Consider the following 56,997-nt stretch of genomic DNA (forward strand, 5'->3'; position numbering starts at 1 on the left):
GGCGCGCGAAATTGACGGTGTTGTCGGTGCTTTTGGCGGCATGGAACAACGCGTCATCGAAGGTCAGCACGCGTTCGCGGATGATGATGAAATAGCGCTGGCGCAGATAGGCATGCTGGCTGCGGTCGTAGCCGTCCTGCGAGCCGGGCGTTTCGGAACTGCGCTTGTGAAACTTGCGCTCGGTCACCTTGACCAGCGAGACCCGGCAGTTCAGCGGGCACAGACAGCCGCGATAGACGACCTTGACGTAATGGTCGCGCCCCATCGCGCCGCGATGCACCCATTCCTCGACCGACAGGCCCGGCGGGTTCCACGACCCGCGCGAATCGAGCCAGCCGCCCAGCGAGGACAGCATCATGAGGTTGGTGTCGACCGGTTCCGGCGTGTAGCCGGTGACCGAGAAGTTCGAGGACAGATGCGCGATCTGGAAGCGGTCGAAATCGTCGAGCGGCATCCGGAACGGACGCCCGCCCGGCACCGGCAGCGCGTCATTGGGCTGGCTTGGCGGTACCCCCGGCGAGCGTGTGGGCCAAGCCTGTCGCATCGGCGGGTTTGCGGCCTCGGACCCGGAACCCGAACGCGCCCAGACCGCGCGGATGGTGCGGGCCGGATCGGCATAGGGCGGCGGGATCTCGGTACCGTCCGACCCGGGCGTGACCATCCGCGTGTGCCAAAGCTCGACATGGGCGGTCGAGGCCGACAGCGCGGGGCGCGTCGCATGGCGCCATTTCGCGCCCCCATGGGGCGACACGATCAGCCGCCAGGGCATCTCGATGGCGGTGGTGGTCGCGGTGGGGTTGCCGGGCCGGGGTTTCGCGCCGCCCGGGGCCACGATCACCCGGTCGGGAATGCGTTCGAAGACCGCCGCGTTGGCGCTGGCCTGACGGGCCCGCAGCGTGGTGATGTCGCCGCCCTCGCTGGCGGCCAGGCGGAACGAGGACGCCACATGGCCGGCCAGCTGCGCGCGCGCCTTGACCGACAGCGCGTTCAGCGCGCCGTTACGGATCAGGTCGGTCAGCGGCAGGAAAACGCCTGGCTGGCTGCGCGGCCTGGCATTGCCCGCGACCGACAGGGTCAGGGTCTGGCAGGCCGCCAGCACGCCTTCGAGCGTATAGTCGATCTCGAAACCCTCGGGCACCAGGAAGGACAGCCGCGATTCATCGGCGATGCGGGCCCGGATCGGCGGCTCGCGCAGCGCCTCGTCTGCGGCCGGATTGGCGGGCTCGGGCTTGGGCTGGTCCTTGGGATTGGCGTATTTCGGTTCCGCCGGAACCGGCTTGCCGATCCTGGGCGGCGGCGGCTGGAAGAAGGTCTCTTCGGTCACCGTCTGGGGCGGAAAATGCAGGATCAGCCGCCCGGTGCCGCCCGCCGTCTTGCGGAGCTTCGGCGGGCTGCCCGGCACGATCTCGCAATTGCGCAGCTCGATCCGGAGGGCCAGCAGGTCGTCGACCCGAAGCGCGGGCCGACCCGGCCGGGTCTTCTCGAAGATGTTCTTGATCACATCGGGCGCGCGCGGGATCAGCACCAGATCGTCGATCGCCGCGTCGATGGCGGACACGATGGCGCCTCGCGAGGTGATCGCCTGAACCGGAATGGACGCACCAAGAGAGAGCCCGGAAATCGAGCGCAACGAGGGGCGGACTGCCATGGCAAACCCCAATGGATTATATACTTAATAGAAACAAAATTAGCCCATATGGGCGATTCTGTAAAATACTATTACGCGGCACGGTTGAAAGCGGCGCTGACCGGGCTGTTGGAAGCAAGCTCAGCCCGCGCCCTCCCCACGCGGATCGGTCGGAGCGATGACGCTACGGCAGGCACCGCAGGCGCCGCGACCGCGACCGGGCGACGCCCCCGGGAACGCCACCCGGCATGCGCTTCAGCCAGACCCGCGGGCCGCATCCCGTCGCACCCCGCGGTCCCCGGCCCATCGGGGTCCATTGGGACGGCAGCGTCACGCGGAAGAACGGTGCGGCCGCCCTGTCGGCGGTCTCGGCCGGGTGCGGGGTCCTTGCCGCGACCGGCGCCAGGGATTGCAGATAGGCGACCAGCGCCGCGCCGTCCGCGTCGGTCAGCCCGGGACAGGAGCCCCAGGGCATCACCGGCGCCAGACCCCGCCCGTCGGGCCGGATCCCCGCGCGGATCGCGGTCAGGATCTGATCGGCGCTTCAGTCCCCCAGCCCGGTCGCGTCAGGCGTCAGGTTCGGCGGCCAGAAGATGCCAAGCCCCGGCCTCTCGAACCCGACCGTGCCGCCCGGGAGCCCGGCGGAAAAGACCGGCACCCCGTCGGCGCCGCGCGGCATGTGGCGGCCCGCGCAATCCATGATCCGTGCCAGATAGGCGCCGCGTTCGATCTTCGCCGCATCCGCCGACGCGGCCCCGCCGGTCGCATGGACGGACGACGCCGAAAGGCCGACGCAAAGCGCCAGCGGCAATGGCAGGACTTTCACGATGTCTTCGCCCTGAGCCCCGGGCCGAAGCGGCCGCCCGCATGTCGCGGCGGCGTCCCGAACCGGCGACGCAGAACTGCGCGCCCCTGGCGGCCTGGCTAGAAGGGGGTCTTTCGCTTGCGCGCCTCTGTGCCCTTGCGCCCCGCAGGAGCGTCCGGCCACGAGCCCTCGGCGCCCCCTCCGTCCCTTGTGCCAAATACGACCGCCCGAGCCCGCCTGGCCCGACGCCCGCGGCCGACGATGAAAGCAGATTGTCTGGATGATCGAGGCGCGAGATCCGGGCGCGCGACTGGCCCGCCGCAGGTCTTGCGGGAAGCCGGTTTCTTCGCAGCCCCCGCCTCCGGGTCCGGCCCGCAAGAGCCGGTGTCGGGCATCTGGAAATCCCCCGCCCGGAATGGCAATGTCGCGCAAAGGGAATCCGGTTTGAACGTCGTCTTCTTTGCCAACGGGCTTGTGCTTGGGCTGCTGGCTCTGATGTCGGCAACCGTTGCCCTCCTGTACCCGGAAACGCGCGGGGTCTTCGCCGAGGCCACCTTTCAGCTGGGGCTGACCGGCACGCTGATCGCGGTCGCCTCGCGATCCTCCTTCGAGGCGCTGCGCCTGCCCCATGCCTTCATGCTGACGGCCTCGGTCTGGCTGGTCGCGGCCATCGGCGGGGCGGTACCGCTTTATCTGTGGAAGCTCTCGGCGGCGGATGCCTTCTTCGAGGCCATGTCGGGGATCACCACCACCGGCTCGACGGTGATGACCGGGCTCGACGGCACGCCCAAGGGCATCCTGATGTGGCGCGCGCTGTTGCAGGCGCTGGGGGGCGTCGGCTTCATCGGCACCGGCATCGCGCTTTTGCCCGTCCTCAAGGTCGGCGGCATGCAGCTTTTCCGCACCGAAAGTTCCGACAAGGGCGAGAAGGAGCTGCGCAACGCCACCCAGTTCGCGGCGGCGACGCTGCTGGTCTATGTCTCGCTGATGACGCTTTGCGGCGTGCTCTACCGCGCCGGGGGGATGAGCCTGTTCGACGCCGTGACCCATGCCATGACCACGCTGTCGACCGGGGGCTATTCGACCCATGACGCGTCCTTCGGGTTCTTCGCCAACCCGTTCCTGCAATGGACCTGCACGCTGTTCATGGTGCTCGGCTCGGTGCCCTTCTCGTGGTACATCCGCAGCGTCTATCACGGGAAATTCCGCAGCGAGCAGGTCGGCGCGATGCTCAAGACGCTGGCCGCGGTGATCCTGCCGCTGTCGCTGTGGCTGGGCCTGACCTCGGACATGCCGTTCCTCGCGGCGCTGCGGCTGGTGGCCTTCAACGTGGTGTCGGTGGTCTCGACCACGGGCTATGCGACGACCGATTACACCACATGGGGCCCGGTCGCGGTCTCTGCCTTCGTGATCCTGACGGCGGTCGGCGGCTGTACCGGCTCGACCGCGGGCGGGGCCAAGGCGATGCGCTGGGTGATCATGTACCGGCTGGTGCGCGAGGGCATCCGGTCGGTGCGCTACCCGCACGGGGTCTATCGCATCCGTTATGAGGGCCGGGTCATCGACGAGGACATCGTCTCAAGCGTGATCGGCTTCTTCTCGATGTACGCCCTGAGCTTTGCGGTGATCGCGAGCCTGCTGACGCTTGTCGGGCTCGATGGCGCGACCGCGCTGAGCGGCGCCATCACGGCACTGGCGAATGTCGGCCCGGGCGTCGGCGACATCATCGGGCCGGCGGGCACCTTTCAGCCGCTGTCGGACAAGGCCAAGACGATCCTGGCCATCGGCATGTATCTGGGGCGGCTCGAGATGCTGACCGTTCTGGTTCTGCTGACGCCGCGCTTCTGGCGCTCGCTGGCCTGAGGCGCGGCTCAGAACGCCGCGTGTTCGGCCAGATCGGCGCGGTCCTCGCCGCTCACAAGCCGCGCGTAATAGTCGTAAAGCCGGTCCGATCCGTATTCGGGCGTGGCCTCGGCCTCGTAAAGACCCGTCTCGGGGTTCAGCACCAGCATCGACTCGGTCCCGTAATAACGCCCGATCCGCGCGAATTCGGCCTTGTCGCGGAACCGGGGGATAACCCGGCCCAGCGTCGAGAGGATGGCGATGATCGCGTCCATCATCGCCACCGGCACCTCGCGGAATTTCGGCTCGCGCCCCAGCAGGCGGAACAGTTCCTCGCCCTGATCCCGGGGCGTGATCGCGGGCCCCGGGCCGCCGATGGGCAGAACCCGGTTCTGCAAGGCCGGATCGTCCAGGCAGTCGGCCATGAAGCGCCCCAGATCGGCATCGCTGATCGGTTTGCAGGCGGTCAGGCGCCCGTCGCCGAAGACAAGGAAGGGCTTGCCGGCCTTGACCCGCTCGACCTGGCCCGAGAGCGACTTGAAGAAGGCCGTGGGGCGCACGATGGACCATGTCAGGCCCGAGGTCTTCAGTTCGGCCTCGAAGGCCAGCTTGGCCTGCTGGAAGGCAAGGGTCGGCTTCTGCACGCAGATCGCGGACAGAAGCACCGCCTGGCTCACCCCGGCGGCGCGGGCCGCCTGCAGCGCATCGGACTGCGCCTTGTGGTCGATGGCCCAGGCATCGCGCGGCGTGCCGGTGCGCGAGGCAAGGCAGGAGACCAGCGCATCGAACCGCTCGCAGCGGAACCCGTCGCGGGCCAGCGAAGCGGGATCGGTGACATCGCCGGTGCGGACGGTGACCCCGGCGGACAGCCCGCGCCCCGGATCGTCCCCGGCGCGCGGCCGCACGAAACAGACCACCTCATGGCCCCGCGCCAGCAGCGCCTGGGCGGTGGCGCGGCCGATGGTGCCGGTCGCGCCCAGCAGAAAGACCCGCCGGGGCCGGGGCGACAGCGCGGTATCGGTCATGGTCTCGGCTCCTTGGCAACTGATCTGGCGCAGAGCCTAAGGCCCTGCACCCGCTGGCGAAAACGAGGCGCGGCGTCGCGCCTCTCTGCCGATTATTCCGGAACGATCCGGACCGCGCCCTTGTCGGCCGAAGCCGCGAAATGGGCATAGGCTTTCAGCGCCTGCGAGACATGGCGCTTGCGCGGCGCAGCCGGTTTCCAGCCTTTCGCCTCCTGCGCGGCGCGGCGGGCGGCCAGCTCCTCCTCGGAGACCGCGAGGTTGATCGACCGGTTCGGAATGTCGATCTCGATCAGATCGCCGTCCTGCACCAGACCGATGGTGCCGCCCGAAGCCGCCTCGGGCGAGGCATGCCCGATCGACAGCCCCGACGTGCCGCCCGAAAACCGCCCGTCGGTGATCAGCGCACAGGCTTTTCCCAGGCCCTTCGATTTCAGATAGGAGGTCGGGTACAGCATCTCCTGCATGCCCGGCCCGCCCTTCGGCCCCTCATAGCGGATCACCACCACATCGCCCGCCTCGACCTTGCCGGTCAGGATGCCCGACACGGCAGCGTCCTGGCTTTCATAGACCTTCGCGGGCCCCGAGAAAACGAGGATCGAGTCATCGACGCCCGCCGTCTTCACGATGCAGCCGTCGAGCGCGATATTGCCCTTCAGGACCGCAAGTCCGCCATCCTTCGAGAACGGCGTCTCGACCGAGCGGATCACGCCGCCTGTCCGGTCGGTGTCGAGCGAGGGCCATGTCGCGGACTGGCTGAACGCCTCCTGCGAGGGCACGCCGCCGGGGGCCGCCAGGAAAAGCTCGCGCGCCTCGGGATCGTTCGACCGGCCGATATCCCATTTGTCGATGGCCGCGCCCAGCGTCGGTTCGTGCACCGTGGCGCAGTCCCGGTCGATCAGCCCGCCGCGGTCCAGTTCGCCCAGGATCGCCATGATCCCGCCCGCGCGGTGCACGTCCTCGACATGGACATTGGCGGTGTTGGGCGCGACCTTGCACAGGCAGGGCACCTTGCGCGACAGCGCGTCGATGTCGTCCATGGTGAAATCGACGCCCCCCTCCTGCGCGGCGGCGAGGATATGCAGCACCGTGTTGGTCGACCCGCCCATCGCGATATCAAGCGCCATGGCGTTGCAGAACGCGGCCTTCGTCGCGATCGAGCGCGGCAGCACGCTGGCATCGTCCTGCTCATAGTACCGCTTGCACATCTCGACCGCACGGCGGCCGGCTTCCAGGAACAGTTCCTTGCGGAAGGCATGCGTCGCCAGCGTCGAGCCGTTGCCGGGCAGCGACAGGCCCAGCGCCTCGGTCAGGCAGTTCATCGAGTTCGCCGTGAACATGCCCGAACAGGACCCGCAGGTCGGACAGGCGGCGGCTTCGATCTTGGCCAGATCCTCGTCCGACACCTTGTCGTCGGCGGCCGCGACCATGGCGTCGATCAGGTCCAGCGACACCACGCGCCCGTCGCCCAGCGTGACCTTGCCCGCCTCCATCGGCCCGCCCGAGACGAAGATCGCGGGAATGTTCAGCCGCATCGCCGCCATCAGCATGCCGGGGGTGATCTTGTCGCAATTCGAGATGCAGATCATCGCATCGGCGCAATGCGCGTTGACCATGTATTCCACGGAATCCGCGATCAGTTCCCGCGAGGGCAGCGAATACAGCATCCCGTCATGGCCCATCGCGATGCCGTCATCGACGGCGATGGTGTCGAATTCCTTGGCGATGCCGCCCGCCGCCTCGACCTCGCGGGCGACCATCTGGCCCAGATCCTTGAGGTGCACATGGCCCGGCACGAACTGGGTGAAGGAGTTCACGATGGCGATGATCGGCTTGCCGAAATCGCCCTCCTTCACGCCGGTGGCGCGCCAGAGACCGCGGGCGCCGGCCATGTTGCGGCCATGGGTGCTGGTACGGGAACGGTATGCGGGCATGTCGTGACTTTCCGGCTGGCAATTCTTCGCGGTGACGAGTGCGCCCTGCGCGCGAGAAAATCAACCTTTCATTGGGCGGGGCGGCCATGGCAGAGTGGCGCCGCAATGATTTCCGCGCTCGATCATCTGGTGCTGACCACCGCCAACGAAGAGGCCTGTCTGGCCTTCTATGTGGAGGGTCTGGGCCTTCGGCTGGAAACCTTCGGCGCGGGGCGCAAGGCGCTGTGCTTCGGGCGTCAGAAGATCAACATCCACGTCAAGGGCCACGAGTTCGAGCCCAAGGCGCATCTGCCGGTGCCGGGCGCGCTCGATCTGTGCTTTCTGGCCGACCGGCCGCTTGACGAGGTGATCGCGGCGCTGGCCGCGCGCGGCCTCCGCCCGGTCGAGGGGCCGGTGGCGCGCACCGGGGCGACCGGGCCGATCCGGTCGATCTATCTGCGCGACCCGGACCTGAACCTGATCGAGATTTCGGAACCCGCCTGCCCCCCCGCCTAGCCCGCCTCGTAGACCAGCTCGATCTCGGCCGGAAGCGCGTGATAGGGCGCCGAGGTGACCAGGGCATGAATACCGCTTGTCGCGTAGGCCGGGGCGGCCTCGGCGGGGATCGGCCCGGCGGCCAGGACCTCGCCCGGCCAGCCCGGTCCCAGCGCGCGCAAGGTGGCGGCGACCGCATCGGGCGCCATCCGGGTCAACAGAAGGATGTCGGCACCGAAGCCCGCGGCCTCCAGCGCCTCGTCGCGGTCGCGCACCTCGACCGCGACCCGCGCGGCTGGCGCCGCCAGCCGCCGGCCCGCGATCCGGTCGGTCAGCGTCTCGGCGCCGCCAAGCGCGCGGCATTCGGCCAGCACCAGCGCCGCATCGGGCTGCAGCGCCGGGTGGATCGCAGCGCCCCCCGCCGCCACGGCCTTCAGCGCCAGCGGCCGCGCGCCGGGGATGGCCTTGCGGGGACAGGCAACCGCCACCGCGGGATTGGCCCGGCGCACGGCCTGAACGATGCGCGCGGCGCTGTCGGCGACACCCGAGGCCCATTCCAGCAGGGTCTGCACCGCCTGCGCGGCCCGCACCAGCGCCTCGGCCGGCCCCCGCGCCGCGATCAGCAGATCGCCGGGCCGCACCCGCGTTCCGCTTTCGGCGGCAATATCCGCGGCACAGCCCAGCAGCGCGAACATCCGCGCGGCCTCTTCGGTGCCGCAAATCGTACCGCTGCGTCGGGCCCGCATCGCGACCGAGGTCATCCGGCCCGGCCGGTCCGCCCCGTTGCCGACAGAAAGCGCGGCGGTCGTCTCCCGTTTCAAGAGGCAGGCGAGGGCTGTATCGTCAAGCAGCAGCATCTGGGTCCGATCCTTCCGTTGCGCGGCATCGGGGCGTCGCTCGGTCCGGCGGACACCGGGCGTCGCACCCCTCGTTATATATCAAAAGTTCACATCGAAGACAAAGCACGTCGCGTGCCAAGTTATAAAGTTCTGTTTTTAAATAATTTTACTTCCGCTCGGTCGGGGCCCGAACACGACTTGTCGGATTGACAACACAGGCCGGGCCGCAAGCTGCGGCCAGATTGCCCGCCCGATTTCCCGCCCGATTTCCGGCCCGATTTCCGGCCCGGAGGGACCGTGAATCCCCCACTTTGGAATGCGGAAACTCTTTGCTACCATGGCCCGGTTAACCTAACGGCAAGACGTGTTGCCTAACTCTGGCGGATGGAGAGAAGGTCGGAGACCAAATTGGAACGTCGGGATTCAGGTTCGGCGATCTGGCGAGGCGCGTGGGCACTTGTTGCGGGGGTTCTTTGTCTCGTAGCCTGTCTTCCGCCCCCCCTGTCCGCGCAGACGGCCCAGCAGACCGCCCCCGCAGCCGCGTCGGCGCCGATCGTGGCGGGATGGCTCGAGAATGCCCCCTTCGGCCAGATCGGCGACGATGGCGAAGCGACCGGGTTCTCGGCGGCCGTGGTCCGGGCCCTGTCCGAGACCATGGGCGTGCCCGTCGAGCTTCGGCGCTTCGACGGTCTTCAACCGCGGATCCGGGCCCAGATCGACGGCGAAACCACGCTGATGACTGCCATCGCGCGCCTTCCCGCGCTGGAAGCAACCAACCTCTTCTCGAAACCGGTCGGGCGGACCGAGGTCCGGCTTTTCGTCCGCATCGAGAACAACGCCAACCCGGACTTCGTGACCCCGGTGAACAAGCGCATCGGCACGGTCCGGCAATTTGCGGGGTCGGGGTCGTCCGAGTTGCTGGACCGCAACCGGCCCGTGGTCTTCGAGAACGCCGATGCCCTGCTGATCCGGCTTCTTTCGGGCGAGATCGACGGCGCCCTGCTGGCCGAGGACTGGATGGCCGGACTGGCCCATGGCGTCCGGCTGGACAACCGGATTGCCGCCGTCGGACCGCCCGTCAAGCCGATCGAGCGGGTCATCGCCATCCATAAAAGCCGCGCCGATCTGCTTGGCCCGATCAACGCCGCCATCGACACGCTCGAAGCCAACGGAACGCTCGCCGCTTTGCGGCGGCAGTGGTTCGTCGATCCGCCGCCGCCCCTGCCCGAGGTGTTGACCGTGGGCGTCGTGAACCTGCCGCCCTTCACGCAGGTCAATGACGACGGATCGACCACCGGCTTTGCGGTCGAGGTGATCCGCGATCTGGGCAAGCTGCTGGGGCTTCAGCTGCAATTCGTGCCCGTTCCGCCCGAAGTCTGGGCCAAGGGTCCGCAGGGCGGCATCGACATCCTGCCCCTGGTCGGCATCACCCCGGAACGCAGGGAGAGAATGGATTTTGCGCTGCCGATCCAGGCCATCGATATCGGCGTCTTCGTCCGCAGCGACAGCCGGGACCTGTTCGACGGGCTGGCCAATGCGCGGGTCGGCGCCTGGGGGGCCGGGGTCTCGGTCGCGGTCGCCCGCCGCCATTCCAGCGACGTCCAGCGTTTCGAAACCTATGCCGAACTGGTAACGGCGCTGCTGGACGGCCGGATCGATGCGATCCTGGTCGAAAGCACCGCACTCCGCCGCACCCTGTCCGAGATGCATCGCGAGGACCGGGTCGTTCAGGTCGACTATCCGCTGGAAACGACCTATCTGGCGCCGGCACTGCGGCGGGGCCTGCCCTCGATCCGCGAGGCCCTGAACCTGGTGATGCCCGGCTATATGGCCTCGCAGCGCTATCAGGATCTGCGCGCCGCCTGGCTCGAGCCCCGGGGGTTCTGGACGGAAGGCCGCGTGCTGTCGCTGCTGGCCGCGATCTGCGGCGTGGCGGTTCTCGCGCTGGGCTATATCCCGTTTCAGCGCCACCGCATCCAGCAAGAGCGCCTGCGCTTCACCGCCAGCATGATCGAGCGGATTCCGCTGGGTATTCTGATGGTCGCCCCGAACGGCCGGATCGAGTTCGCCAATACCGCCGCCCGCGCGATCAGCCCCTCGGGCCCGGAGCTGATCCGCGAAGGCGCGGTCTATCGCGAGGTGGTCAGCGCGCTGATCGAGGCCGATGCCGCCCATTGGGGCACCAAATCCCCCGCCGCGCTGGCCGCAGGCCTGTCGGGTCCCGCCCTGACCGACGGCTATTCCTACGAGTTCCGCACCACGTCGGGGCAAAGCTACCGCTGGTCGAGCTTTGCCCTGACCGGCGGGTCGATCCTGGTCATGGTGCTGAACGTCACCCGCGAACGCAGGCACCTGGCCGAGATCGAGACGCTGAACGCCGAGCTGCGCGACCAGATCGCCATTGTCGAGCGGACCAATTCGGAACTGCGCGATTTCGCCTATGCCACCTCGCATGATCTCAAGTCGCCGATCAGCACGCTGAGGCTGATCGCCGACGCCCTGACCGACTCGATTGTCGGAAAGCTCCCGGAAGACGATGTGCAGCTGGTGACGGACATGAAGGAAATTCTCGAACGCATGGGCCGGATGATCAGCGACGTTCTGGACTACACGCGCGCGGTCGGCGGCGAGGCCACAGTCGAACCGGTCGATCTGTGCCAGGTGGCGGCCGACGTGCTTCAGGACCTGACCGCTGACATCGCCGCCAGCGGCGCCGAGATCCGAGTCGGGGCCCTGCCAGGCCTCGTGGGCAATTCGCGTCAACTGCATCAATTGTTGCAAAACCTCGTCGGTAACGCGATCAAGTTTCACCGCCCCGGAGTGCCGCCCCGAATCGAGATAGAGCCGGTGGCGGCGCCGGACGGAATGGTCGCGTTTTCCGTTTCGGATCGGGGGATTGGGATCGACCCGAAATTCCATCGCCGGATCTTTCAGGTTTTCACCCGCCTCAATGACACCGAATTGTATCCCGGCAGCGGACTGGGCCTTGCCATTTGTCAAAGAGTCAGCCTCAATCATGGTGGACGCATTGTGGTACAGTCCGCACCCGAGAATGGCAGCTGCTTCACGATCTTCCTCAAGGAGAAGAACGGTGATCAACACGCTCATGATGGTCGACGATTGCCGGTTCGAACGGAAGATGGTAAAGCGGCTTATTAATAAAACCGGCCTCGTCGACAGGATGCTTGAATTCGGCATGGCCGAGGACGCGATCCATTTCCTGCGCGCCCCGGATTGCCCCAAGATTGACGCCCTCATTATCGACATAAACATGCCGCGCATGAACGGGTTCGAGTTTCTCGAAGAAATTGCCGAGGACTGGCCGGATCATCTGAAGGGGTCAGTGGTGGTCATCCTGACCAGTTCGGAATGCGAGGCCGATGTCGAGCGGGCGGAAAGTTATCCCGTCGTACGCAGCTTTCTGCGAAAACCGATCGGCGAAGCCGAAATCGCCCGGCTCGACACGCTGGTCAATTCCTGACGCGTCGGCGCGCCTCGGGCCCCTGCCCTTTCCGCGGCCCGGCGGCCGTCGGGCGGCCGTTGCCACCGGCACTCCGGGCAAGCACCGCGCGGGGCCGGTGCCAGGGGCACGAGGCGGGACCCCGCTCCTGTCGGCCAAGGGGGCACGCACGGCCCGAGTCGGAATCGCAACCTTTGATGCCCGGCCCCACTGCCTGCCGCGCCGAGACGGGAGTGCGCGCCCGGCGCGCCGCCCTGCCGGTTCCGCGCCCGTGTCGGCAACGATCCGTCCGCAACGAAACGACCTGCGGGATCGTCCCCGTCGTTGACACAAGACAGCAGGAGCAAACGATAGTGAAGCGGACGCCCGGCAGCCTGCAGGTCCCCCGCGTCCATGGGGCGAGAAGACGGTTGTCTGGCACATGACGTAGCTTCGGCCCGACGCGGCCCGCGTTCTTTGCATCCTGTGCATGTCCTACGTCCACCTTCACGTCTTCACCCGTCCGGGGGCCGGATTTCGCGTCGTGGATATCATCCTCGTGGATACGTTCGGACGATCGAGCGTGCCGCTTCTGTCCACACTCTCGGGCTATTTCATGGTCAGTTTCTTCGCGAAACGGTCCTATGTCGCCGCCGCGCTCGTCCGCGCGCGCGCTGCTTCTGCCGATGGCGATCTGGAACCTTGTCGCCTGTGTCCTGCCCGGCTTCACCTATCGCCACGGGATGCCCTGCTGGCCGCCACGGACCAGTCGAAGCTGGTCTATCCGAGCTTCCTGCGCGACCTTTTCGTCATGTCGCCTCTGACGCCGCTGCTGGTTCTCGGCTTCAGGAAAGCCCCCTGGATCGTCGGCGCGGTCATCCTGGCGTAATACCTGTCGGGCTGTCGCCGCATCGCAACCCGCTACGACAGATGCGCGAAGACCTTCCTCTCCGCTATGCCCTCGCCGCAACCGTCATCTTCTGGCTTTGAGGGTTAATGAGTCTGGAGCCTAGGGGCACCTCACAGATCAAGCAGTGGAAGGATCGGCTCCTCGAAAGCGTTGCTGACCTGTTCGACGACAAACCGGGGAGCAAGGAGCCGGAGATCGACGTCACGTCGCTGCGCGCGAAGACTGGCCAGCTCACGCTGGAGACCGGTTTCTTAGGGGGAGCGCTCGCCAAGGCCGGTCTGTTGCCGAGCGCGAGGAAATGACGGACCGCGCGCACAGGCAGAGCCTGACCCGTCAGGCCGAGCTGCTCGGGATCAGCCGCGGCAGCCTCTACTCCGCGCCTCGCCCGACCGGCGCGGAGAACCTGCGGCTGATGCGCCGGATCGACGGGTGGCACATGGACTTCCCCTTCGCGGGCAGCCGGATGCTGAAGGGGCTGCTGGGCCCGGAGGGATTCACCGCCGGTCGGCGGCATGTCGCCACGCCGATGAAACGGATGGGCATCGAGGCCCTCCATCGCCGGCCAGGCACCTCGAAGCCGGCGCCGGGACACAAGATCCATCCCGACCTGCTCCGAAAGCTGGCCGTGACCCGCCCCGACCAGGTCCGGGCAATCGACATCGCCTATGTGCCCATGGCCCGGGGGGTCGTCTGCCTGACGGCGGTCGTCGACTGGTTCAGCCGCAAGGTTCTGGCCTGGCGACTGTCAGTCGCGCTGGAAACCGGGCCCTGCCAGGAGGCGCTGGACGAGGCCATGGCCCGATACGGCGCGCCGGAGATCATGAACACGGACCAGGGCAGCCAGTTCACGTCCATGGACGTCATCAAGGCAGTGAAGGACGCCGGCATCCAGATCAGCATGGATGGCAAGGGGGCCTGGCGCGACAACGTCTTCGTCGAGCGGCTCTGGCGCGGCGTCAAATACGAGGAGGTCTACCTGCGCGCCCATGAAGGCGTGACCGCCGCCCGGGACGGGCTGGCCTGCTATCTGGCGTTCGACAACACGAGGAAACCGCATTCATCGCTGGACGGGCGGACGCCCGGTCCGGCCTATCTCACCCCGCCACGGCCAATCCCGGTCGCGGCATAACCGAGCGGGAAATCCAATTGGGAAACGGCTCGAAACTGTTCAAACGAACCGAACCACCTCTGTCGTGGACATGCAGATCCTCGACAGCCGACGCAGCCCGCAGCTTGCGCCAGTTCGCATCAAGCCGACTGGCTGTCATGCCAAACACCGGATCCATTCGCGGCAGCTTTTGCAGAAGATCCACCGCCGCGCGGGTCAGCGGAACGTCGCGGGAATGGCCGTTCTTGGTCATGGGCAAATGGGCAACCCGGGTCTTCGGATCGGTCCTTTCCCAGGTCAGACCGCAGATCTCGCTCGCGCGCATTGCCCTCTCGCGGCCGAATCGAAAGGCATGAAAGGCGCGCGCCCGACCGGATCAGATCCGGCCCGGCGACGACGGCCAAGCGCTTCATCTCATCATCCGTTGGCAGGCGGTTGCGCGGTTGAGGGTCCGGCGGGCGGCGGACGTCCCGCACCGGGTTCGATTGCAGCAGCCCCAATTCACGGCGCGCGAACTCGCACACAGCGCTCCGCAATGACAATTCGCGGTTGACCGACACCGGCGCCACGTCAAGCAACCGGCGGTCGCGCCAGTCCGCGATGCGCTGGGGGGGAGCGCGCTCAGGCGGACCTTGGCCAGGTCGTCGCGCCCGAGGCGCTTCGGCCTGACCACCTCCCACCTTTCGCCCCGCTTGGTCGGGCTGACCTCCTGGGCATCGCGATCCAGAAGCGCCCCGAAAGCTTGATCGGCCGCGATCACGCTGGCGTTCATGATCAGGTTCTCCAGCCGCACGGCCCAATCCTGGGCCCCGCGCGTGGTCGCAAATGCTTTGGACCGCCGCTCGCCGCGACGCGCGACCTGCGCACGCCAGCCGTTCCCATGCCGTGTGATGCCGACCATTTGCCCACCGTGCGCAAATTGTGGGGAATACAATGCCCAACCATGCGCGCCAGATGCAACCGCATGCCCCTCAAATATATCGAAAGCCTTTGATTTCACGCGGTTTCGCGCAGGCCAAATTCAGCGGCGCGCGTATTTGGTGCGGGTGGTCGGACTCGAACCGACACTCCTTGCGGAAAGGGTGTTTGAGACCCTCGCGTCTACCATTCCGCCACACCCGCACTCTGCACCCCGCCGGTAGCCGCGGAGGCCGGAGCCCTGGTCGTTCCGCCATCCCGCCGGGCCCGGTCCGGGAAAGCGCGCTCGTGCGGGGCCGCGGGCGGATCGCTCGGCGCAAGGCCTTGGCAACGATTCGCGTATCGGGCGAGACCTCGGGGACGCGCGGTGGCGCCCCCCCCGGCCCGCCTGTCGGGCCCCTCGCGTTCCTCTACCCCGACCGCCGCGGACGGTCAATCGTCCGTCACCGCCTGCGGCTCGGCTTGACGCAGGCGCCCCCGCATGGCTTCTAGGCGGCAGACGATGCCCGGGAGCCTTCATGATCCGACGCCTGTACGACTGGACGCTGTCGCTCGCCGACAGCCGCAATGCGATGTGGGCGCTTTTCATCGTGGCTTTCGTCGAAAGCTCGGTCTTCCCGATCCCGCCCGATGTGCTGATGGTGCCGATGATCCTGGCGCGCCCCTCGCGGGCCTTCGCCATTGCCGGGGTCGCGCTGGCGGGGTCGGTGCTGGGCGGGCTTGCGGGCTACGGCATCGGTTCGGCCTTCTTCGAGCAGATCGGCCGCCCGGTTCTGGAATTCTACGGCAAACAGGCCTATTTCGACGAATTCGGCGCGCGCTATAACGATTATGGCGCCTGGGCCGTGCTGATCGCGGGCGTGACGCCCTTCCCCTACAAGGTGATCACCATCCTGTCAGGCTCGACCGGGCTCAATCTCTGGGTTTTCATGACGGCCAGCGTCATCGCCCGGGGCATCCGGTTCTTTCTGGTGGCGGCGCTTCTGTGGAAGTTCGGCGCCCCGGTGCGCCGGTTCATCGAGAAATATCTGGGACTTCTCTTCACGCTTTTCGTCCTGCTGCTGATTGGCGGCTTCTACGCTGTGAGGTACCTGTGACGGTCACGCGCAACCGGTTGATCCTTCTGGCGGCGGCAGGGTCCGCGGCCATCCTTCTGGCGGCTTTCGGGTTCCAGTATCTGGGCGATCTCGCGCCTTGCAAGCTGTGCATCTGGCAGCGCTGGCCGCACGCGGTCGCGGCGGTGCTGGGCCTGCTGGCGGTGGCCGTGGGCGGATTCATCCTGACCCTGAGCGGGCTGAGCGTGATGGCCGCCTCGACCGGGCTTGCGATCTATCATTCGGGGGTCGAGCGGCACTGGTGGGCGGGGCCGTCCTCCTGCACCGGCGACGGTCCGAGCCTGTCGCAGATGACGCCCGAGCAGATGCTGAACCCGAGCCTCGTCGAGCCCATCGTGCTGTGCGATCGCATCGCCTGGCAGCTGTTCGGCCTGACCATGGCCAATTACAACGTTCTGCTGTCGGCCGGTCTGGTCGCGGTCTGGGCGATGGCGCTGACCCGCGGCCGCAGCTGAGGGCTGCGGGCGCAACACGGCCTCAGTTCACGCGGAATTCACCCACGACATTGCGCCACTCGCCGGGCGAGATCAGCTTGCGATGGGTGAAGCGGACCGAATGCAGTGGCCCCTCAATCGAGTCCTGCCAGAACTCGATGAACTTGAAGAGCCGCGGATGATCCGGCGCAAGATCGTAGTCCTGCCATATGAAGCTGTTGAGAACACTTCTGAAATCGGGCATGCGGTAATAGAGTTCGGCGGTGGTGAGGCCGTAGCCCCGGAGCATCAACTCGGTCTCGGACTGCTGCACGTCTGGTCTCTCCTGTCGCGTGGATCTTCGGAAAGCATGCCAAAGCTCGATTGATTTTCAATGAAAACAGGGTGTTGGCACTCTTTCCCGGGGGCTGCCAGATCCTGGGCCGGTCTGCGGTTGCACCCCATATGAAGGTTCTGATAAAGTTCGCTCAACAATATCTAGAATGACGCCGAAAGGCCGGGTCCCAAGTTGAACGACACGCCGGAAACCCCTGAAAACGAAGACGAAAACGGTTCTGGAAAAGGACCTGCGCGACCCTCGTATGACGGGCCGGTCATCGCAATCGAGAAGGAGATGCAGAAATCCTACCTCGATTACGCGATGAGCGTGATCGTGAGCCGGGCGATCCCGGATCTGCGGGATGGCCTGAAACCTGTGCACCGCAGAATCCTGTTCGCGATGCACGAGACCGGCAACACCCATGACAAGCCCTACCGCAAGTCGGCGCGGGCGGTGGGCGACACGATGGGGAAATACCACCCGCACGGCGATTCCGCGATCTACGATGCCCTGGTGCGGATGGCTCAGCCCTTCTCGATGTCGCTGCCGCTTCTGGACGGTCAGGGCAACTTCGGGTCCATGGACGGCGACAGCGCGGCGGCCATGCGTTATACCGAGGTCCGGATGGCCAAGGCGGCGCAGGCGCTGCTGACCGATATCGAAAAGGATACGGTCGACTTCCAGGACAACTATGACGGCAAGGACAAGGAACCGACGGTCCTGCCGGCGCGGTTCCCCAACATGCTGGTCAACGGCGCGGGCGGCATTGCCGTCGGCATGGCCACCAACATCCCGCCGCATAATCTGGGCGAGGTCGTCGATGCCACGCTGGCGCTGATCGAGGACCCCGACCTGACCAGCGAACAGCTGATGCAGTACGTCCCTGCCCCCGACTTTCCGACCGGCGGGCTGATCCTCGGCCGGTCCGGCGCGCGCAAGGCCTATCTCGAGGGGCGCGGGTCAGTCATCCTGCGGGCCAAGACCCGGGTCGAAGAGATCCGCAAGGACCGCCACGCCATCGTCATCGACGAGATCCCCTATCAGGTGAACAAGTCGACGATGATCGAGAAGATCGCCGAGGCCGCCCGCGACAAGCGGATCGAGGGCATCGCCCATGTGCAGGACGAATCCGACCGGGTCGGCGTCCGGGTGGTGATCGAGCTGAAACGCGACGCGACGCCGGATGTGGTGCTGAACCAGCTGTTCCGCTTCACGCCGATGCAGACGTCCTTCGGCTGCAACATGCTGGCGCTGAACGGCGGCCGGCCCGAGACCCTGACGCTGCGGGGCTTCCTGACCCATTTCATCGCCTTCCGCGAAGAGGTCGTGGCCCGGCGCACCGCCTTCGAACTGAGAAAGGCGCGCGAGCGCAGCCATATCCTGTGCGGTCTGGCGGTCGCGGTGTCGAATGTCGACGAGGTGGTGGCGACGATCCGCGCCTCGGCCGATGCCGCCGAGGCCCGCGTCAAGCTGATGGAGCGGCGCTGGCCCGCCCAGGACATTGCCGATTACATCCAGCTGATCGACGATCCGACCCACAAGATGAACGAGGACGGCACCTACAACCTCTCCGAGACCCAGGCCCGCGCGATCCTCGATCTCAGGCTTCAGCGCCTGACCCAGATCGGCGTCAAGGAGGTGACCGACGAGCTGGAAGAGCTGGCTGCCAAGATCAAGGACTATCTCGACATCCTGCGCTCGCGCGAACGGATCATGGCGATCATCGGCACCGAGCTGCGCGAGGTGCGCGACCAGTTCGCGGTGCCGCGCCGGACCGAAATCGCCGACTGGTCCGGCGACATGGAAGACGAGGACCTGATCGAGCGCGAGGACATGGTGGTGACCGTCACCCAGTCCGGCTATATCAAGCGCACGCCGCTGGCCGAATTCCGCAGTCAGAACCGCGGCGGCAAGGGGCTCGCCTCGATGGCGACCAAGGAAGACGACGTGGTCACCACGCTGTTCGTCGCCAACACCCATACCCAGCTGCTGTTCTTCACCACCGACGGCATGGTCTACGAGCTGAAATGCTGGCGCCTGCCCCAGGCGGGGCGCACCGCCAAGGGCAAGGCCATCGTCAATATCCTGCCCATTGCCACCGGCATCTCGATCGCCGCGCTGATGAAGATCGACGAGCCCGAGGACGAATGGGAGAACCTGCAGGTCGTGTTCGCCACCTCGGCCGGCGACGTGCGGCGCAACCGGCTGTCGGACTTCACCAATATCAAGCGCAACGGCAAGATCGCGATGAAGCTGCCCGAGGCGGTCAGCCTCGTGAATGTCTCGATCTGCGACGCCGAGGACGACGTCATGCTGGTCACCGCCATGGGCCGCGCGATCCGCTTCGCGACGACCGATGTGCGGGTCTTCTCGGGCCGTGATTCGACCGGCGTGCGCGGCATCCGGCTGGGCGAGAATGACCGCGTCGTCTCGATGTCGGTCATCCGCCATTTCGAGGCCGATCCGGCCGAACGCGTGGCCTATCTGAAACAGCGCCGCCTGATGGCGGGCGTCACCGACGAGAATGGCGAGGCCGACGAGGACGAAGAGGCGGTCGAGGCCGGCCAGCTTTCGCCCGCGCGCTATGCCGAGATGTCGGCGGCCGAGGACGTGATCCTGACGATCACCGCGCGCGGCCAGGGCAAGATCAGTTCCAGCCACGACTATCCGGTGCGCGGTCGCGGTGGCCAGGGCGTGCAGGCCATCGACAAGGCGCTGCGTGGCGGGCCGCTTGTGGCCTCCTTCCCGGTCGAGATGGACGATCAGGTGATGCTGGCCACCTCGCGCGGGCAATCGATCCGGGTGCCCGTGGATCAGATCAGCTTCCGGTCCCGCTCGGCGGGCGGTGTGCGGGTGCTCGATGCGGGCACCGGCGAAGAGGTTGTCTCGGTCGCGCGGATCGCCGATCAGGGCGAGGACGCCCCGGAAGACCCGGCCACCTGAGGCTCGGCCCCTCGGTCAGGGACCCCGCGTGGACCGGGGTCCCGACAAGACGGCAAAAATCCGAAACATCTTCCTTTGTGCTGCCACAATTGAGGCGTGCACGGGTCAGACTTTGACGTCATTTCGGAAAGACGCCGTATCTCGAACGAGGAATGAGGGGCCTCGCCGTGATGTTTGGGCATCAAAATCTCATGGGGGTTTCCCCCAACCGTTTGCATGCGCTGTTGCGCGTGACCCTGGCGCTTTGCGTGATCGCAGCGTTCCGGACCGGTGCGCCGCACCTGCAGGTGCTGCCGCCCGATCCGCGCAGCGTTCTGGACTGGGCCGGGGCCACGATCATCTGGCTTTGCACCGCCGGGCTGCTGTCCGGCGTCGGAGCACGCCCCGCGGCGCTGCTGCTGGCCTTCTACCTGCTGACGACGGCGGTCGCAATCCGCCTCGGCATCGCCGCCCTGCCGCCCGATCCCGACCGCCTGTCGCTCGATATGGCGCTGGCCGCCGGGCTTCTGGCGGTCGCGCTGGGCGCCGAGCCCCGGTCCGGACGCGCGGCGGACGGGCCCGGATCGGCCGAGCGGGCGGCCTATCAGACCGCGCTTGACGAAATCGTGGCCGATGAACGCGGTCTGGACGCTGCCGGGATGGGCCGGGCCCAGTCGGGCTGAACGGCCCCCCTTTCCTTCGCCCCGCCCGCCCGCTAGATCGGGCGCCATGACAGACACGCTTCATATCGTCGGCGGCGGCATGGCCGGGTCCGAGGCCGCCTGGCAGGCCGCCTCGGCCGGGATCGACGTGGTGATCCACGAAATGCGCCCCCAGACCGGCACCTTCGCGCACAAGACCGGCGATCTGGCCGAAATGGTCTGTTCGAACTCGTTCCGCTCGGACGATGACGAACAGAATGCCGTGGGCCTTCTTCATTGGGAGATGCGCGCGGCGGGCAGCCTGATCATGGACATGGCCGACACCCACCGCCTGCCCGCAGGCGGCGCACTGGCCGTCGATCGCGAGGCGTTTTCGCAAGGCGTCACCGAACGGCTGATGCGCCACCCGAAGATCCGGCGTGAAGGCTCTGAAATCACGTCGCTTCCAGAGGACGGCCACTGGATCTTCGCGACCGGCCCGCTGACCTCGGACGCGCTGGGTCAGGCGATCCGGGCCGAGACCGGGGCCGAGGCGCTGGCCTTCTTCGACGCCATCGCCCCCATCGTGCATTTCGACAGCATCGACCTGTCCAAGGCCTGGTTCCAGTCGCGCTACGACAAGGGCGAGACCGAAGAGGAACGCACCGCCTATCTGAACTGCCCGATGGACCGCGCGCAATATGAGGCCTTCATCGACGCCCTGCTGGCAGCCGAGAAAACGGCCTTTCACGAGGGCGAGACGGCGGGCTATTTCGACGGCTGCCTGCCCATCGAGGTGATGGCCGAGCGCGGCCGCGAAACCCTGCGCCATGGTCCGATGAAGCCCGTGGGGCTGACCAATCCGCATGCGCCCGACATCAAGGCCCATGCCATCGTCCAGTTGCGCCGCGACAATGCGCTGGGGACGCTCTACAACATCGTGGGCTTCCAGACCAAGATGAAGTATGGCGCGCAAGCCGATGTTTTTCGGATGATTCCGGGGCTGGAGAATGCCCGTTTCGCGCGGCTGGGCGGCATCCACCGCAACACCTTCCTGAATTCGCCGACCCTGCTTGACGCCGAATTGCGGCTGAGATCGAAGCCGCATATCCGCTTTGCCGGACAGGTGACCGGGGTCGAGGGCTATGTCGAATCCTCGGCCATGGGACTGCTGGCCGGACGGCTGGCGGCGGCGGCGATAAAGGGCCGCAGCCTGCCTGCGGTGCCTGCCACCACGGCGACGGGCGCGCTCGTGACCCATATCACCGGCGGAGCCGAGGCCAAGACCTTCCAGCCGATGAACGTCAATTTCGGGCTCTTCCCGCCGGTCGAGGGGCTGAAGGGCGGGCGGCGCGGGCGGCGCGACCGTTACAAGGGCTATACCGACCGCGCCAAGGCAGACTGGACGGCCTGGCTTGGGGCCGAAGGCTGAGCGCTTCACATCCGCGTCGCACGCCCCATATAGGGCGGGACCGTTTCCGATGCGCCGAGGCCCGATGCTTTACATTCTCGCCCTCTTCCTGCCGCCGCTTTCGATCCTGCTGATCGGGCGCTGGTTCGTCGCGCTGGTGACGCTGGTGATCTGGATCCCGGCGATCATCTTCTCGGGCGGGCTGACCCATCCGATGTTCATCGTCCTGGCCTGGATTCTGATCTTTCAGCGCGGGGCGGACCGCCGGGCGGGGCTTTAGGCACTCTGGCCCTTCCCTCCGGCGCGCGCTAGCAAACGCGCCATGCGCACCCGCTTCGCCCCGTCTCCGACCGGCCCGCTGCATCTCGGCCATGCCTTCGCGGCGCTGACCGCCTTCGAGCGCGGCCAGATGCTGCTGAGGATCGAGGACATCGATACCGCCCGGTCGCGCCCCGACTGGGAGACGCAGATCTATAACGATCTGGCCTGGCTCGGGCTCGACTGGCCGCGCCCGGTGCTGCGCCAGTCCGGTCGGCTCTCGGCCTATCGCGCCGCGCTAGACCGGCTGTGCGCCATGGGGCTGACCTACCCCTGCCGCTGCCGCCGTGCCGATATCCGCGCGGCCCTGTCGGCCCCGCAGGCGGGCGCGCCGGTCATCGGGCCCGACGGGCTCGTCTATCCCGGCACCTGCCGCGAACGGCCGCTGTCCGATGCCGGGCCCGAGGACGCGATCCGACTGGACATGGCGCGCGCGCTCGACCGGCTCGGCCCCCACCTGCCCGCCTTCACCGAGACCGGCCCAATGCACCCCGGCCCGCACCGTCTCGACGCCAGGGCGCTGATCGAAACCGTCGGCGATGTGGTGCTGGCCCGACGCGACCTGGGCACATCCTATCACCTGGCCGTGGTGGTCGATGACGCCTTCCAGGAGATCGACGAGGTCACGCGCGGCGAGGATCTTTTCGAGGCGACCCCGATCCATGTGTTGTTGCAGGCGCTGCTGGGCTTGCCGACCCCCGCCTATCACCACCACCGGCTGATCCTCGACGACGCGGGCAAGCGGCTGGCCAAGCGCGACGACGCCCGCGCCATCGCCGCCTATCGCGCCGAGGGGGCAACGCCTGCCGACATCCGCCGCATGGTCGGGCTTTAATCCGCCATCGGCGACAGGATCTCGACCTCGGCACCGTCGCGGATCGCGGTGTAGAAACAGCTCCGACGGTTGGTGTGGCAGGCGGGGCCTTCCTGCTCGACCAGCACCAGCAGGCAGTCGCGGTCGCAATCGACCCGCATCTCGATCAGCCGCTGGACATGGCCGCTGGTCTCGCCCTTGACCCAGAACGCCTGGCGCGAGCGCGACCAGTAGGTCACCCGGCCTGTTTCCAGCGTACGCGCCACCGCCTCGGCCGTCATCCAGGCCATCATCAGCACCGTTCCGGCCGCGTCCTGGGCGATGGCGGGGATCAGCCCGGCCTCGTTGTAGCGAAGGCTGGCAGGGTCGAAGGCCATTCGGGAACTCCTTTGAATTCGGACGCGCGCGCGTTATCTAGGACAGGCGAGCGCGGAAGGAAACGCCATGAATGCCCAGAACGATCTGATCAAGCTCTACTCGCAGAAGATCCTGGCACTCGCCGCCGAGATCCCGCATCTCGACCGGCTCGAGGCCCCGATGGGCACCGCGCGCAAGCGCTCGCCGCTTTGCGGCTCGACGGTGACGGTCGATCTCGATGTCGCGGACGGGCGGATCGTGCGCTTCGGGCAGGACGTGAAGGCCTGCGCGCTCGGTCAGGCCGCGGCCTCTGTCGTGGGCACGGCGATCCTCGGGCGGACCCGCGCCGAGGTCGAGACCGCGCGCGATCAGCTTCGGGCGATGCTGAAGGACGAGGGCCCGGCGCCCTCGGCGCCCTTCGAGGGGCTCGAAGTGCTGCTGCCCGCGCGCGACTACAAGAACCGCCACGCCTCGATCATGCTGTCGCTCGAAGCCACGCTCGACGCGTTCGACGCAGCCGAGGCCGCCGCCTGCGCCTGAGCAGCGGACTCCACCTCAAACACGGACCGCGGCCTCCGGTTCGGGCATCGCCCGAACCGGTCGGGCGACGCGCCCCTGGCGCGGCGCAACACGTGAAAGCGTGCGCCGGGACATGGTCCCGGCGCTCCGCCGGATCAGTTGGTGATCAGTTCGGGGCCCATCAACGATGTCGGCAACCAGATCGAGAGCCAGGGCACATAGGTCACCAGGATCAGGAAGACGAACAGCACCGCCAGGAACGGCAGCGCCGCGCGCACCACCCGCATCATCGACATGCCCGCCACGCCCGAGGTCACGAAGAGGTTCAGCCCGACGGGCGGTGTGATCATCCCGATTTCCATGTTCACCACCATGATGATGCCCAGATGGATCGGATCGACCCCCAGCTCGATCGCGATCGGGAAAACCAGCGGCGCCACGATCACGATCAGCCCCGAGGGCTCCATGAACTGCCCGCCGATCAGCAGGATCACGTTGACCACGATCAGGAAGACGATCTTGCCGAAGCCCGCTTCGAGCATCGCGCTGGCGATCTTCTGCGGGATCTGCTCGTCGGTCAGCACATGCTTGAGGATCAGCGCATTGGCGATGATGAACATCAGCATGATGGTCAACTTCGCCGCATCCAGAAGCGTGCGCCGGGTGTCGCGGTGGATGAACCCGGTCAGCAGCGCCTGCGGCCTCTGCCAAAGCGCAACCGGCCCGCGCCCGTCCCGCGCCTTCAGGGGGCCCATGTCGCGATAGACGAAGATCGCGATCAGGAAGGCATAGACCGAGGCCACGGCGGCGGCTTCGGTCGGCGTGAAGACCGCCGAGGCGACGCCCGGAATGCCGTAGATGCCGCCCATGATGATGGCGATCAGCATCAGCCCCCAGAAGGCCTCGCGGAAGCTGGCCCAGATCTCGCCCCAGCCCAGCCATTCGCCCTTGGGCATGCCCTTCACATGGGCCATGACATAGATCGCGGTCATCAGCATCAGCCCGGCGACGGTGCCGGGGATGACGCCCGCCAGGAACATCCGGCCGACCGAGACATCGGTTGCCGAGGCATAGACCACCATCACGATGGAGGGCGGAATGAGGATGCCCAGCGTGCCCGCGTTGCAGATCACGCCCGCCGCGAAGTCGCGGGTATAGCCCACCTTCCGCATCGCCGCGATCACGATCGACCCGATGGCCACCACGGTCGCGGGGGACGAGCCCGAAAGGGCTGCAAACAGCATGCAGGCGAAGACGCCCGCAATGGCCAGCCCGCCCCGCAGATGCCCGACGCAGGCGATGGCAAAGCGGATGATCCGCCGCGCGACGCCGCCCGTCGACATGAAGCTCGAGGCAAGGATGAAGAATGGAATGGCGAGCAGCGTGTAATGCCCCGCCATCGAGTGATAGAGCGACTGCGCCACCGCCGCCAGCGAGGTGTCGGAGAACAGCAGCAGGAAGATGATCGAGGCCATGCCCAGCGACACCGCGATCGGCACGCCGATCAGCAGGAACCCCACGACCATGACAAACAAAAGCACGACATGCATGGCTCAGGCGTCCTTCTCGCGGGCGGCTTCTTCGACCGCGTCCTCTGCCTCGTGGCTGACGATCAGCCCCTGCTGGCGGCCGGTGATGATCCGGAAAGCCGCCTCGATCAGCCGGTACAGCATCATCGCCACCCCGAACGGGATGATCGCGTAGGGCACGGCGATGGGCAGTTTTTCGTAGGGGTCCTCGCCCTCGGGCAGGAACAGGTATTCCAGCGGCGCGCGCAGGAACTCGGGCAGCGGGATCCGCTCGGTCGGCACATAGCCGCGATAATCCCAGGGCTTCATCTCCTCGAAGCCGGTCGGAAACCAGTGCCCGGTCGTCGGCGCCAGGTTCGCGAAGGGCGCCCAGTAATCCCAGGCCCCTTTCATCATCAGCGCCGCATAGACCAGACAGATCGCCACCGCGACGAGAGAAAAGAGCCGCTGGGCCCGGGACGACAGCATGTTGAGGACCGCGTCCACCCCCAGATGCATGGTGATCTTGAACCCGTAGGCGATGCCGAACAGCACCAGCCAGGCGAACAGGATCAGCGTCAGCTCGAGGCTCCAGACGAGGCTCGCGTTGAAGACATAGCGCAGCACCACGTTGACGAAGGTGACCAGCACCATCAGCCCCAGCAGAAGCGCGATCACCGTCTCTTCGACGGCATGGACCGCGCGCCCCAGCGCGGTTTTTGGCCGATAGGCTCCACTCATCGTCCCAGGCCTCCCTCGGGCATGGCGAACAGGTGCCAGAAGCGGCGGTGCCCGTCAGAGCCACCGCCGCCCGGCGCCGGTACGGCGTCTTAGTACTGGTCGTTGATTTCCTGCGCCGCCGCGATGGCGTCGGCACCGACATCGCCCTCGAACTGGGCCCAGACCGGCTTCATGGCATCGACCCAGGCCTGACGCTGTTCGGGCGTCAGTTCGCGCACCGTGGTGCCCGCGTCGATGATCGCCTGCTTGGCCTGCTGGTTGACATTGGTCGACTCGGTGTTCCGCTCGACCGTCACCTCATGCAGGATGGTGGCCAGCTGGTCGCGGATCTCGGGGTCGAGCCCCTCCCACCATTCGACCGAGGTCACGACCATGTAGTCGATCACGCCATGGTTGGTCTCGGTGATGCCATCCTGCACCTCGAAGAACTTCTGGGTGTAGATGTTCGACCAGGTGTTTTCCTGCCCGTCGACGACGCCCGTCTGCAGCGCGCCATAGACCTCGGAGAAGGCCATCGGCTGCGGGCTGGCATCGAGCGCTTCCATCTGCGCCACCAGCACGTCAGAGGCCTGCACCCGGAATTTCAGCCCCTTGGCATCCTCGGGCAGCAGCAGCGGCTTGTCGGCCGAGAACTGCTTGAGCCCGTTATGCCAGAATTCCAGCCCCAGAAGTCCCCGGCGCATCATCGACTGCTTCATCGCCTGGCCGGTTTCGGAGTTCTGGAACGCGTCGATGGCATCCATGTTCTTGAACATGAAGGGCAGATCGAAGATCCGCAGCTTCTTGGTGTATTTCTCGAATTTCGACAGCGACGGCGCGGCCATCTGGACATCGCCGTTCAGCATCGCCTCCAGCACCTTGTCGTCGTCGTAAAGCGTGGTGTTGGGATAGACTTCCATGCAGACCTTGCCGTCCATCTCGTCATTGACGCGGGCGGCCAGCAGGTCGGCGGCAAGGCCCTTGGGGCTGGTCGCACTGGTGACATGGCTGAACTTGATAACGGCTTCGCCCGGATCGCAGGCCGCGAAGGCGGCCCCGGCGGACAGGGTCAGGGCCACGGCCGTGGCGGTAGTGGTCAGAGCTTTCATGCGATCCTCCCAAGATCTGAGCATCCCCCCCCTTCGGGGACGTAGCCTCGGTTTATCGCCGATGATCTTGCGTGTCTCAAGCAAAACCAAACTCTTCCCCATGGGGACTGCGCGCAATGGTCGCTCCGCGCGCGTCAGGCCGGGTCAGGCCGGGTCAGGCCTCCAGCCGTTCGCAACCGGCCCAGACCGGCAGATGCGACCGTTTCAAGATGTTCATGATCCGCGGCTGATCGACGATCCGCACCCAGCCATAGCCGGTCTCGATCAGCCCCTCCTCGACCAGGCGCCGCATCACCCGGTTGGCGGAATTCCGCGACAGCCCGGCCATTTCCGCAAGATCGGCCTGGGTCAGCGGAAACTCGGTGGCGCCATCGTTGAAATCGTAAAGGCGGCGCAGGGTAATGAGGATGCGAACCGAATTGTCGCGATGCACATTTGCATGCAGCAACTGGCCGAGGTTGTCGAAATGACTGACAATGTTCGCCGCAACGTGGCGCCAGGTGTCGGGATCGGACATTGCAACCGTCTCGATATGATGCGCCGAGACCGCCAGCACGGAGGCATCGCGCCGCGCAATCGCCGAGATGCGCCGCTGCGTCATGCCCGGCATGCCGACGGCGCCAAGCCAGTTTCCGGCCTTGGCGACAAAGCCAAGACGCGGGCCGTCGACTCCGGGCTCAAGCACCACGTCAACCACTCCGTCAACGATTCCAACCATGTCCGGTGACGGATCGGCCATGTGAAACAGCGCCTCGCCCCGGCGAAAGCTGCGCAGCCGGGCACCGGCAAGCAGCAGATCGACAAAATGCACCGGAAGAGACCGCAACCAGCCGACTTGACGGATTCGGAGTTTCGCCTGCTCGATTTTCATAAATTGTCAAATACCAGACGGCCCGGAGGCAATTGCATCGAGGACGACATTTCCCCGGGAGCAACGCAGCGTAACAGGTTTTTTGCATTTGCAAATTGAAACCGGCGGACAAGCCAATGCTCTGAAACTCCATGGCGTTGCGTGTCGGCCATCGCGTGTGCCGCCCGGCCGCGCCACCGTCAACCCTGCGCGCTGCGGCATAGCGCACGACAGCACCGCGGCATTTGCGCTTGATCTGAGTCATGGTCGCCGTTACCGCAATCGTCGAAAACCCGGCCCGCCGGGTGGTAACGGAATTGCGACCTGCTGAGGGGCGCGATGGGGGTTTTCCCGCCCGAGAAGGACACCTAGAAGGAGGAACGGGGCGCTCGCCCCGTCGCGTGACATTCATGAACCAGCAGACTGCCGTGACAGAGCCCGCCAAGAAGACCCTGCCCGATGCGCAGACCGTGACCGAGGTTCGCCACTATACCGACCGGCTGTTCTATTTCCGCACCTCGCGTCCGCAATCGCTGCGCTTCCGCTCGGGCGAATTCGTGATGATCGGGCTGCCGGGCGATGACGGCAAGCCGATCATGCGCGCCTATTCGATCGCCTCGCCCTCCTGGGACGAAGGCCTCGATTTCTACTCGATCAAGGTGCAGGACGGCCCGCTGACCTCGCGGCTTCAGCATATCCAGCCCGGCGACCAGATCATCCTGCGCCCCAAACCCGTCGGCACGCTGGTGCTCGATGCGCTGCTGCCCGGCAAGCGTCTGTGGTTTTTGGCGACCGGCACCGGCATCGCCCCCTTCGCCAGCCTGATGCGCGACCCCGATACCTACGAGCGGTATGACGAGGTCATCATGATGCATACCTGCCGCGAGGTGGCGGAACTGGAATTCGGCCGCCAGCTGATCGAAAGCCTGCCCGAGGACCCGCTGATCGGGGAATTCGTCGGCGACAAGCTGAAATACTATCCCACCACGACCCGCGAGACGTCGAAATGGATGGGCCGGGTGACCGACAACCTCGCCTCGGGCAAGGTCTTCGCAGATCTCGGCCTTGACGGCACCCAGATGGACCCTGCCATCGACCGCGCCATGGTCTGCGGATCGCTCGACTTCAACAAGGACGTGATGGCGATCATGGAAGGCTGGGGCCTGAACGAGGGCGCCAATTCCGAACCCGCCGAATATGTGGTCGAGAAAGCCTTCGTCGGCTGACATCCCTTCGCGCCCGTTTAAGACGCCCCGCCCGGCTTGCCCGGCGGGGCGTTTTGCTTTGGGCCCTGCCCCGTGCACAAAAAAGCCGCCGCACTCCCAGGGAGGAGGCGGCGGTCAGGAAGCGGTCCGGCGCGGCGGAAGAGGCAGGCTTCGCGACTACCCGGGGACGGGTCCGGCACAGGACAGCAGGCAGCGGATGGGGCTCAGACAAGCCCCGGAAGATGGAGCCCCGCGACCAGCAGCACCATCAGCGCGGCGGCGCCTGCGGCGTCCTGCCAAAGCGTGGCGCGGCAGCGGGTCAGGACGGATCTCAGCTCGGTCAGCATGGGTCGGGCTCCGGTGTCGATCAGTGTTGCTACTTTGTTCTCATTTCCGGCGCCACCTGTAAAGAACTTTTTAGGAACATTTAACAGATGCCGTCGGACCAGGGGCTTAGCCCGCCTTGATGAGACGAATCGCCTTGTCGCGTTCCATCAGCCACAGAAGCACCCGCGCCGCCTGCCCGCGCGGCCCGGCAAGGCCCGGATCGTCGGCCAGAAGCTTGCGGGCATCGCTTTGCGCCACGGCCATCAGCGCGGCCTGCCGTTCCAGATCGGCGATCCGAAAGCGCGGCAGCCCCGATTGCGCAGTGCCGATCAGATCGCCCGCGCCGCGCATCGCCAGGTCTTCCTCGGCGATGCGGAACCCGTCCTCGGTTTCGCGCAGGATCTCAAGCCGCCGCCGCCCGGCCTCGCCCAGGGGCGCCTGATACATCAGAAGGCAGGTCGAGGCCGCCGCTCCGCGCCCGACCCGGCCCCGAAGCTGGTGCAGTTGCGCCAGCCCGAACCCCTCGGCCCGCTCGATCAGCATGATCGAGGCATTGGGCACGTTCACCCCCACCTCGATCACCGTGGTCGCGACCAGAACCGAGGTTTCGCCCCGCTGGAAGGCGCGCATCGCGGCATCCTTCTCGGCGGGCGGCAGCTGGCCATGCACCAGCCCGACCTTGTCGCCGAAGACCGCGCGCAAGCGCTTGAAGCGCTCTTCGGCGGCCGTCAGATCCGAGACCTCGGATTCCTCGACCAGCGGGCAGACCCAATAGGCCTGCCGCCCCTCGGCCACTGCCTTTCGCAGATGGGCCACGACCTCTTCCATCCGCTCGACCGAGACCAGCGCGGTCTTGACCGGCGTCCGCCCCGGCGGCTTTTCATCCAGCACCGAGATGTCGAGATCGCCATAGGTCGCCAGCGCCAGACTGCGCGGAATGGGGGTTGCCGTCATCACCAGCATGTCGACGCCCCGCCCCTTGGCCGACAGCTCGACCCGCTGCGCGACGCCGAAGCGGTGCTGTTCGTCGACGATGGCCAGGCGCAGGTCGCGGAATTCGACATCCTTCTGAAAGACCGCATGGGTGCCGACCAGCACCTGGATATCGCCCGCCGCCAGCGCCGCCAGCTTGGCCGCGCGTTCGCGGCCCTTGTCGCGCCCGGTCAGGATCTCGATAACCACGCCCGCGCTTTCGGCCAGCGGTTGCAGGCTTTCCAGATGCTGGCGGGCGAGGATCTCGGTCGGGGCCATCATCACGCCCTGCCCGCCCGCCTCGACCGCCACCAGCAGCGCCATCCACGCGACCAGCGTCTTGCCCGAGCCCACATCGCCCTGCAAAAGCCGGGTCATCCGCGCCTCGGCGCCCATGTCCTCGGCGATCTCGTCCATCGCGCGGGCCTGCGCATCGGTCGGCCGGAAGGGCAGCGCCGCCAGCACCTTGCGCCGCAACCGCCCGTCGCCCTGGCTGGGCCGCCCTTTGGCGCGGCGCTGATCGGCCCGGGCCAGCGCCAGCGTCAGCTGATGGGCCAGCAATTCGTCATAGGCCAGCCGCTGGCGCGCGGGCGCCGTGGCGGCGATGTCGCGCGCGGATTGCGGCGCATGGGCAGCCTCCAGCGCCGCGCGCCATCCGGGCCAGCCCTCGCGCACCAGAAGCGCCGGGTCGATCCAGTCCGGCAGATCGGGCGCGCGGGTCAGCGCCGAGGCCACGGCCTTCGTCATCGTCTTCAGCGTAAGCCCGGCGGTCAGCGGATAGACCGGCTCGAAATCGGGGATCTCCGCGGCCTCGCCCGGCGGGAGGACGTGGTCGGGATGGACGATCTGGGCCATGCCGTCGAAGATCTCGACCCTGCCCGAAATCACCCGCCGCGCGCCTTCGGGCAGGATCTTCGACAGGTAATCGCCGCGGGCATGGAAGAAGACCAACTGGAATGCGGTTTCCGCATCCTGCACCTGAATCCGGTAAGGCCGGCCCTTGCCGGAGGCGGGCATATGGGCGCCGACCAGCACCTCGACAGTCGCGACCTCGCCCGGCGCGACGCTGGCGACGGTCTCGACCGGACGGCGGTCGATGCCGGTATGGGGCAGCGTGAAAATCAGATCGCGCGGCTTCTCGATGCCCGTCTGCGCCAATAGCTTGGCCGATTTCGGCCCGATGCCGTCGAGCTTTTCAAGCGCCCCGAAAAGCGGAAAGAGGATATCGGGCCGACCGCTCATGCGCCCCCGATCAGGGCCAGCCAGCCATCCTCGTCGACGGTCTCGATTCCCAGTTCCTCGGCCTTCTTGGCCTTCGACCCGGCGCCCGGCCCCAGCACCACCAGATCGGTTTTCTTCGAAACCGAGCCCGCGACCTTGGCCCCCAGCGCCTCGGCCCGCGCCTTGGCCTCGGCCCGGCTCATCTTTTCCAGCGTGCCGGTGAAGACCACCGTCTTGCCCGCGACCGGGCTGTCGGCCGTCCCCCTTGGCGCCACCGGTTCTACCGTCAGATGCGCGACCAGCCGGTCGATCGAGGCGCGCTCGGCCTCCTGATGGAAGGCGGTGATCAGCGAGCTGGCCATCACCGTGCCGATCCCGTCGATCGCCAAAAGCGCCTCCCAGTCCGGGCCCTCGCCAACCGTGGCATGGGTCACGGCCGCCTCGAACGCCTCCCAGGTCTGGAAGTTGCGGGCCAGAAGATCGGCCGCGGCCTCGCCCAGATGGCGGATGCCGAGCGCGAAGATCAGCCGGTCGAGCGGGATCGTCCGCCGCGCCGCGATGGCGGCGAAAAGGTTCGTCGCCGATTTCTCGCCCCAGCCTTCGCGGTTCTTCAACTGCTGAAGACCTTCGCCATAACGGGTCTCAAGCTCGAAGATGTCGGCGGGCTCCCTGATCCAGCCGTCATTGCAGAGCGCCTCGACCTGTTTCGCGCCGAGCCCCTCGATGTCGAAGGCCCCGCGGCTGACGAAATGCTTGAGCCGCTCGACCGCCTGGGCCGGACAGATCAGCCCGCCCGAACAGCGGCGGACCGCATCGCCCTCTTCGCGGATCGCCTCGGACCCGCATTCGGGGCACTTGGTGGGAAAGCGGAACGGCTCGGTGCCCTCGGGGCGCTTGGCAAGGTCGACATCGGCCACCTTCGGGATCACGTCACCCGCGCGGTAAACCTGCACCCAGTCGCCCTCGCGGATATCCTTGCCGCCGCGGATCTCTTTGCCCTTCGAATCGCGGCCCGCGATGTAATCCTCGTTGTGAAGCGTCGCGTTCGAGACGACAACGCCGCCCACCGTCACCGGATGCAGCCGCGCCACCGGCGACAACGCGCCGGTGCGCCCGACCTGGATCTCGATCCGGTCGAGCCGGGTCCAGGCCAGCTCGGCCGGGAATTTATGGGCGATGGCCCAGCGGGGCGTGGTCGCGCGGAACCCCAGCCGCTCCTGCAGGGCGAGGTCGTTCACCTTGTAGACGACGCCGTCGATATCATAGCCGAGCGTCGCGCGGCGCTGTTCTATCCGGGCGTAATGGGCGGCGAGCGCCTGGGGGCCATCGCAGAGGACGGTCAGCGGATTGACCTGAAAGCCCAGCGCTTTCAGCCGCTCGATGGCGCCCATCTGGGTGTCGGCAAGGGGGGCCGAGACCTCGCCCCAGGCATAGGCGAAGAACTTCAGCGGACGGGCGGCGGTAATGGCGGGGTCGAGCTGGCGCAGCGATCCGGCGGCGGCATTCCTCGGATTCGCGAAGGTCTTGGCGCCGGTTTCGGCCTGGCGTTCGTTCAATGCCTCGAAATCGGCATGGGCCATGTAGACTTCGCCCCGCACCTCGAGGATGTCGGGGGCACCGTCCAGCACCCGGGGGATGTCGGCGATGGTGCGGGCATTGGCGGTGACGTTCTCGCCGACCTCGCCATCGCCCCGGGTCGCGGCCTGCACCAGTTGACCCGCCTCATAGCGCAGCGACAGGGACAGACCGTCGATCTTGGGCTCGGCCGTGTAGAGAAGCGGCGCCTCATCGGCGAGCCCCAGATAGCGGCGGATGCGGGCGTCGAACTCGGTCACGTCGGCGCCATCGAAGGCATTGGCCAGCGACAGCATGCGCCGCACATGGGCGATCTTGGCGAACCCTTCGGCGGGCGCGGCCCCGACCCGGTCGGACGGGCTGTCGGCCCGCTTCAGTGCGGGAAACCGGGCCTCGATCGCCGCATTGCGCCGCTTGAGCGCATCATAAGCCGCATCCGAAAGAGTGGGCGCGTCTTCCTGGTGATAGGCGGCATCGGCCTCGGCAATGGCCTTGGCCAGCCGGGCCAGTTCGGCCCGCGCCTCGGTCTCCGACAGCGCTTCGACAGAACGTTCGTCGGTCATTCCGGCCCCCCGCATTGCCCCTGGCAGAGTGATAGGGGGGCTGAGGCCGGATTTCCAGCGGGTGCGTTCGGCGCCGCCTCAGGCGCCGATAGCGAAGGACCCCGGCATGGCCTGACCCGGCTCGGGGTCGCGCAGGACATAGCCCCGGCCCCAGACCGTCTCGATATAGGTTTCGCCGCCCGTGGCCTGGGCGAGCTTCTTGCGCAGCTTGCAGATGAAGACGTCGATGATCTTCAGCTCGGGCTCGTCCATGCCGCCATAGAGATGGTTCAGGAACATCTCCTTGGTCAGGGTCGTCCCCTTGCGAAGCGACAGAAGCTCGAGCATCTGATATTCCTTGCCGGTCAGATGCACCGGCTTGCCTTCGACCTCGACCGTCTTGGCGTCCAGGTTGACCTCGATCTTGCCGGTGCGAATCACCGACTGAGAGTGCCCCTTGGACCGGCGGATGATGGCGTGGATCCGCGCCACAAGTTCCTCGCGGTGGAACGGCTTGGTCATGTAATCGTCCGCGCCGAAGCCGAAGCCCTTGATCTTGTTCTCGGTATCGGCTGCGCCCGAGAGGATCAGGATCGGCGTGTCGATGCGTGCCAGACGCAGCTGACGCAGGACCTCATGCCCGTTCATGTCGGGCAGGTTGAGGTCAAGAAGAATCAAATCGTAGTCATAGAGCTTTGCAAGATCTATGCCCTCTTCCCCAAGGTCTGTGGTATAGACGTTGAGGTTGGCATGGGTCAGCATAAGCTCGATGCTCTTCGCTGTGGTCGGATCGTCTTCCACCAACAGAACGCGCATGGCTAGGTCTCCGCTAAGTACCGTCGAACTTTGTCGCACCCTGACGAACAATGGTTAATTGCACGTTACCTTAACATTTACCCTAGCATTTACAATTTGAGGTTGTCTAGAAGCAATTCGACTCGACCGTCCTCAAAGCTCTGTCCGGCGGTTTGATTTGAGCGACGTGACCTTGAGCCCGGCGATCCCGAACTCGCGTACTGCCTTCTTCCAGCTGGAAAATTCCTCGGCGGACAGGGTGTAGCGATCAAGCGCCTCCTCCTCGGAGATCAGGCCCGCGGCGACGGCCTTGACCACGGCCGCCTTGCGGCTGGCCACCCAGCGGCGGGTGTCGACCGGGGGAAGGTCGGCCCGGCTCATGGTGGTGCCGTCAGGCAAGTTAACGGTGCGAGGCCCGTCGATACGTTTCAGGAACATGGCTACTTATCCCTTGCAAATCCGGCGCGAGGGTGGCGTTTTCCTGCTTAAAGGTGGGTGAAGGCGGGTCTTGAGAGTATCTCGCATTTTCCTATATTGCCCGAGACTTGTTCCCTGGAGTTCCCACGATGCCACGCGACGGCGCCCCGCGCGCTCTGAACTCGCTGGGCTTTGCAAAGCCCGAATCCGAAACCCGCGTGCTGGTCGCCATGTCCGGCGGCGTGGACAGTTCGGTCGTGGCCGCGATGCTGGCCGAGGAAGGCTATGACGTGGTGGGAATCACCTTGCAGCTTTACGACCACGGCGCGGCGCTGGCCAAGAAGGGCGCCTGTTGCGCGGGCCGCGACATCCACGACGCCCGCCGGGTGGCCGAAAGCGTGGGCTTTCCGCATTACGTGCTCGACTATGAAAACCTCTTCCGCGACGCGGTGATCGAGGAATTCGCCGACAGCTATCTGGCGGGCGCGACGCCGGTGCCCTGCATCCGCTGCAACGAGCGGGTCAAGTTCCGCGACCTGCTGGCGACGGCCAAGGATCTGGACGCCGACTGCATGGCGACCGGCCACTACATCCAGCGCAAGATCGGGCCGAACGGGGCCGAGCTGCATTGCGCGGCCGATCCGGCGCGCGATCAGTCCTATTTCCTGTTCTCGACCACGCCCGACCAGCTTGATTACCTGCGATTCCCGCTGGGGCATCTGCCCAACAAGGACGCGACCCGGGCGCTGGCCGCGAAATACGGGCTGCCGGTCGCGGACAAGCCCGACAGTCAGGACATCTGCTTCGTGCCCGAGGGCAACTATGCCTCGGTGATCGAAAAGCTGCGCCCGGGTGCCGCCGAACCGGGCGAGATCGTCCATGCCGATGGCCGCGTGCTGGGGACCCACAAGGGCGTGATCCATTACACCATCGGCCAGCGCCGCGGGCTGGGGATCGGCGGGCTCGACGAACCGCTTTATGTCGTGCGGCTCGATGTCGATGCGCGGCAGGTCGTGGTCGGCCCGAAAGAGATGCTGTCGACCCGCATCGTGCCGGTCCGCGAAATCAACTGGCTGGGCGATGCCCCCCTGACCTCGCGGCCCGAATGGGAGGTCTCGGTCAAGGTGCGCTCGACCCGGCCGCCGCGCGCGGCGATCCTGCGGCCGCTGTCCGAGACCGAGGCCGAGGTCGAGCTGCTGACCCCCGAAGAGGGTGTGAGCCCCGGGCAGGCCTGCGTGCTTTATGAGACCGGGGGCAGCCGGGTGCTGGGCGGCGGCTGGATCTGGCGCGGCGCGAATCGGGGTTGAGCCGCCCGCGCCAGCCCTGCATCCTGAGCGCGAACCGGATCGAACGGAGAACGCCCGGATGCGCCCTGCCCTTGCCGTTGCCCTTGCCGGGCTTCTACTCGCCGCGCCGCTTTGGGCCGACGAAACCCGCCAAGACCGGCTGGAGGCGGCCCATGACTATGTCCAGCGCGCCGTGGCCGACATGGATCTCGAGGAAATCGTGCGCTCGATGTGGCGCCCGGCCGTGTCCAGCATCGAGGCCGGCGGCACCCGCCTGACCGCCTCGCAACTGTCGCGGATCGAGGCGCTTTATGCCGAGATCTATACCGACCGGCTGCGCGCGCTGATGCTGTCGCAGGACGAGCTGATGGCCGATCTGATGACGCTGGACGAAATCGAGGCGCTGCGCGACTTCTACGCCACGCCCGAGGGCCGGTCGGTCATGCAGAAGCTGCCCAAGGTGCTGAACGCGCAGCAGCCGCAGATCATCGAGCTGGTGCAAAGCACGATGCCCGAGGTTCTGACCCGGATGCAGGGGATCGTCGAGGCGCCCTGAGCCCCGCTAGTTTCGCCGCGCCGTCGCCAGACCGTCCAGCACCGCGCGCGCGGCGCGCCGCCCCGGCGCCTCGCCGCCCTGGCCAAGCCGGTCCATGGTGACGCGCATCGCCTCGATCTGGGGCGCGCGGTAGGCCGGGTCCTCCAGCAGCAGGCACAGCGCGGCGGCGATCGGGCCGGGCTGGCAGGCCTCGCCCAGAAATTCGGGGACCGCGCGGGTTTCGCTGACGATATTGACCAGTGTCACGGTATCGAGCCGCACCATCCGCCAGATGATCTGGCGGCTGAGCCAGTTCATGTCATAGGCGATGACCATGGGCGTTTCGGACGCGGCCAGTTCCAGCGACACGGTACCCGAGGCCGCCAGCGCCAGATCGGCCGCGGCGAAGGCGGCGCGCTTGGCGGCCGCCGCGGCAGTGCCGTCGGCGCGCGGGTCGATCAGCACCGGCGCGCCGGGCCAGGCGGCGGTCAGGCCCGCGACCCTCTCGGCCACGCCCGCCGTCGTCGGCACCACGACGCGCAGCCCCGGATGCTGGGACGCGACCGTCTGCAGCGCCGTGCCGAAGACCGGCGCCAGCCGGTCGACCTCGCCCGCGCGCGACCCCGGCAACACGAGGCAGAGCGGCGCGTCTGCCGCGATGCCGTGGCGGTCGCGGAAGGCGCGGGCCTCCTGGTCCGAGGCGCGGGGCTGGGCCACCACCGGATGCCCGACGAAATCGCAACGCATCCCGGCGGCTTCCATATAGGGCGGCTCGAACGGGAACAGCGCCAGCACCTGATCGATCGCCTCGGCCATCCGCGCGGCCCGGCCCGGCCGCCAGGCCCAGACCGTGGGGGCCACGTAATGGACCGTGCGCACAGGGCTTTGCGCCTTGACCCGGCGCGCGACCCGCAGGCAGAAATCCGGGCTGTCGATGGTCACCAGCGCATCGGGCGACAGCCGCACCACCTCGGCCGCGCATTCCTTGATCCGCCGCATCAGCGCCGCATAGCGCGGCAGCACCTCGGCGATGCCCATCACCGACAGCTCGTCCATCGGAAAAAGGCTTTCCAACCCCTCGGCCTGCATGAGAGGTCCGCCCACCCCATGCACCTCGAGCCCCGGATCGAGCTCTTTCAGCCCGGCGATCAGCGCCGCCCCGAGCGCATCGCCCGAAGGCTCGCCCGCGATGAAGAAAAGCCGCGTCACGGCTCCCGGACCCAGATGAAGACCCCCAGCGCGTCGGCCCGGGCCACGGTTTCGGCGCGATCCAGCACCATGACGCCGCCCGCCTCCAGCACGATCCCCGCAAGCCCCGCGCGGTGGGCCGCCTCGACGGTCGCAGGCCCGATGGCAGGCAGATCGACCCGGCGGTCCTGCCCGGGTTTGGGCGCCTTGTAGACCACGCCCCGCGCGCCCCTGGGGTCGGGACGGCAACCGGCCGCCGTCTCGGCGACGAAGGCCAGCATCGCATCGGTCCCGGGCAGCGTCTCGACCGCCAGACACAGGCCCTGCGCCACCACCGCGCCCTGCCCGACATCGACCGCGCCGAGACCCTCGACGATGGCGGCGGCGCGTGCCGCATCCTTCTCGTCGGCTTTCGAGGGCGCGACCCCGGTCAGAACGCCCGGCGCGGGCAGCAGATCGGGGGCGACCGCATCGGCGCCGACGACGGCAAACCCGTCTTCCTCGAACAGCGCGATCACGGCGCGCAAGAGACCGTCATCGCCCTGCGCCAGATAGGGCAGGATGCGCGGCAGAAGCTGGGCGGTGCGCGGGTCGATCCGCTCGGGGTCGAGCCGGGGCCGCCGGATCGTTCCGGCCAGCACCACCCGGGTCACGCCGCGACCGTGCAGCAGATCGAACAGCACCGCGAGCCGTTCCAGCGCGAAGGTCTCGACCGGCCAGCGGTCGGCCTCGTCCATCGCGAAGCCCTCGATCTGGGCGATCAGGAAGGGCATTCCCGCAGCCTCCATGGCGCGGGCAAGATGCGCGGGCAGCGCGCCGCCCCCGGCGATCAGGGCCGTGGTGCCGACAACGGTCTCGGGTGAAGTCTCGGGCATCGGGTCGGTCCTCGCTCCGGTCTGGGCCTCGATAGGCGCGTCGTCAGGGTTTCGGCGTCAGGAAGGACCGGTCGGTATCGGCCAGCACGAACTCGACCATCTGGCGCACATAGGCGCTGTCGGCGGTCTCGGCGAGGTGCCGCGCGCGCTGATGGAAGGTGCCTTCGCCCTCGGCCAGATGCTGGAAAGCGGCCCGGAGCGCCGCAATATCCTCGCGCGCGACGCCGCGGCGCTTGAGCCCGACAAGGTTCAGCCCGTCCAGCACGCCGCGCGGCCCCTGCACCAGCCCGAAGGGGATCACGTCATTGGTGACCATGGTCAGCGCGCCGACGATCGCACCCTGCCCGATCCGCACCCATTGGTGGATACCGGCAAGCCCGCCGATGACGACATTGTCGCCGATGATGCAATGCCCGGCAAAGGCCGCGTGATTGGCCACGATCACGCCATTGCCGACCTGAACGTCATGACCGACATGGCTGCCGGTCATGAACAGGCAATCGTCGCCGACCCGGGTGATGCCGCCGCCGCCCTCGGTGCCGGTATTCATGGTCACCGCCTCGCGGATGCGGTTGCGCTTGCCCACGATCAGCCGGGTTTCCTCGCCGCGGTATTTCAGATCCTGCGGGATGTCGCCGATATTGGCGAAGGGAAAGATCACCGTCCCGTCGCCGATCTCGGTCAGCCCGGTCACCACCGCGTGGCTTTTGACCACCACATCCGGCCCGAGCCGGACCTTCGGACCGATCACCGAGAACGGGCCGACCGTGGCCCCGGGGCCGATCTCGGCACCGTCCTCGACAAGGGCCGAGGGGTGGATCTTGGCGCTGGGGTCGATCGCCATGGCGGCTTACTCCGGGTTGATGTCCATCATCGCGGTGAATTCGGCTTCGGCCGCGATCTCGCCGCCGACCTTCGCCACACCTTCGAACTTCCAGATCTTGACCTTCTTCGAGCCGCCGCGCTTGACCGTCACATGCAGCTCGAGCACGTCGCCGGGAACAACCATCCGACGGAACTTGCACTTGTCCATCGCCATGAAATAGACCAGCAGGTCATCCTCGGACAGATCCACCGACTTGCCAACGAGAACCCCGCCGGTCTGGCCCATGGCCTCGACGATCAGCACCCCGGGCATGATCGGCTTCGACGGGAAATGCCCCTGGAAATGCGGCTCGTTGATCGAGACGTTCTTGATCCCGACGGCGCTGTGGCCCGGCACGATGTCCGTCACCCGGTCGATCATCAGAAACGGATAGCGGTGCGGCAAAATCTTCTGGATTTCGTCGATATCGGCCTCAAGGACCTGACTGTCGGACATCGAGCCTGTCTCCTTGCACATTGCGAATATGCTTTCATCACGCGGTACGGAGCGCAGTATCAACTCGTCCGTGCCGAGACAAGCGACGCCTAGTCGCCGCTCTGGCCCGTTCCTTCCGGCGCTGCGGGCTCCAAAGAAGATGGCTCCGGAGGATCGGCCGCGGCGCCCTCGGCGGCGTCCGGCACTGCCTCGCCGTCCGGGTCGATGACCACCCGCTCGTCCAAAAGAGCGATGGCGTCGGCGGTAATGTCGACCTGACCGGCCGACAGGATCACCGCCTCGCGCGCCAGAACCGCGACGGCACCGCGGTCTCGCACGATCTCGGCAAGAACCGGCAGTGCCTTGCGGAAGAAATCCTGCCGGTCCCCCTCGCGGCGCTGGGTCAGCTCGCGCGCCTTGCGCTCCTGCGTGGCGCGGATCGTTTCGACCTTGCTGTCGAAGGCCTCGGCCAGCGGCCGGAACTGGTCGGGCGGCACCGTGGCGCGCTGTTCGGTCAGCGCGCGTTCCTCGGCCACAAGCTCGCTCTCGATCCGCCGGTTCTCGGCGGCCAGGGCGGCGGCTTCGGCCTCGAGCGCCTGCTCGATCGCCTGACCGGCCTTGCTGTCCTGGAACAGACGGTCCTGATCGAGCGTCAGGATCGGGCTGAGAAAGACCGGACGCCCGTCCTGCGCCAGCGCCGGACCGGCAAGGCCAAGCGCCGCCGCGGCGGCCAGCGCCCATCCGCGACCCGCCCGGCGCATCGGCTCAGAACCTCGTCGAGATCGTGAAGTCGAAGTTCTGCTCTTCGTCGTAGTCCTCTTTCATGACCGCCTTCGAGAAGTTGAAGCGCAGCGGACCGAGCGGGGTCTTCCAGAAAAGCGACACCCCCACCGCGGACCGCAGATGGAAGTCGTCATCGACAGGCCCCGAGGAGGTGCCGGTGTTGTCCAGCCCCCAGACCGTGCCGAAATCGGCGAAGACGCCGCCGGTGATGCCGTATTCGGCGGGCAGGCCCAGCGGGAATTCGGCCTCGAACCGGGCCACGGCGTACATGTTGCCCCCGAGCGCCTCGTCGCCTTCGCGCGGACCGAGGCCGTTGCCGTCGAAACCGCGCATCTTGCCGTTCAGGAAGTAGCGTTCGGTCACCCGGCTTTCGGAATCGCCCAGCATGGTCAGCGCCCCGCCCTCAAGCTCGGCGCGCAGCGTCACCTCTTCGTTCCAGACCATCCTCTGGACGCCCGCCAGGGCCGTGGTCTCGATGAATTCAAGATCGCCGCCAAGCCCGGCATAGTCCTGGTTGAACTTCAGCACGATCCCGGAATTGGGATCGAGCCCGGTGCGGCGGGTGTCGTAGGTGAACCCGTAGCCGACCTTCGAAAAGGTCTGACCCGGGTCTTCGGCCTCGCGGGCCAGCACCTCGGAATCGCCCTCGTAATTCTTGAAGGTGTTTTCGCCGATGGCATAGCGCAGCTCGAACCGGCCGTTCTCCGAAATCGGGAATTCCAGCGACGGCGAGATCTCGATCTTCTGGGTCTCGTATTCGCTGTCGTATTTGCCGGTATCGGTCTGCGAATAGGTCGCCCCGAAGCGGAACCGCACGTCGCGCCCGAGGAAGGCCGGCTCGACGAAGACCAGCCGCGAGGTCGCGTTGTCGGTGCCGGTATCGATCCGGGCGCTCAGGTACTGGCCACGGCCGAGGAAGTTGTTTTCGCTGAAGGACAGCGCGGCGCCCGCTCCGTCGGTCTGCGAATAGCTCAGGCCGAAGGACAGCGTCCCGGTCGGCTGTTCCTCGACATTGACGTCGATGATCATCTGGTCGGGGCTGGTGCCCTCGCGCGCCGAGACATCGGCGGTCGAGAAGAAGCCGAGCGCGCGGATGCGGTCGGCGGTCTGCCGGATCTCGCGCGGGTTGAAGGGGTCGCCCTCGACGGTGTTGAACTGCCGCCGGACCACGCGGTCGAGCGTGGTGGCGTTGCCCTCGATGTCGATGCGCTCGACGAAAAGCCGCGGGCCGCGTTCGACGACGAACTCGACATCCAGCGTCAGGTCGCGGTCGTTGCGGGTGATCCGCGGGGTGATACGGATGAAGTTCAGCCCCTTCTGCACCGCCAGCCGTTCCATCCGGGCGACCGTGGTCTCGATCGCCATGGGCGTGTAGGTATCGCCTTCCCTGACCCGGGCCGCCTGCTGGAACTCGTCGGGATCGACCTCGGTCAGGTCCGACGAGGTGGTGATCTTGCCGAAATTGAACTTCTGCCCCTCGCGGATATTGAAGGTCAGCAGATAGGCGTCGCGGTTGCGGGTCAGTTCGGGCGTGACCGACAGCACCTGGAAATCGACATAGCCGCGCGAGGTGTAGAAGTCCTTCAGCACCTGCTTGTCGAACTCGATCCGGTCGGCGACGAAGGTGTCCGAACGGATCAGACGGCGCAGCAGGCCCGCCTGCTTGGTCCCCAGCGCCCGGCGCAGGCGGCCTTCGGAATAGGCACGGTTGCCGACAAAGGAAATGCGCTCGATCTCGACCACGGCGCCTTCGGCGATCTCGAAGACCAGATCGACGCGGTTGTCGGAGCGTTCGATGATGCGGGGCGTGACCGTGGCGGCAATGCGGCCGGATTGTTCATAGGCGGCGGCGATGGCCGAGGCGTCGGCTTCGGCGGTGGACGGCGAATAGACCCGGCGCGACTGGGACTGGACGATCTTCTGCAGATCCTCGTCCTTGATCCGGGCATTGCCCTCGAAGCCGATGCGGTTGACGGTCGGGTATTCGGTGACCTTGATGACCAGCGTCCCGCCCTGCGGCACCAGCTCGACGGATTCGAAAAGGCCGCTGTCGACAACGGCCTGATAGGCATCGTTCAAACGGGCCGCCGAGACCGTCTCGCCGCGCGAGATGTTGGCATAGCTCGCCACGGTCGAGGCATCGACCCGCTCGTTGCCCTCGACGCGCACATTGGAAAAGCTGTAGCTCTGCGCCATGGCCAGCTGCGGCACGCCCGCGCCGAGCCCCACGGCGACCGCGACGGCCGACAAGGCGAGGTTGCGCGCCCCCGGCCGGGTGCCGAGAAATCCCTGCGAAGATTTGGTCATGTGCCCGTCCCAAGGTGACGTTTTCTTTCCGCCTTGCTAGCTTGCGGGCTGGGCTTTGTCAAAAGGCCGAAGCCAGGAAAATCGCCGATCGTTGCCGCGCTTCCTCACAGGGTCGTGCCGCGGGACGGCCGCCGGTCCGGCGAGAGCCGGACGCAGCCGGGGCTGCGGGGGCAGGCACTCTCCCGGAAGCGGCGCCATCCGCCACCGAAGCGCGCCCCCGGCGGGCAACCTGACAGCACTACCGGGCATGACGCCCTGACCGTCCCTCACGGGCGGTCAGAGCGGGGAGAAACTGGCCAGATAGCTGCCCGCGATCAGCGCCAGCGCGATCCCGGCGGGAAAGATCACCCGATCCCAGTTCAGATCGAACAGCAGTACCAGCGTGCCTTGCCCCTCGCCCCTTCCGTTCAGACCGGTTGCCTGTGTCATGTCCGTCCTGCCTTTGCATTCGACCGTTGCGCCGGAGGCTAGACGGGGAATGGGGCATCAATTTGGCGACGGGGCACGGCTCGCGCCCCGGACACGGCCCAGCTGCAGGCGGTGGCGTCCCTTCGCCGGGCTCAGGGACAGAAGATGTCGTTCGTAAGCGCGAAGACCATCAACCCGATCAGCAGGGCGAAACCGGTGGCCATCAGCATCCTCAGGGCCTTGTCGCTGGGCGGGCGCCCCACCACGGCCTCATAGGCGTAGAACACCAGATGCCCGCCATCGAGCACCGGGATCGGAAAGAGGTTCAGAAGCCCGACCGCCGTCGAGAGCATGGCGATGAACCATACGAAGCTCTCCAGCCCCTGGCTGGCGGCCGCGCCCGAGGATTCGGCGATGCCGAGCGGCCCCGAGAGGTTGCAGGAACTGATCTTGCCCGCGATCATGTGATACAGGCCCGAGAGGCTCGATTTCACGATGAAACCCAACTGGTCCGCACCATAGGACACGGCCTCCAGCGGTCCGGCCATCCGGGTCGCGGGCTCGAAGGCCAGCCCCCCTGTCATGCCGATCAGCCAGCGCGTCTCGAACCCGCCCTCGGGATTGGGCATGTCCATCCGTTTGGGGGTCAGCGCAAAGCTCAGCGTCTCGCCGTCGCGCCAGACGGTCAGGGCGATGGGCGCGCCTTCCGAGGCGGTCACCACGTCCTGCAACTGACGGAAAGCGCGGATCGGCTGGCCGTCGATGGCGGTGATCACGTCGCCTTCCTTCAGCCCGACCTCCATCGCCGCCGATTTCGGCTGGATCGCCGAGACCACCGGCGGGAAGGGATAGGGCCCGGCGACCTCCTGCTCGACCCCGTCGCGGCGCACCAGATAGGCGGTCTCGCTGTCGACCGGCAGGGCCGCCACGGCATCGTAGAAGGCGGTGTAATCGGGAGTTTCGCGGCCATCGAGCGCGAGGATGGTGTCGCCCTCGCGCAGCGCCGATTGCGCGGCGGGCAAGGGGTGCAGTTTGCCCACGGTCGGCGGTTCGATCGCGACGCCGCTGACCACCGCCAGAAACGCGAAGACCGCAATCGACAGCACGAAATTGAACACCGGCCCCGCCGCCACCGTCAGGACCCGCGCCCAGAGCGGCGCGCCATGCATGCTGTGGCGCTTCTCGTCCGCATCCATCCCGGCCATGGCGGCGGCGTCCTTGCCGCTGGCCCCGTCGGAATCGCCCAGAAACCGCACATAGCCGCCCAGCGGCAGCGCCGCGATCTGCCAGCGCGTGCCGCGCCGGTCGACCCGAGAGACCAGCACCGGCCCGAAGCCGAGCGAGAACACCTCGGCCCGGATCCCGGTCCAGCGGCCGACGATGTAATGCCCGTATTCATGGACGGTGACGATGATCGACAGCGCCACCACGAAGGCAACGACGGTGAAGGCGGCATTCCCGAACGAGGGAATCAGCGAAGCGATATCCAAGACTTCCAGCCTTATTGTTGTTCAGTGCTGCATCGACCGGACGATCCGCGCGGCCTCTTCCCGTGCGAGATGGTCCACATGCAGCACTTTCTCAAGGCTGAGGTCCGATTTCATCAGATCGGAATCGACCGAAAGCCGATCAAGAACCGCCGCAACCACGTCCGACATCTGCGTGAACCCGATCTCGCGTGCCAGAAACGCATCAAGCGCGGCCTCCTTGCCCGCGTTGAAGGCCGCACCGGCATAGCCGCCCGCCTCCATCACCTCGCGGGCGATCCGGAGCGCAGGCCAGCGCGTCTCGCAGGCCGTGCGGAAGGTCAGCTGGCCGATCCTGGCCAGATCCAGCCGCGCGACCGGCAGCGCCGCGCGCTCGGGCCAGTTCAGCGCATAGCCGATGGCATGGCGCATGTCATGCGGGCCGACATGGGCCATGATCGCGCCGTCGCGATAGCCCACCATGGCGTGGATCAGGGATTCCGGATGGACCAGAGCCTCGATCTTCGAAGGCGCGATCCCGAAATATTCCTTGGTCTCGATCAGCTCCATGCCCTTGTTGAACATGGAGGCGGAATCGATGGTGATGCGCTGGCCCATCGCCCAGTTCGGATGCGACGAGGCTTGTTCGGGCGTGGCCCTGGCCAGATCCTCGATCGGCCAGTCGCGGAAGGCGCCGCCCGAGGCGGTGATGATCACCCGCTCGACCGCCGCCATATCCTCGCCCACCAGCGCCTGAAAGACCGCCGAATGTTCGCTGTCGACCGGCAGCACCCGCGCGCCGTGTTTCGCGGCGGCGCCCAGCAGCAGCGGCCCGGCGGCGACCAGGCTTTCCTTGTTCGCCAGCGCCAGCGTCGTGCCATGCTCAAGCGCCTTCAGCCCCGGCGCGAGCCCGGCAAAGCCCACGATGGCCGACATGATCCAGTCGGCGGGACGGGCCGCAGCCTCGATCAGAGCGGCCTGCCCCGCAGCCGCCTCGACCCCCGATCCGGCCAGCGCGGCCCGAAGATCGTCCAGACACTCGTCGAAGGCGGTCACGGCCAGGTCGGCCTTCAGCGCGATGGCCTGCTCGGCCAGTCGCTTGACGTTTCGCCCGCCGGTCAGCGCCACCACGTCATAGCTGTCGGCCCCGCCCTGCCGGGTCAGAAGGTCGATGGTGTTTTCGCCGATAGACCCGGTCGCACCGAATACGGTGATCCGCCGTCGTTGCATGCCGTTCAGAACCTCACTTCAGGGACATAGACGAGCTGAGCCACCAGAAGCATGAAGAGGGAAGCGCCCAGCAGACCGTCGAACCTGTCGAACAATCCGCCATGGCCGGGCAAGAGCGAGGAGCTGTCTTTCACGCCGACGCGGCGTTTTAGCGCGCTTTCGGCGGCGTCGCCCATCTGGCTGGCGAAAGACAGAAGCATGGAAATCCAGGGCAGATCCGGCCCCGCATTGGTGAAGGTCAGAAAGATCAGACCGATCAGCATCGCCGCGAACCAGCCGCCGAGGATGCCGGACCAGGTCTTCTTGGGGCTGACCTTCGGCCAGAACTTGGGTCCGCCGATGAAGCGGCCCGCGAAATAGCCCGCCACATCGGTCGCGATCACCACGAGGATCAGCCACACCAGCCAGACGACGCCGTGATCGGCGCGGAAGGTCGCAAGCCCGTAGCCCGTGACCAGCATCGCCATGGCGAAGGCCAGATAAAGCCCGCGGTCGCGCGGCAACTGCCAGGCGCCGATCACACAGGGCACCAGCAAAAGCGGAAAGGCCGCATAGCCCGGCAGCACCGAGGCCACCAGCACCGCCGCCCCCGAGACCAGCGCCATCTGGATCGGCAGCCGCCCGGCCGCGCCCGGCACCATCATCCGCGTCAGTTCCCAGACCATCGTGCCCGAGACCAGCGCGGCGAGCCCGGTGAACCAGACCCCGCCCAGCCAGACCGCCAGAATCCCGACCGCCGCCATCACCACTGCCGACCCCAGACGGGGCAGCAGGTCTTCCCAGGACCCACCCGAAGACATCAGCTCAGCACCGCTCCATAGCGCCGCTCGCGCGCGCTGTAATTCCCGACGATCTCGGCGAAATGGGCCGCCGTGAAATCGGGCCAGAGCACGGGCGTGAATTCATATTCCGCATAGGCCGACTGCCACAGCAGAAAGTTCGAGATCCGCGCCTCGCCGGAGGTGCGGATCACCAGATCGGGGTCGGGCAGCAGGCAGGTGTCAAGGAAATGGGCCAGCGTTTCCGCATCCACGTCCTCGGGGTCGAGCCGCCCGGCCGCCACCTCGCGCGCCAGCCGCTTGGTGGCGCGGGCCACCTCGTCGCGGCCGCCATAATTGATGGCGACCGTCAGGTTCACCAGATCGTTGCCGCTGGTGATCTCTTCCAGCGCGTGCATCATGCCGACGAGCTTGGGGTCGAGCCGGTCGCGGTCGCCGATGAACCGCACCCGCACGCCCTTGTCCAGAAGTGCGGTCGCCTCTTTCTGGATATAGCGCCGGAACAGCGTCATCAGCCCGGCCACCTCGACCTGGGTCCGGCGCCAGTTCTCGGTCGAGAAGGCGAAGATCGTCAGGTAGCGGATGCCGAGATCGGGGCAGGCCTCGACGATCTCGCGCACCCGGCGCGCCCCGGCCTGATGGCCGAAGAGACGCGGCCGGCCGCGCATCTGGGCCCAACGGCCATTGCCGTCCATGATGACGGCGACATGGGCGGGCCCGCTCTGGTTGCTGTCCTTCGCGGCCACGCCGCCCCCTTTCCGCCCCTGCGGGACCGATTGCAGTCAGACCTGCATGATCTCCTGCTGCTTGGTCTCGAGCGCCTTGTCGACTAGGGCGATATACCTGTCGGTCAGGGACTGGATCTCGTCATGCCAGATCTTGTTGTCATCCTCGCCCATGCCGGCCGCCTTGGCCTTCTTGAGCTGCTCCATGCCGTCGCGGCGCACGTTGCGCACGGCCACGCGGGCCTGTTCGGCATATTGGGCCGCGACCTTGGTCAGCTCGCGGCGGCGCTCTTCGTTCAGCTCGGGGATCGGCAGCATGATGATGGTGCCGTTGGTCTGCGGATTGATCCCGAGACCCGATTCCATGATCGCCTTCTCGACCTTGTTCACCATCGACTTGTCCCAGACATTGATGGTGACCATGCGCGGCTCGGGCACGTTGACCGTGCCCACCTGGTTGATCGGGGTCGGCGTGCCATAGGCCTCGACCGTGACGGGGTCGAGCATGCTGGCCGAGGCGCGCCCTGTCCGGAGCGAGGAAAACTCGTGCTTGAGCGACGCCATCGCGCCGTCCATCCGGCGGGTCAGGTCGTCAAGGTCGATATCCAGCTCGTCTTCCGCCATGGTCTTTCTTCCCGTTGCCTCGTGGTGTCGCGTGTTTTGGTTGCTATACCGCTATCCGTGCACGATTGTATAGGTGCCTTGCCCGGCAAGGATGCCGCGGAACCCGCCCGGCTCGTCCAGGCTGAAGACGATGATCGGCAGGTCGTTGTCGCGCGCCAGAGCGATCGCCGAGGCATCCATCACCTTGAGATTCTTCACCAGGCAGTCGTCATAGGTGATCTCGTCATAGCGCACGGCATCGTCATGCTTGACCGGGTCCTTGTCATAGACCCCGTCGACCTTGGTGCCCTTGAAGATCGCCTCGCAGGCCATTTCGTTGGCGCGCAGCGTCGCGGCGGTATCGGTGGTGAAATAGGGGTTCCCGGTGCCCGCCGCGAAGATGATGACGCGCTTCTTTTCCAGGTGCCGCACGGCGCGGCGGCGGATATAGGGCTCGGCCACCTCGTCCATGCGGATCGCGGTAATGACCCGGCAGAAGACGCCAAGGCCCTCGAGCGCGGATTGCATCGCCAGCGCGTTCATCACGGTCGCCAGCATGCCCATATAGTCGGCGGTCGTGCGCTCCATCCCCTGGGCCGAGCCCTGCAGCCCGCGGAAGATGTTGCCGCCGCCGATCACCATGCAGATCTCGACGCCCAGATCGCGCACCGCCTTGACCTCGCGCGCGATGCGCTCGACCGTCGGCGGGTGCAGGCCGAAGCCCTGATCGCCCATCAGCGCTTCGCCCGAGATTTTCAGAAGCACGCGGTTATAGGCCGGCTTCGGTTGATCGGCGCTGCCGTCGCTCATATGGTCTGCCTCTGTTTTCAGGAATGTCAGTCGGGCGGCACAATGTCGGAAAAGCAGGTCGGGTTCAACGCCCATCGGACCGGAACCGGGGCGGCGGGGCTGCCGGATCTCGACCCCGACCGGCCGGTTCTGATCGCGGGGCCGACCGCCAGCGGCAAGTCGGCGCTGGCGCTGGCCATCGCCGAGGCCCAGGGCGGCGTCATCGTCAATGCCGATGCGTTGCAGGTCTTCGAAGGCTGGCGGGTGCTGACCGCCCGCCCCACGCCCGATGAAGAGGCGCGCGTTTCGCATGCGCTTTACGGACATGTGCCTTTCGCGGCGGACTATTCCGTCGGCCACTGGCTGCGCGATGTGGCGCCCCTGCTGGAAGGCCCGCAGCGGCCCATCGTCGTCGGCGGCACCGGGCTTTACTTCACCGCGCTGACCGAGGGGTTGGCCGAGATCCCGGCGACCCCGCCCGAGATCCGCGCCGAGGCCGACCGGCGTCTGGCCGCCGAGGGGGTCGAGGCGCTGCTGGCCGGGCTCGATCCCGCCACGCTCGACCGGATCGACCGGCGCAATCCGGCCCGGGTCCAGCGCGCCTGGGAGGTGCAGCGCGCCACCGGCCGCGGACTTGCCGCCTGGCAGGACGAGACCCCGCCCCCGCTGCTGCCACTGGGCGCCACGCAGCCTCTGGTGATCGAGGCCGGGCGCGACTGGCTGAACGCCCGGATCGACGCGCGCTTCGAGCGGATGATCGCGGAAGGCGCGCTGGACGAGGTGCGGGCCAACCTGCCCCGCTGGGATGCGGGCCTCCTGTCGGCCAAGGCCATCGGCGCCCCCGATCTGGTGGCGCATCTGCGGGGCGAGATGCCGCTTGCCGGGGCCGTGGCGGCCGCCAAGACCGCCTCGCGCCAATATGCCAAGCGCCAGCGGACGTGGTTCCGGTCGCGACTGGGGCACTGGCCGCGCTGGCCCGCTGGCTGAGCCGGGGACAAGACGCGCGGCAGCCGCGCCACAGGGCAGCAGGCTTCACTTTTGCAGCCCCAGCGGCGCTTTACCCAAGGTCCGAATCGTCCCAGGGTTCTCGAGTTCGAACCTCCATGACCCGACGCCTGCCCGGGGTTTTCCTGAATGTCGCTTTTTTCCGAACTTCGCCTGGTTCCGTTCTCGCGTCTGACCAATGGAAGCCGGTGGCGGGTGGAAGCGATGCGCAGCTACTCGGCCCCGCAGCTCTTGTGGATCACCAAGGGCCAGGGCCGGATCACCGTGGGCGGCGTCACGCGCGGCTATGGCGCGCATAACGCGGTCTTCATCCCGGCGCACACCATGCACGGCTTCGAGATGACGACCCAGGTCTACGGCACAGCCATCGTGTTCTCGGGGATGCCGGACATGGACCTTCCGGACGGGCCGCATCATCTGCGCATCCGCGACGGGGCGGTGCAGGCCGAGCTGACGATCCTGGTCGAAAGCCTGCAACGTGAGATTGACGGCCGACGCCCCGAAGCCAAGCGCGCGATCCGCCATCTGGCCGGGCTGGTCTCGGTCTGGCTCGACCGCCAGATCTTGCTGGAGGAAGACGGACCCCGCCGCCCGGATTCGGCCCGCCGCCTGGCCTCGGGCTTTGCCGCGCTGGTCGAAAAGGACTTCCGCTCGGCCAAGTCGGTGTCGGATTACGCAGCCGAGCTGGGGGTCACGCCGACCCACCTGACCAGGGTCTGCAACCGCACCTGCGGGCGCACCGCCTCGGACCTGCTGGCCGAACGCAAGATCAGCGAGGCGCAGCGGCTGCTGGCCGATACCCGCGCCCCGATCAAGGAAATCGCCTCGGCCCTGGGCTATGCCTCGCCCGCCTATTTCACCCGCGCCTTCCAGGCCCGCGCCGGCGCCTCGCCCACCACCTTCCGGAAGGGCCACTAGGCGAGGGCGGCGGCTGCGTCGGCCCATACGGCGACCGGGCCAAGGGTTGCATCGCGAAGGGATGTCGTCTTTCCTGCAAGAAGCGATCGCGACACGCCCCGCCGGGACAGGCCCCGGCAGGACGCAGGAAAAGCCGGGACCGGCGCCGCACGACCGGCCCGAAGCCACTGACAGGGAGATCCGAGCCATGACCACGCCTTCCAGCCGCGCCGACACCCGGTCCGACCGGACCCACCCGGCCGCGCGGATGTATGCCCGCGAGCATCGGGCGGGTCTGATGGACCGGCGCGAGTTTCTGGGCCGGGCGACGGCTCTGGGCCTGACATCGGCCGCCGCCTATGCGCTGATCGGCCAGCCCGAACCCGCCCGCGCCCAGACCGTGCCCCAGCGGGGCGGCACGCTGAGGATCCAGATGGATTGCCGCGAACTGGCCGACCCGCGCACCTATGACTGGTCGGAAAAGGCCAATGAAACCCGTGGCATCATCGAATACCTGGCCGAACTCAGGCGCGACGGGACGCTGCGCCCGATGCTGCTGGAACGCTGGCAGGCCAATGAGGACGCGACCGAATACACCCTGCACATCCGCCCCGGCGTGACCTGGAACACCGGCGAGCCCTTCACCGCGAAGGATGTTGCCGCGAACCTCGACGGCTGGTGCGACACCTCGGTCGAGGGCAATTCCATGCCCTCCCGGATGGCCGCGATGGTCGAGGATGGCAAGGCGGCCGAAGGCGCCATCGAGATCGTCGACGACCTGACCGTCCGGCTGCACCTCTTGCGGCCCGACGGCACGCTGATGTTCGGCATGGCCGACTATCCGGCGGCGGTGATGCATCGCGACAAGATCGGCACCTCGGTCGCCGATCACGGCATCGGCACCGGCGCCTACATGTTCGAGGAGTTCAAGGTCGGCGAGCGCATCGTGCTGGTCCGCAATCCCGACCATGCCTATTGGGGCGACGGCGCCTGGCTCGACCGGATCGAGTTTCTCGACTACGGCACCGACCCCTCGGCCTGGCTGGCCGGGGCCGATGCCGACGAGTTCGACGTGACCCACGAGACGGTGTCGGATTTCATCGACATCTTTTCCGCGCTCGGCTGGGTCGAAAGCTCGGTCGGCACGTCTTCGACCGTGGTGATCCGCCCCAACCAGGAGGCCGAGGTCGACGGCGTGCGCCCCTATGCGGACGTGCGCGTGCGCCGGGCGCTGGCGCTGGCCATCGACAATTCGGTGCCGCTGGAGCTGGGCATTTCGGGCCGCGGCCGGGAATCGCGCAACAACTTCCACGTCGCGCCGGACGTGCACCCCGACTATGCCGAGATCGAGGCGCATCGGCAGGACATCCCCGAGGCGCTCCGGCTGATGGAAGAGGCCGGGATGATGGACTACGAGCACGAGCTGGTGTCGATCGACGACGATTATCGCAAGAACACCACCGACGCGGTGGCGGCCCAGCTGCGCGACGCGGGCTTCAAGGTGCGCCGGACGGTTCTGCCGGGGTCCACCTTCTGGAACGACTGGACCAAGTACCCGTTCTCCTCGACCAACTGGGCGCATCGCGAAACCGGCATCCAGCTGCTGAACCTCGCCTATCGCTCGACCGCCGCCTGGAACGAATGCGGCTTTCGCAACGTCGAGTTCGACGCGCTCCTGGATCAGGCGACCGCCATCGCCGACGATACCGAGCGGCGCGCGGTGATGGCCAGGCTGGAACGGATCATGGTCGACGAGGGCGTCGCCATCATCCCCTATTTCCGCGCGCTGTACCGCCATGCCAAGCCGGGCGTGCTGAATATCGAGATGCACCCGAAATACGAAATCAACGTCCACCATCTGGGCTGGGCCTGATCCGGGCCGCGGGCCGGACAGGGCGGCAGGCGAAGGACGGGGGACGGCATGGCCGGGTTCATCATCAGGCGGCTGGGGGTCATGGCGCTGACGGCGCTGTGCATGACCTTCATCGTGTTCCTGCTGACCAACCTGCAGCCGAACCTGGAAAAGCTGGCCAAGACCCAGGCGGGCGCGCGGATCACCGATGCCGAGGTCGCCAGCTGGATCGACCGGAACGGCTATGGCGCGCCGATGCTGACGCGCTATGGCGAATGGCTGGGGGTGCTGCCCGCGCCCCTGGCCACCGACGCGGACGGGCGGGCGGTGGGCGGGCGCTGTCTGCGCGGCCATCCCGGGCTTGCCGCGGACGAGGTGCCGCGCTTTTGCGGCGTGTTGCAAGGCGACTGGGGCTATTCGACCAAGTTCCGCCGCCCGGTGACCGAGGTGATCGCCGAGCGGTTGCAGCGCACGGGTCTGCTGATGGCCTGGGCCTTCGCGACCATGGTGCCGCTGGCGCTGATCGTGGGCGTGCTGGCCGGGATGCGCGAGGGCTCGGCGCTCGACCGCGGGCTCTCGACGCTCTCGATCGCGACGACCTCGACGCCCGAATATGTCTCGGGCGTGATCTTCGTCGCGCTCTTCGCCTCGTCGATGGTCGGGCTGAAATGGTTTACGGGTTCGGCGAAATCGGCGGTCGAGGGGGCGACCTTCCAGAACTTCACCCTGCCTGTCGCGACCGTGGCGCTTTACGGGATGGGCTATATCGCACGGATGACGCGGGCCTCGATGGCCGAGGTGATGACCGCGCAATACATCCGCACCGCCCGGCTGAAGGGTCTGAGCTTTCGTGCCGTGGTGCTGCGCCATGCGTTGCGGAACGCGCTGATCGCGCCCTTCACGGTGATCATGCTGCAATTCCCCTGGCTCCTGACCGGGGTGGTGATCGTCGAGGCGCTGTTCGTCTATCCGGGATTCGGCGACGCGCTGGTGCAGGGCGCGCAGAACAACGACATCGACCTGCTGCTGGCGGTCTCGGTGGTGGCGGTGATCGTGGTGCTGGCGACGCAGCTGCTGTCCGATATCGGCTATGCGCTGCTGAACCCGCGGATCCGCGTCGCATGAGGGGGCCGGGATGGAACGGCTGAGCTGGACCGGCGCGCTGGGTCCCTGGCTGGTCCCCGCGCTCGAGGCCGCGCTGGTCGCCCTGGCGCTGGCCGCGCTTGCCCATCCGCTGGCGCTGCTGGCCGGATACCGCCTGGGCCCGGGCCCCGAGGCGGCGCGGTCCGGCCCCGGCAGGGCCGCGCGGCTGACGGGCGGGCTCCTGCGCCTGTCGCTCTGGGCACTGGCGGCGGCGCTGGCGGCCTTCCTGATCGGCGGGCTGCTGGTGCCGCCAGAGGCGAAGGGCATCCTCGGGCGGATCGCGACCCGGCTCTGGCCGGTCTGGCTGTCGCTGGGGGCGAGCTTCGCGCTCGTCGCGCTTTTCCGCCGGCGGCTGGGGCTGCTCGGTCACCTGCTTGGCAACCCGGCTGGCGCCGTGGGCCTTGCGCTGGTGATGTTCTGGGTCTTTGCCGCGCTCTTCGCCGACCAGATCGCGCCCTTCGATCCTATCACCGACGTGATTGCGGGCATGAAGAACAAGCCCCCCGGCACGCCCCTGCCCGCCCCCGAAGGAACCTACGGCTACTATCTTCTTGGCGGCGACGCGCTTGCGCGCGACGTCTTCTCGCGCGCGGTGGCCGGGGCGCGGGTCGTTCTGGCCATCGCCCCCGCCGCAACCCTCTTCGCCTTCATGGTTGGGATCACGCTTGGGCTGCCCGCGGGCTATCTGGGCGGGCGGCTCGACTTGCTGCTGTCGTTTCTCGCCAACCTCGTGCTGGCCTTTCCGGTGATCCTACTGTTCTTTCTGCTGGTGACGCCCGAGATCGTGGCGATGGGCGTGCCGACCTACATGGCGGGGGCGCTTTTCCTCTTTCCGCTGATCTTCCTCACGATCCTCTGGAACTCGCGCTTCCGAACCCGCCCGCCCCTGCGCGCGGCCCTGATCGGGGCAACGCTGGTCCTTGGCGGCTGGCTCTATGCCGGGCTTGCCTGGAATGCCGATCCGTTCGGGGTCGTATCGATGCCTGCGGGTGTGCTGATCGTCTTCGTCTCGGTCGTCTTCGTCAACGCCCCGTCGGTCTTCCGGATCGTGCGCGGGCTGACGCTGGATATCCGCACCCGCGACTACGTGGCCGCGGCCCAGACACGCGGCGAAGGCCCGTGGTACATCATGCTGTGGGAGATCCTGCCCAATGCGCGGGGGCCACTGCTGGTGGATTTCTGCCTGCGCATCGGTTATACGACCATCCTGCTTGGAACGCTCGGTTTCTTCGGCCTGGGCCTTGCGCCCGAAAGCCCCGACTGGGGCACTTCGATCAATGCCGGTCGCGGGCTTCTGCAATTCGTGCCGTTTCCGCCGCTGGTGCCGGCCGTCGCGATCATGAGCCTCGTGCTGGGGATGAACCTTCTGGCGGACGGTCTCCGCGAGGAAAGCCTCAGGGAATGACGCGATGACGAATTTTCGCAGAAAATTCGCGCCCCGCCCCGACGGGACCGCCCGATGACCGCGCCGCTGCTGGAGATCGACCGGCTTTCGATTGCCTTTGCCACCCGCCGGGGCGACATCCCGGCCGTCGCCGATTTCTCTCTCTCCGTCGCCGCTGGCGAAGCGGTGGGGCTGGTGGGCGAATCCGGCTGCGGCAAATCCACCGTGGCGCTCGGCATCATGCGGGATCTCGGCCGCGCCGGCCGAATCAGCGGCGGCACGATCCGCTTTCGCGGCCGCGATCTCGCCACCCTCTCCGGCTCCGAACTGCGCCGGATCCGCGGCAACGACATCGCGATGGTCTATCAGGAGCCGATGGCCAGCCTCAATCCGGCGCTGCGGATCGGGCGCCAGCTGATGGAAGTGCCTCGACTGCATCGCGGCGCCTCGCGCGCCGAGGCGCGGGAGCTGGCGCGCGAGATGGTCGCCGATGTCGGCCTGCCCGACCCCGACCGCATCCTGGACGCCTACCCGCACCAGTTGTCGGGCGGTCAGCAGCAGCGGATCGTGATCGCCATGGCGCTGATGTCGCGCCCCGCGCTGCTGATCCTCGACGAACCCACAACTGCGCTCGACGTGACCGTCGAGGCCGCCATTGTCGATCTGGTGAAGGGCCTCGGCCGCAAATACGGCACCGCGCTGCTGTTCATCTCGCACAATCTCGGCCTGGTGCTCGAGGTCTGCGACCGGATCTGCGTGATGTATTCGGGCGAGGCCGTCGAACAGGGCCCGGTCCGCCACGTCTTCGACCGGATGCGCCATCCCTATACCCAGGCGCTTTTCCGGTCGATCCCGCTACCCGGGGCCGACAAGACCACGCGCCCGCTTGAAACCATTCCGGGCAGCTTTCTGATGCCGCAGGACCGTCCCAGGGGGTGCAATTTCGGCCCGCGCTGCACCCATTTCGAGCCGGGGCTTTGCGATACCGCCGAGATTGCAATGCGGCCGGTGCCCGGAGCCAGCGACCACGAGGCGCGCTGTCTGCGGTTCGAGAAGATCGACTGGCAGAGCCGCCCGCCCGTCCCCAAGGCCGCAGCCCCCGGCGAGGTGGGCGCGCCGGTCCTGACCGTCTCGGGGCTGAGGAAGTACTACGAAGTCTCCTCGGGCGGGCTCTTCGGGCACCGCCGCCGCAAGCTGGTGCGCGCCAACGAAACGCTCAGCTTCGAGGCCCGGCAATCCGAGACCCTCGCCATCGTGGGGGAATCCGGTTGCGGCAAGTCCACGCTGGCCAAGGTTCTGCTTGGACTGGAAACCGCAACCGCCGGACAGGTGCTTCTGGACGATCGCGAGGTGCAGGAAACCCCGATCCAAAAGCGCGGGCCCCGCGCCGTGGCCGATCTGCAGATGGTGTTCCAGAACCCGTTCGACACGCT

General features: G+C 67.1%; 51 protein-coding genes, 1 tRNA gene and 3 pseudogenes (2 of these 55 running past the window's edge). 24 read left to right on the forward strand and 31 right to left on the reverse strand.

What is annotated here, in order from left to right; all coding sequences use genetic code 11:
- Both EV657_RS04285 and EV657_RS04295 read right to left on the reverse strand, forming a co-directional pair.
- Positions 1-1,648, reverse strand: the 5' end (the start) of a protein-coding gene (locus EV657_RS04285) for a hypothetical protein (protein ID WP_208323219.1). The gene continues 2,735 nt to the left of window position 1, outside the view; 1,648 of the gene's 4,383 nt are visible here — the first part of the coding sequence; the start codon lies at positions 1,646-1,648; the stop codon falls past the left edge of the window.
- A gap of 523 nt (positions 1,649-2,171) precedes the next feature.
- Positions 2,172-2,453, reverse strand: coding sequence for a hypothetical protein (locus tag EV657_RS04295; protein WP_134077229.1), 282 nt, complete (start codon positions 2,451-2,453; stop codon positions 2,172-2,174).
- A gap of 423 nt (positions 2,454-2,876) precedes the next feature.
- Between EV657_RS04295 and EV657_RS04300 the strand changes: the two genes are divergently transcribed.
- The gene (locus EV657_RS04300; RefSeq protein ID WP_134077230.1) at positions 2,877-4,295 is read left to right on the forward strand and encodes a TrkH family potassium uptake protein; all 1,419 of its coding nucleotides are present in this window, start codon (positions 2,877-2,879) and stop codon (positions 4,293-4,295) included.
- A gap of 8 nt (positions 4,296-4,303) precedes the next feature.
- On the opposite strand, the gene EV657_RS04305 is transcribed toward EV657_RS04300, so the two are convergent.
- Positions 4,304-5,299, reverse strand: coding sequence for an NAD(P)H-binding protein (locus EV657_RS04305; protein ID WP_134077231.1), 996 nt, complete (start codon positions 5,297-5,299; stop codon positions 4,304-4,306).
- Positions 5,300-5,391: 92 nt separating this feature from the next.
- A complete protein-coding gene (gene ilvD / locus EV657_RS04310) occupies positions 5,392-7,230 on the reverse strand; it encodes a dihydroxy-acid dehydratase (RefSeq protein WP_134077232.1) in 1,839 nt (612 codons plus the stop codon).
- 105 nt (positions 7,231-7,335) lie between these two features.
- Here ilvD and EV657_RS04315 point away from each other — a divergent pair, with 105 nt between their 5' ends.
- On the forward strand, positions 7,336-7,725 hold the full coding sequence (locus tag EV657_RS04315) for a VOC family protein (protein ID WP_075785884.1): 390 nt from the start codon (positions 7,336-7,338) through the stop codon (positions 7,723-7,725).
- On the opposite strand, the gene EV657_RS04320 is transcribed toward EV657_RS04315, so the two are convergent.
- Entirely contained in the window at positions 7,722-8,561 is an 840-nt protein-coding gene (locus EV657_RS04320) for a beta/alpha barrel domain-containing protein (RefSeq protein WP_134077233.1), read from the reverse strand. The genes EV657_RS04315 and EV657_RS04320 overlap by 4 nt on opposite strands.
- 537 nt (positions 8,562-9,098) lie before the next feature.
- Here EV657_RS04320 and EV657_RS04325 point away from each other — a divergent pair.
- From EV657_RS04325 to EV657_RS04345, 5 genes and pseudogenes are all read left to right on the forward strand, one after another.
- Positions 9,099-11,702 (forward strand): transporter substrate-binding domain-containing protein, encoded by a 2,604-nt coding sequence (locus tag EV657_RS04325; protein ID WP_166673637.1) that lies wholly within the window; start codon positions 9,099-9,101, stop codon positions 11,700-11,702.
- On the forward strand, positions 11,635-12,024 hold the full coding sequence (locus EV657_RS04330) for a response regulator (protein ID WP_166673638.1): 390 nt from the start codon (positions 11,635-11,637) through the stop codon (positions 12,022-12,024). Before EV657_RS04325 ends, EV657_RS04330 begins: the two co-directional genes overlap by 68 nt.
- A 448-nt stretch (positions 12,025-12,472) precedes the next feature.
- Positions 12,473-12,871: a hypothetical protein gene (locus EV657_RS04335; protein ID WP_166673639.1), complete on the forward strand. Its 399-nt coding sequence runs from the start codon at positions 12,473-12,475 to the stop codon at positions 12,869-12,871.
- Between the two features lie 3 nt (positions 12,872-12,874).
- A pseudogene (locus tag EV657_RS22650) lies at positions 12,875-12,972 on the forward strand (IS5/IS1182 family transposase); the annotation flags it as partial.
- Positions 12,973-13,002: 30 nt separating this feature from the next.
- A pseudogene (locus EV657_RS04345) lies at positions 13,003-14,021 on the forward strand (IS3 family transposase); the annotation flags it as partial.
- On the opposite strand, the pseudogene EV657_RS04350 reads toward EV657_RS04345, so the two are convergent.
- A pseudogene (locus EV657_RS04350) lies at positions 13,987-14,340 on the reverse strand (tyrosine-type recombinase/integrase); the annotation flags it as partial. The pseudogenes EV657_RS04345 and EV657_RS04350 overlap by 35 nt on opposite strands.
- Before the next feature lie 698 nt (positions 14,341-15,038).
- Positions 15,039-15,122: transfer RNA gene (locus EV657_RS04355), tRNA-Leu, on the reverse strand.
- Between the two features lie 314 nt (positions 15,123-15,436).
- Between EV657_RS04355 and EV657_RS04360 the strand changes: the two genes are divergently transcribed.
- Together EV657_RS04360 and EV657_RS04365 are read left to right on the forward strand one after the other, a co-directional pair.
- Complete coding sequence (locus tag EV657_RS04360; RefSeq protein ID WP_134077238.1) at positions 15,437-16,015, forward strand: YqaA family protein; 579 nt, start codon at positions 15,437-15,439, stop codon at positions 16,013-16,015.
- Positions 16,012-16,488, forward strand: coding sequence for a disulfide bond formation protein B (locus EV657_RS04365; RefSeq protein ID WP_075785875.1), 477 nt, complete (start codon positions 16,012-16,014; stop codon positions 16,486-16,488). The genes EV657_RS04360 and EV657_RS04365 overlap by 4 nt, the downstream gene beginning before the upstream one ends.
- Positions 16,489-16,510: 22 nt before the next feature.
- Here the strand turns inward: EV657_RS04365 and EV657_RS04370 are convergent, their stop codons facing one another.
- Positions 16,511-16,780 (reverse strand): usg protein, encoded by a 270-nt coding sequence (locus tag EV657_RS04370; protein ID WP_134077239.1) that lies wholly within the window; start codon positions 16,778-16,780, stop codon positions 16,511-16,513.
- Positions 16,781-16,975: 195 nt separating this feature from the next.
- Here EV657_RS04370 and gyrA point away from each other — a divergent pair, with 195 nt between their 5' ends.
- The 5 genes from gyrA (at position 16,976) to gluQRS (ending at position 22,913) form a co-directional block, all read left to right on the forward strand.
- Positions 16,976-19,729, forward strand: a complete 2,754-nt coding sequence (gene gyrA, locus EV657_RS04375) for a DNA gyrase subunit A (protein WP_134077240.1) — start codon at positions 16,976-16,978, stop codon at positions 19,727-19,729.
- A 191-nt stretch (positions 19,730-19,920) separates the two neighbouring features.
- On the forward strand, positions 19,921-20,391 hold the full coding sequence (locus EV657_RS04380) for a hypothetical protein (RefSeq protein ID WP_143540531.1): 471 nt from the start codon (positions 19,921-19,923) through the stop codon (positions 20,389-20,391).
- Between the two features lie 46 nt (positions 20,392-20,437).
- The gene (trmFO, locus tag EV657_RS04385; protein WP_134077242.1) at positions 20,438-21,781 is read left to right on the forward strand and encodes a methylenetetrahydrofolate--tRNA-(uracil(54)-C(5))-methyltransferase (FADH(2)-oxidizing) TrmFO; all 1,344 of its coding nucleotides are present in this window, start codon (positions 20,438-20,440) and stop codon (positions 21,779-21,781) included.
- Between the two features lie 64 nt (positions 21,782-21,845).
- Positions 21,846-22,040 carry a hypothetical protein gene (locus tag EV657_RS04390; RefSeq protein WP_113668650.1) on the forward strand — a complete coding sequence of 65 codons (195 nt, stop codon included), beginning with the start codon at positions 21,846-21,848 and terminating at the stop codon, positions 22,038-22,040.
- Between the two features lie 42 nt (positions 22,041-22,082).
- Positions 22,083-22,913 carry a tRNA glutamyl-Q(34) synthetase GluQRS gene (gluQRS, locus tag EV657_RS04395; protein ID WP_134077243.1) on the forward strand — a complete coding sequence of 277 codons (831 nt, stop codon included), beginning with the start codon at positions 22,083-22,085 and terminating at the stop codon, positions 22,911-22,913.
- Here the strand turns inward: gluQRS and hisI are convergent.
- Positions 22,910-23,269 carry a phosphoribosyl-AMP cyclohydrolase gene (gene hisI / locus EV657_RS04400; RefSeq protein WP_108023060.1) on the reverse strand — a complete coding sequence of 120 codons (360 nt, stop codon included), beginning with the start codon at positions 23,267-23,269 and terminating at the stop codon, positions 22,910-22,912. The genes gluQRS and hisI overlap by 4 nt on opposite strands.
- Before the next feature lie 67 nt (positions 23,270-23,336).
- Here hisI and EV657_RS04405 point away from each other — a divergent pair, with 67 nt between their 5' ends.
- The gene (locus tag EV657_RS04405) at positions 23,337-23,789 is read left to right on the forward strand and encodes an iron-sulfur cluster assembly scaffold protein (RefSeq protein ID WP_112314965.1); all 453 of its coding nucleotides are present in this window, start codon (positions 23,337-23,339) and stop codon (positions 23,787-23,789) included.
- Positions 23,790-23,923: 134 nt separating this feature from the next.
- Here the strand turns inward: EV657_RS04405 and EV657_RS04410 are convergent, their stop codons facing one another.
- The 4 genes from EV657_RS04410 to EV657_RS04425 form a co-directional block, all read right to left on the reverse strand.
- Positions 23,924-25,318, reverse strand: coding sequence for a TRAP transporter large permease (locus EV657_RS04410; protein WP_134077244.1), 1,395 nt, complete (start codon positions 25,316-25,318; stop codon positions 23,924-23,926).
- Positions 25,319-25,321: 3 nt separating this feature from the next.
- The gene (locus EV657_RS04415) at positions 25,322-26,017 is read right to left on the reverse strand and encodes a TRAP transporter small permease (protein WP_075785865.1); all 696 of its coding nucleotides are present in this window, start codon (positions 26,015-26,017) and stop codon (positions 25,322-25,324) included.
- An 89-nt stretch (positions 26,018-26,106) separates the two neighbouring features.
- Positions 26,107-27,105, reverse strand: coding sequence for a TRAP transporter substrate-binding protein (locus EV657_RS04420; protein WP_113668647.1), 999 nt, complete (start codon positions 27,103-27,105; stop codon positions 26,107-26,109).
- A 154-nt stretch (positions 27,106-27,259) separates the two neighbouring features.
- Entirely contained in the window at positions 27,260-27,916 is a 657-nt protein-coding gene (locus EV657_RS04425) for a Crp/Fnr family transcriptional regulator (protein ID WP_165828037.1), read from the reverse strand.
- A gap of 449 nt (positions 27,917-28,365) precedes the next feature.
- Here EV657_RS04425 and EV657_RS04430 point away from each other — a divergent pair, with 449 nt between their 5' ends.
- The gene (locus EV657_RS04430) at positions 28,366-29,181 is read left to right on the forward strand and encodes a ferredoxin--NADP reductase (RefSeq protein ID WP_075785862.1); all 816 of its coding nucleotides are present in this window, start codon (positions 28,366-28,368) and stop codon (positions 29,179-29,181) included.
- A 203-nt stretch (positions 29,182-29,384) separates the two neighbouring features.
- On the opposite strand, the gene EV657_RS22495 is transcribed toward EV657_RS04430, so the two are convergent.
- The 5 genes from EV657_RS22495 to sciP all read right to left on the reverse strand — a co-directional run bounded on the left by EV657_RS22495 (position 29,385) and on the right by sciP (position 35,030).
- Positions 29,385-29,507, reverse strand: coding sequence for a hypothetical protein (locus EV657_RS22495; RefSeq protein WP_256359728.1), 123 nt, complete (start codon positions 29,505-29,507; stop codon positions 29,385-29,387).
- Between the two features lie 106 nt (positions 29,508-29,613).
- On the reverse strand, positions 29,614-31,701 hold the full coding sequence (recG, locus tag EV657_RS04435; protein ID WP_113668646.1) for an ATP-dependent DNA helicase RecG: 2,088 nt from the start codon (positions 31,699-31,701) through the stop codon (positions 29,614-29,616).
- On the reverse strand, positions 31,698-33,818 hold the full coding sequence (ligA, locus tag EV657_RS04440) for an NAD-dependent DNA ligase LigA (protein WP_134077245.1): 2,121 nt from the start codon (positions 33,816-33,818) through the stop codon (positions 31,698-31,700). Before ligA ends, recG begins: the two co-directional genes overlap by 4 nt.
- Positions 33,819-33,896: 78 nt before the next feature.
- Positions 33,897-34,613, reverse strand: coding sequence for a response regulator transcription factor CtrA (gene ctrA / locus EV657_RS04445; protein WP_113668644.1), 717 nt, complete (start codon positions 34,611-34,613; stop codon positions 33,897-33,899).
- Between the two features lie 132 nt (positions 34,614-34,745).
- Positions 34,746-35,030 (reverse strand): CtrA inhibitor SciP, encoded by a 285-nt coding sequence (gene sciP / locus EV657_RS04450; protein ID WP_075785858.1) that lies wholly within the window; start codon positions 35,028-35,030, stop codon positions 34,746-34,748.
- Positions 35,031-35,158: 128 nt separating this feature from the next.
- Here sciP and mnmA point away from each other — a divergent pair, with 128 nt between their 5' ends.
- Both mnmA and EV657_RS04460 read left to right on the forward strand, forming a co-directional pair.
- Positions 35,159-36,316, forward strand: coding sequence for a tRNA 2-thiouridine(34) synthase MnmA (mnmA, locus tag EV657_RS04455; protein WP_134077246.1), 1,158 nt, complete (start codon positions 35,159-35,161; stop codon positions 36,314-36,316).
- 58 nt (positions 36,317-36,374) lie between these two features.
- Entirely contained in the window at positions 36,375-36,851 is a 477-nt protein-coding gene (locus tag EV657_RS04460) for a DUF2059 domain-containing protein (RefSeq protein ID WP_075785856.1), read from the forward strand.
- A 6-nt stretch (positions 36,852-36,857) separates the two neighbouring features.
- Here the strand turns inward: EV657_RS04460 and lpxB are convergent, their stop codons facing one another.
- From lpxB to pyrH, 13 genes are all read right to left on the reverse strand, one after another.
- Positions 36,858-38,039, reverse strand: coding sequence for a lipid-A-disaccharide synthase (lpxB, locus tag EV657_RS04465; RefSeq protein ID WP_134077248.1), 1,182 nt, complete (start codon positions 38,037-38,039; stop codon positions 36,858-36,860).
- On the reverse strand, positions 38,036-38,893 hold the full coding sequence (locus tag EV657_RS04470; protein ID WP_134077249.1) for an LpxI family protein: 858 nt from the start codon (positions 38,891-38,893) through the stop codon (positions 38,036-38,038). The genes lpxB and EV657_RS04470 overlap by 4 nt, the downstream gene beginning before the upstream one ends.
- 43 nt (positions 38,894-38,936) lie before the next feature.
- On the reverse strand, positions 38,937-39,737 hold the full coding sequence (gene lpxA, locus EV657_RS04475) for an acyl-ACP--UDP-N-acetylglucosamine O-acyltransferase (protein ID WP_113668642.1): 801 nt from the start codon (positions 39,735-39,737) through the stop codon (positions 38,937-38,939).
- A gap of 6 nt (positions 39,738-39,743) precedes the next feature.
- Positions 39,744-40,214, reverse strand: a complete 471-nt coding sequence (gene fabZ / locus EV657_RS04480; RefSeq protein ID WP_113668641.1) for a 3-hydroxyacyl-ACP dehydratase FabZ — start codon at positions 40,212-40,214, stop codon at positions 39,744-39,746.
- Between the two features lie 89 nt (positions 40,215-40,303).
- The gene (locus tag EV657_RS04485) at positions 40,304-40,954 is read right to left on the reverse strand and encodes an OmpH/Skp family outer membrane protein (RefSeq protein WP_134077250.1); all 651 of its coding nucleotides are present in this window, start codon (positions 40,952-40,954) and stop codon (positions 40,304-40,306) included.
- A gap of 4 nt (positions 40,955-40,958) precedes the next feature.
- A complete protein-coding gene (gene bamA, locus EV657_RS04490; RefSeq protein ID WP_081382112.1) occupies positions 40,959-43,283 on the reverse strand; it encodes an outer membrane protein assembly factor BamA in 2,325 nt (774 codons plus the stop codon).
- A gap of 276 nt (positions 43,284-43,559) precedes the next feature.
- Positions 43,560-43,712 (reverse strand): hypothetical protein, encoded by a 153-nt coding sequence (locus EV657_RS21455; protein ID WP_166673640.1) that lies wholly within the window; start codon positions 43,710-43,712, stop codon positions 43,560-43,562.
- A 131-nt stretch (positions 43,713-43,843) separates the two neighbouring features.
- Entirely contained in the window at positions 43,844-45,181 is a 1,338-nt protein-coding gene (gene rseP, locus EV657_RS04495) for an RIP metalloprotease RseP (protein ID WP_134077251.1), read from the reverse strand.
- A 21-nt stretch (positions 45,182-45,202) separates the two neighbouring features.
- Positions 45,203-46,387 carry a 1-deoxy-D-xylulose-5-phosphate reductoisomerase gene (dxr, locus tag EV657_RS04500; protein WP_134077252.1) on the reverse strand — a complete coding sequence of 395 codons (1,185 nt, stop codon included), beginning with the start codon at positions 46,385-46,387 and terminating at the stop codon, positions 45,203-45,205.
- A 5-nt stretch (positions 46,388-46,392) separates the two neighbouring features.
- A complete protein-coding gene (locus tag EV657_RS04505; RefSeq protein ID WP_075785849.1) occupies positions 46,393-47,187 on the reverse strand; it encodes a phosphatidate cytidylyltransferase in 795 nt (264 codons plus the stop codon).
- Entirely contained in the window at positions 47,187-47,861 is a 675-nt protein-coding gene (gene uppS / locus EV657_RS04510) for a polyprenyl diphosphate synthase (protein ID WP_081382296.1), read from the reverse strand. The genes EV657_RS04505 and uppS overlap by 1 nt, the downstream gene beginning before the upstream one ends.
- Positions 47,862-47,948: 87 nt before the next feature.
- Complete coding sequence (gene frr, locus EV657_RS04515) at positions 47,949-48,515, reverse strand: ribosome recycling factor (RefSeq protein WP_134077253.1); 567 nt, start codon at positions 48,513-48,515, stop codon at positions 47,949-47,951.
- A 51-nt stretch (positions 48,516-48,566) separates the two neighbouring features.
- Positions 48,567-49,304, reverse strand: a complete 738-nt coding sequence (gene pyrH / locus EV657_RS04520) for a UMP kinase (RefSeq protein WP_075785846.1) — start codon at positions 49,302-49,304, stop codon at positions 48,567-48,569.
- Between the two features lie 42 nt (positions 49,305-49,346).
- Between pyrH and miaA the strand changes: the two genes are divergently transcribed.
- From miaA to EV657_RS04550, 6 genes are all read left to right on the forward strand, one after another.
- Positions 49,347-50,270: a tRNA (adenosine(37)-N6)-dimethylallyltransferase MiaA gene (gene miaA / locus EV657_RS04525; protein ID WP_134077254.1), complete on the forward strand. Its 924-nt coding sequence runs from the start codon at positions 49,347-49,349 to the stop codon at positions 50,268-50,270.
- A gap of 222 nt (positions 50,271-50,492) precedes the next feature.
- Positions 50,493-51,206: an AraC family transcriptional regulator gene (locus EV657_RS04530; RefSeq protein WP_237399742.1), complete on the forward strand. Its 714-nt coding sequence runs from the start codon at positions 50,493-50,495 to the stop codon at positions 51,204-51,206.
- 187 nt (positions 51,207-51,393) lie between these two features.
- Positions 51,394-53,058 (forward strand): ABC transporter substrate-binding protein, encoded by a 1,665-nt coding sequence (locus EV657_RS04535; RefSeq protein WP_134077255.1) that lies wholly within the window; start codon positions 51,394-51,396, stop codon positions 53,056-53,058.
- A gap of 48 nt (positions 53,059-53,106) precedes the next feature.
- Positions 53,107-54,162, forward strand: coding sequence for an ABC transporter permease (locus tag EV657_RS04540; RefSeq protein ID WP_134077256.1), 1,056 nt, complete (start codon positions 53,107-53,109; stop codon positions 54,160-54,162).
- Positions 54,163-54,172: 10 nt separating this feature from the next.
- Positions 54,173-55,585 (forward strand): ABC transporter permease, encoded by a 1,413-nt coding sequence (locus tag EV657_RS04545; protein ID WP_134077257.1) that lies wholly within the window; start codon positions 54,173-54,175, stop codon positions 55,583-55,585.
- Positions 55,586-55,639: 54 nt separating this feature from the next.
- Positions 55,640-56,997 carry the 5' portion of a dipeptide ABC transporter ATP-binding protein gene (locus EV657_RS04550; RefSeq protein ID WP_134077258.1) on the forward strand. Its footprint extends 712 nt past the window's final position, so the window shows 1,358 of its 2,070 coding nt (coding positions 1-1,358); the start codon lies at positions 55,640-55,642; its stop codon lies off the right edge, out of view.

The organism is Rhodovulum visakhapatnamense (assembly GCF_004365965.1).
GTDB lineage: Bacteria > Pseudomonadota > Alphaproteobacteria > Rhodobacterales > Rhodobacteraceae > Rhodovulum > Rhodovulum visakhapatnamense.

Bases quoted from the DNA above. Each gene is read 5' to 3' on its own strand.
- EV657_RS04540 (WP_134077256.1), top strand. From the start codon at position 53,107: ATGGCCGGGTTCATCATCAGGCGGCTGGGGGTCATGGCGCTGACGGCG.
- EV657_RS04390 (WP_113668650.1), top strand. From the start codon at position 21,846: ATGCTTTACATTCTCGCCCTCTTCCTGCCGCCGCTTTCGATCCTGCTG.
- hisI (WP_108023060.1), bottom strand. From the start codon at position 23,269: ATGGCCTTCGACCCTGCCAGCCTTCGCTACAACGAGGCCGGGCTGATC.
- EV657_RS04320 (WP_134077233.1), bottom strand. From the start codon at position 8,561: ATGCTGCTGCTTGACGATACAGCCCTCGCCTGCCTCTTGAAACGGGAG.
- gluQRS (WP_134077243.1), top strand. From the start codon at position 22,083: ATGCGCACCCGCTTCGCCCCGTCTCCGACCGGCCCGCTGCATCTCGGC.
- EV657_RS04460 (WP_075785856.1), top strand. From the start codon at position 36,375: ATGCGCCCTGCCCTTGCCGTTGCCCTTGCCGGGCTTCTACTCGCCGCG.
- pyrH (WP_075785846.1), bottom strand. From the start codon at position 49,304: ATGAGCGACGGCAGCGCCGATCAACCGAAGCCGGCCTATAACCGCGTG.
- lpxA (WP_113668642.1), bottom strand. From the start codon at position 39,737: ATGGCGATCGACCCCAGCGCCAAGATCCACCCCTCGGCCCTTGTCGAG.
- EV657_RS04530 (WP_237399742.1), top strand. From the start codon at position 50,493: ATGCGCAGCTACTCGGCCCCGCAGCTCTTGTGGATCACCAAGGGCCAG.
- frr (WP_134077253.1), bottom strand. From the start codon at position 48,515: ATGGCGGAAGACGAGCTGGATATCGACCTTGACGACCTGACCCGCCGG.
- miaA (WP_134077254.1), top strand. From the start codon at position 49,347: ATGTCGGAAAAGCAGGTCGGGTTCAACGCCCATCGGACCGGAACCGGG.
- EV657_RS04335 (WP_166673639.1), top strand. From the start codon at position 12,473: ATGTCCTACGTCCACCTTCACGTCTTCACCCGTCCGGGGGCCGGATTT.
- recG (WP_113668646.1), bottom strand. From the start codon at position 31,701: ATGAGCGGTCGGCCCGATATCCTCTTTCCGCTTTTCGGGGCGCTTGAA.
- mnmA (WP_134077246.1), top strand. From the start codon at position 35,159: ATGCCACGCGACGGCGCCCCGCGCGCTCTGAACTCGCTGGGCTTTGCA.
- dxr (WP_134077252.1), bottom strand. From the start codon at position 46,387: ATGCAACGACGGCGGATCACCGTATTCGGTGCGACCGGGTCTATCGGC.
- EV657_RS21455 (WP_166673640.1), bottom strand. From the start codon at position 43,712: ATGACACAGGCAACCGGTCTGAACGGAAGGGGCGAGGGGCAAGGCACG.
- EV657_RS04545 (WP_134077257.1), top strand. From the start codon at position 54,173: ATGGAACGGCTGAGCTGGACCGGCGCGCTGGGTCCCTGGCTGGTCCCC.
- EV657_RS04470 (WP_134077249.1), bottom strand. From the start codon at position 38,893: ATGCCCGAGACTTCACCCGAGACCGTTGTCGGCACCACGGCCCTGATC.
- EV657_RS04380 (WP_143540531.1), top strand. From the start codon at position 19,921: ATGGGGGTTTCCCCCAACCGTTTGCATGCGCTGTTGCGCGTGACCCTG.
- ilvD (WP_134077232.1), bottom strand. From the start codon at position 7,230: ATGCCCGCATACCGTTCCCGTACCAGCACCCATGGCCGCAACATGGCC.
- bamA (WP_081382112.1), bottom strand. From the start codon at position 43,283: ATGACCAAATCTTCGCAGGGATTTCTCGGCACCCGGCCGGGGGCGCGC.
- EV657_RS04430 (WP_075785862.1), top strand. From the start codon at position 28,366: ATGAACCAGCAGACTGCCGTGACAGAGCCCGCCAAGAAGACCCTGCCC.
- ligA (WP_134077245.1), bottom strand. From the start codon at position 33,818: ATGACCGACGAACGTTCTGTCGAAGCGCTGTCGGAGACCGAGGCGCGG.
- EV657_RS22495 (WP_256359728.1), bottom strand. From the start codon at position 29,507: ATGCTGACCGAGCTGAGATCCGTCCTGACCCGCTGCCGCGCCACGCTT.
- EV657_RS04305 (WP_134077231.1), bottom strand. From the start codon at position 5,299: ATGACCGATACCGCGCTGTCGCCCCGGCCCCGGCGGGTCTTTCTGCTG.
- uppS (WP_081382296.1), bottom strand. From the start codon at position 47,861: ATGGACGGCAATGGCCGTTGGGCCCAGATGCGCGGCCGGCCGCGTCTC.
- EV657_RS04485 (WP_134077250.1), bottom strand. From the start codon at position 40,954: ATGCGCCGGGCGGGTCGCGGATGGGCGCTGGCCGCCGCGGCGGCGCTT.
- EV657_RS04410 (WP_134077244.1), bottom strand. From the start codon at position 25,318: ATGCATGTCGTGCTTTTGTTTGTCATGGTCGTGGGGTTCCTGCTGATC.
- EV657_RS04405 (WP_112314965.1), top strand. From the start codon at position 23,337: ATGAATGCCCAGAACGATCTGATCAAGCTCTACTCGCAGAAGATCCTG.
- EV657_RS04420 (WP_113668647.1), bottom strand. From the start codon at position 27,105: ATGAAAGCTCTGACCACTACCGCCACGGCCGTGGCCCTGACCCTGTCC.
- ctrA (WP_113668644.1), bottom strand. From the start codon at position 34,613: ATGCGCGTTCTGTTGGTGGAAGACGATCCGACCACAGCGAAGAGCATC.
- trmFO (WP_134077242.1), top strand. From the start codon at position 20,438: ATGACAGACACGCTTCATATCGTCGGCGGCGGCATGGCCGGGTCCGAG.
- EV657_RS04315 (WP_075785884.1), top strand. From the start codon at position 7,336: ATGATTTCCGCGCTCGATCATCTGGTGCTGACCACCGCCAACGAAGAG.
- EV657_RS04415 (WP_075785865.1), bottom strand. From the start codon at position 26,017: ATGAGTGGAGCCTATCGGCCAAAAACCGCGCTGGGGCGCGCGGTCCAT.
- EV657_RS04535 (WP_134077255.1), top strand. From the start codon at position 51,394: ATGACCACGCCTTCCAGCCGCGCCGACACCCGGTCCGACCGGACCCAC.
- fabZ (WP_113668641.1), bottom strand. From the start codon at position 40,214: ATGTCCGACAGTCAGGTCCTTGAGGCCGATATCGACGAAATCCAGAAG.
- sciP (WP_075785858.1), bottom strand. From the start codon at position 35,030: ATGTTCCTGAAACGTATCGACGGGCCTCGCACCGTTAACTTGCCTGAC.
- EV657_RS04360 (WP_134077238.1), top strand. From the start codon at position 15,437: ATGATCCGACGCCTGTACGACTGGACGCTGTCGCTCGCCGACAGCCGC.
- EV657_RS04505 (WP_075785849.1), bottom strand. From the start codon at position 47,187: ATGTCTTCGGGTGGGTCCTGGGAAGACCTGCTGCCCCGTCTGGGGTCG.